This is a genomic window from Bacillus cereus group sp. N12, from assembly GCF_016483575.1.
In the GTDB taxonomy this organism is placed as follows: Bacteria; Bacillota; Bacilli; order Bacillales; family Bacillaceae_G; genus Bacillus_A; species Bacillus_A toyonensis.
Window position 1 is genome coordinate 1 of the sequence record NZ_JAEHBO010000033.1, and the last position, 51,742, is coordinate 51,742.

Below are 51,742 nucleotides of genomic sequence, written 5' to 3' on the forward strand. Positions count from 1 at the left end.
ACTGTATACCCTGTACCCGGTCCAATGTATTTAACTGCATAACTATGAAATGCGCCCGTTTCAGGCATATGTACGGAAAGCTCTCCTAAACATAGCATAACTAGATAAACCACTAGCGCACCAATTAGATAGGATAGAATTGTTCCAAACGGGCCAGCTTGTTGAATAGTGTAACCCGAGCTTAAGAATAAGCCAGTTCCAATCACCCCACCAAGTGATAGCATGACTAAATGACGTGCTTGCATTTTCCTTTGAAATTCTTGCCCATTGTTGTTCTCCATTTCTACTCTCCTTTAGTTACTATCCAGAAAAAACAAAAACGCACTCTAAAAAAGAGGGCGCTACTGACAAATAAAAACGGAAGCTCTCATCTATCAGGATTTTCACCCGCTGGAATTAGCACAGTGTCTACTTAAGCAGACCTGTTGCTGAGGTTTCATAAGGCCAGTCCCTCCACCTCTCTGGATAAGAAATATTTTTTTATAACCTTATCAATCCATTCAATAACTGTCAAGATAATTCTGTTTTTTAAAAAAATTATCTGTTATAGAAATACAAAAATAGAGTATTACTATAACTGCGACTCACTCCTTCTTGGGTATTATTTAAAAATCGAACATACAAAACCTCATTTATTTATGATACGGTTCACAAGCACTTCCTCAAAATTTAATGCACTTCTAAATATCTTCTTACTTCTTTGGCTATGGGGTCACCATACATAACCATCAACTTAGGAGATTTTAATACTCTCAAATATCAAAAAGCGTTATCCTTTCTAAACAAGCTAAATTAGAAAGGATGACGTTTTCTTATGAATCTCTCGATTCAAGATGAATTACTACCATTTGCAGAAGAATTACAACGATATGTTACACCTGTATTCTTAGAAGAACTTGCAAGAGGAATAGGATTTATAAAGCGAAAACGTAAGTTTTCTGGATCAAACTTAGCTGCTATTTGCATTTGGATTAGTCAACGGGTGGCAAGTGATTCCTTGATTCGATGATGTAGTAGGCTTCATGCAGCGACAGGCACTTTACTTAGCCCTGAGGGCTTAAATAAACTTCTAAATGCTAAAGCAGTTTTGTTTTTAAAACATATTTTTTCTTTACTGTTAGAACAAAAGATATGTGAACAAACACAAATTTCTAACCATCTCTTCTCTTATTTTCAACGAGTCCATATCCTAGATGCCACCGTATTTCAAGTGCCAAATGCTTTAGAGAATGTATATCCAGGCTCTGGAGGGTGTGCCCAAACAGCTGGAATCAAAATTCAATTAGAATATGATCTGCACAGTGGAGAATTTCTTAACTTTCAAGTTGGACCAGGGAAAATATTTTTGAAGAAGAATAAGGGAGAGCTAAAAATGCAAAATGTGAAAAGTAGAATAATATGGTATGTGACACTCTTATTTATAGTTATTTATATTTAACGTTCCGGGGAAAGTTATGGTTTAAATTGTGGCAGATGTATGCTACAAATCACATTTATAGAAAGACTTGAAAATAGTAATTAATTTTATAGTGTAAGGGGTCTTGTCACATGCCCATCAACCTAAGAAAAGTAAATATTCCAAAACGAGAAAATTGACATCTCCAGATGAAAATGTACAATTTTTTTGTTTTGGGGATGCTTCAAAATATTAGCTTGATAGCAATGTGGCGGTACCCCCATACAGTAAGGTTATATATAATAGAAAAGCACCTCTCTAGCAAAGAAGAGGTGCTTTTCTATTATATAACTTTTTTTATTTTTTGCGGTGATTGTTTCGTTTGAGTAATGATATTCTCTTTTCGTAATTCTTTAAAGAGCGACGTGACCATAAGAACGACTACAAGAGAGAATGGTAAAGCTGCTATGATCGCTGCAATTTGCAGTGCATTTAACCCACCAGCTTGCAAGAGAATGGCTGCAATAGCTGCAATTGTTAATCCCCAAATAAGCTTCAAACTGTTTTTCGGTGATAAGTTACCATTGCTTGTTTGCATAGCAACAACAAATGTTGCGGAGTCAGCAGAGGTAACGAAGAATGTTGCGACTAAAGTTAGTCCAATAATGGTCAAAAATGTTGAGAATGGTAAATGCGAAATGACAGCGAATAAACCAATTTCGGTACCATTTTTCGCAATTTCATCAGCAATTCCAAGTGATTGGAACATTTCCATATGAATAGCTGTACCGCCAAAGACAGCGAACCAAAATGTACAAATGAATGTTGGGATTAATACGACGCCGATAATAAATTCACGAATTGTACGTCCACGAGAAACACGGGCAATGAATGTACCGACGAATGGAGACCATGAAATCCACCAACCCCAGTAAAAAATAGTCCAATTTTCAATCCAAGAAGAGGATTCTTTGCTAAAAGCACCTAAATTTAATCCCATGCTTGGTAATGCTCCAATATAAGAGCCTAGTGTGGAAGTAAAATACTTCATGATAAAGATAGTTGGCCCTAAAATTAAAAAGGAAACGAGTAATATTCCAGCGAGGGAGAAGTTTAAGTTACTCAAATATTTAATCCCACGATCTAAGCCAGTTTGTGCACTTGTTAGATAGAGTACAGTAAAAATTGCAATAAGTACGAGTTGTGTACCAATTGTATTATTAATAGAAGGGAATAAATAGCTTAATCCTCCAGCGATTTGTTGTGCACCAATGCCTACGGATGGTACGATTCCAAATACAGTTGCTAAAACAGCCAAAATATCTACCGTTTTTCCAATAGGAGAATGTTTCGATTGATTAAATAATGGAGTAACTGTAGCACCAATTGTACTACCTTTTTGTTTTCGAAATGTAAAATATGCAATTGTTAGAGCGACCATTGCATAAAGTGACCAAGGGAAGAGGCCCCAGTGGAAAAATGAATATTGCATAGCAAGTTTTGCGCTTTCCTCAGTTCCAGGTTCACCGGTAAGCGGTGCTCCAAAGTGTGAAATGGGTTCAGTAATTCCATAAAAGAGAAGTCCGATGCCCATTCCTGCTCCAAATAACATGGAAAGCCAAGAGAGGTAACTATATTGCGGTTTTTCATCATCTTTACCAAGACGAATGGAGCCATACTGTGAAAATGCTAAATAACCAGCTAAAATAATCATTGTGGTCATAAGTAGAGAGTAAAACCATCCAAACTTATTGAGAATAAATGCGTTTAAAGAAGAGGTAACACTTTGTAAATCATAGCTTTGTATCCAACTTGCTGGAATTATACCCCATATAATAAATAAGGTTGTAAGCAAGATAGAGATATAGAATACACTGTTTTCTTTTTTTATCATAGAATCCCACCTTTTATTTAATAAAGTTAAAAATTATATTAATAATAACAATGATAGGGTTAATTGTCAAAAAATTCGTTTTTCATAGGTGATATAGGGTACAGCCAACGTACTAACATAAAACCCACGTTAAGAATTATTTGCACCGTAAAAATACTGTACATTTTTGTTACAATGCTTTGCTTGAATCGCCTACTGGGGTAGCACCACATGCACATTAAGCTAATATTTTAAGGTACGCCCTAAATAGAAAAAATTTTTTATAGCACAAAATTTCATTTTTGGCTATTTGGGGGTAACCTGTTCTGTTAGGTTTATAGTAATGTGGTAATACCTCTTTATGGCGAGAGCCTGTTACAATAGTTAAGAATAACTTAGGTACAAATTGATAATGAAATGGGGAAAGAGACTAGATGAAAGCAACTGGAGTAACTAGAAAAGTAGATGAATTAGGGCGTGTAGTAATTCCAAAGGAACTTAGAAATACGCTTGGCATTAAAGAAAAATCACCATTAGAGATTTTTGTAGAAGGGGAAGACATTGTTTTACAGAAGTATCAGCCTGGTGGTGTTTGTGCATTAACAGGAGAAGTGTCAAATCATAACATAGCATTAGCAAATGGTAAGATAACATTAAGTCCAGAAGGTACAGAATTATTACTAAAAGAAGTAGAACAGTATCTTGTAAAATAAATGCTCCTTTCAAGGGGCTTTTTTTTATAGGGGAAATATAAAATTTCACGTACCATAATGTTTAATAAAAAACTAAATACCTAATTAATAGTCTACATTTAATCTTATGTTGAATTAATCAGCTAAATAGATACTGTATTGTTTGTTTTGAGAAGATTAGCAAATAATTTAGTACGAGATGCTAAATTATAGGGTAAAAAAGAAAAAGGACGCTTAGCTTTAAAGGTCTAAGCGCCAAAATGAATAGATAAAATATAAGTACATAGAGGGGAGAGTGATTCCCCGACTCATTATGATTATATCATAGAATCAGGTTATAAAGAAAAATAAATGATAATTAGGCTTGTTAAGTGGTGGGGGAATTTTGAAGAAACTTATAAAGCTATTAACGAGTTGATTCAATTTCTTGATATATCAGCTGAGGAACGTGAAATTGATGAATCACAGAAGCAATATCTTATAGACACTCAGGAGGAAGAACGTTGGCGTAAACATCCAGATTCAAATATACCTTTGGAAATATCATCATGGGGTTGTGTTTACCGTCCAGCATTTATTGATTCAAAGAATTGTATCCGTGAAGGTAGGTTGCTTAATCTGTCAACTAATCAGAAGGGAAGTATTGGCATAAACTTCATACGTGATGGTAAACGCAAGCAGTTATCAGTCATTAAGCTTATGTAGGAAACGTTTTAAAACTAAGAGTGATGAAATAAATACCTGTTTATAGAAGAGGTCCTAAGTTTTATCGTGTTATTCCAGTAGAAGTACAAGAAGATAATGGGGAGTCTAGAGAATATTCTTGTTTAGCTGATGAAAGAGGCACCGTCTATTCAAAGGAAGATGTAAAAGCAAGGTTCGAGGAAGGAAAAGAGTTTTATATGCGTGAAGATATGCCTAATATAGATTAATACAATAAGTATATACGGTTATTAGATTATATGAGATGTGTATCTATTTTGTTAGAAGAAGATGAATTATTAGAACCTGATAATGGTTTATTTGTAGACACTCATATTTCAGACAAAAAGCTAAAGGAAATTTGGGTACGATATATTGTTTCAAAAGAAGAAATAATTGCTTTTTTAGATACTTCTGTCCTTGGTAATTTGAGTAAAGAATCGGATGGCGTATTAATTTGTCAATCGGGGATATATTTTAGAGAAACTTTTGTACACTTGTATTTTCCATGGTATGTCTAGTCAAGAGATTCTATTATTCATCAAAAATTAAAAACAGCTTGTTAATACGTTATATGAGGAAAATAAGTGTTCACCCAACACTTAAGGATTTTAATATAATTTAATATTTTATTAATTTGATGATAATGTGCTTCTATCCCACATCGTCTCTAATTTGAAAATATTTATTACATCTAACGATCCTTTAATGGAATAACCTAACTAACATTTTTAAACAACTCTATTGATACTTAACACTATCATCAATACTACACTTCGTTGAGCCGCAATATAACAAATTTATTGATGTAGTTGAGATGGACTCAAACAAAGGATATATTAAGAATAATATTAAAAGGAAAAATAGTAGCAGTGCCTGAGGATTATTATGATCTATCTATTTTAGAAAATACATCAAATGAATATCAAAATGCATCCCATGTAGTTAGAGATGTAATGGGAGAGAGTGAACAACGTAAAGGAGATAAATATTTAGCCTATCGAGTATGCCAATTGATTCAGCAAGGGAAATTAAGTCACCAAGGAGATTTTGGGTTTTTAGGGAAGTTTGAGATTCGTTTACCTTAAATACCGTATTAACTTTATAATACCCCTAAAACAATAAATAATCTTTTTTTCACAATAAAGCCTAAAAATTTTGTTTTGGGGGTGCTATAAAACTTTAGCTTGATCGGAATGAGTTGCACCTCACTTTTTAGTATGATGATATTCTATGTGTTCTATCATACTTTTTTAAATTAAGCTAACTCTGTAGTTCTAGCTGTTTTATTATTAGGTAAACTGTAAGTGTTGTGCACCCACATTATTGCATATAAATATTTTTTAATTTTGTCCAATCTATATTTGCTAGACATAAAATTTAATATTTTTGCATCAAAACCGGAAAAACACCCATTTATCAATTTATTACTATTTTTTAATCTTTACAAAAGAACCAGATTAACTCCATACCACCTACAGATTACTACTTTATGCTAAATCTCTAGGAGGTTATAAACATGAATTTTATCAAACGATCATTTTTAAGTTTAAAATTAAGAAAAGGAAAGGCACTAATATTACTTGCTATTTTTCTAGTTGTAATTAATATGGTGTTTGCTGGATTTACAATTAACAGTGCATCAAGTAAAGCCACCGATTCGGCCAGACAACAATTAGGAGCAAATGTTAATTTGATAATAGATATAAACAAATATATAAACAGTGATCAAAATACTGGTGGAGCAGGAATGGTACCTGCTATCGAAGTGAAAGAAGCTGATAAATTAAAGAATTCTAAGTATGTAGCTCACTATAATTATCTAAAAAATGCTAATGCTGAGCTGAAAGAACTCCATTATGTCGAATCACTTGGAGGAGCTCAATCATTTGGCCCAAATAATAATTTAAATTTCACTTTACAGGGTATTAGAGACTTTTCTTTATTAGAAGCTGCTCAAGACAGAAAATTAAAACTAGTTGAAGGAAAGGGCATTACGCCAAAAACAGTAGGGAAAAACGTTGCTATGATTGAAAAAAGACTAGCTGAAAAAAACACTTTAAAAGTTGGTGATAAACTGCAAATAGGTGAAGTAATGGATCAGGAACTTACCACGAAAGAGCTAGAAATTATAGGTATATATGAGTCAAAAGATGAGGCCTCATCTTTTGGAGGACAATCTTTTGCTTTATTAGAGCCTGCTAATCAAATATATGTACCGTATTCTTTAATGAATTCATTAGAAAATGCAGTGTATTCATTAAAGGACCCTAAGGATATTGATGCATTTAAGGAGGAAGCAAAAAAATTAGGATTACCAGATTACTATGAATTGGATGCACAAGATATGGTATATAAACAAATGATTGGTCCAATCGAAAATATTGCATCTTTTTCAAAAATGATTGTAATTATTGCCTCCATTGCAGGTGCAACTATTTTAGGATTAATTATTATGTTATCTATTAAGGAACGTAGAAAAGAAATGGGAATTTTGTTATCTATAGGCGAGAAAAAGTGGAAGTTAATGGGCCAATTACTAGTTGAGATAGTATGTATTGCCATATTAGCATTTGGTTTATCTTTATCAACAGGAGAGAAAATTTCTCAAAAAATCGGTGATAATCTGCTATCTAGTGAAATAGAAAAGAATGAAGATAGACCAGAAGATCCTATAGCACTACTTAGTGGTAATCCTACTGCAGAAGTAGATCCAGTAGATAATATTGATGTAAGTATTTCAACTGAAGATTTAGGAAAAATAGGGGGAATTGGATTAGGGATCGCTATCCTGGCAACGATTCTTCCAGCATTATCAATTCTTCGTTTAAATCCAAAACAAATCCTTTTAAAAGATGAATAAGGAGGTCCGGTATGGAGACAATTTTACAATTTAAAAACTTAAATTATTATTATGAAAGTAACGGAAAGAAAGTAACGATACTAGATAATGTTGATTTTTCTTTTCAAACAGGGCATTTCTACACCATTTTAGGACCATCTGGATCTGGTAAAACTACAACTCTTAGCTTAGGTTGTGGGCTGGATATACCTAAAAATGGATATGTACTGTATAACGGCAAGGATATTCGAAAAATTGGTTTGGATCAATACCGTAATCAATATGTATCTGTAATTTTCCAATCCTATAATTTGATTACCTATATGACGGCTCTTCAGAATGTATTAACGGCAATGGAAATTACAGGTGTGAAGGTACAAAATAAAAAAGCAAGAGCATTAGAATTATTAGAGAAGGTAGGACTCACAGAAGTAGAAGCGAAACGAAATGTCTTGCAACTAAGCGGCGGACAACAACAACGTGTAGCAATTGCTCGAGCACTATCTTGTAATGTTAATTTACTGATTGCGGATGAGCCGACAGGAAACCTTGATGAAGAAACAGCAAATGACATTATTGATTTGTTCCAGGAGCTCGCTCATCAAGAAAATAAATGTGTAATTGTTGTGACACATTCACAAGAAGTTGCAAAAAAATCGGATCGAGCAGTTTATTTAAGCAAAAAGAAGTTAGTAGTAAACGATCTTAAAAATATCTAATAAACACCCCCTACTGATAGGGCAGTTTGTTTATTATTTATATGGAAAAAAATAATTACAGTAAAACCAGGGGATTATGTGCAATTTCCTTATCGTGATAATCCTTCCTTAAAATTAGCTGGATATGTGGTAAATATTCTAACAAATACAATTGTTGTAGATATTTTAGAAATGCTTAAACTCAAGAAAAAAATAGATAGTTATTCGTCAAGTTGTCAAACATGATTGTTATAAAAAGGTTGGTAAGTAGGTAAAGAAGAGTGTTTCCTAAAAAAAATGCTCCTAGATAAATCTAGGAGCATTTTTTTTGATGTTGTTACTGGATTACACTAGCAGGGGTTACCATACATGCCCATCAACTTTACATTTTGAAGTATCCCCAAAATGAAAAAATTGTACTGTTAAAGGTAAATATAGGGGTACTGCCAAGATACATGTAATTTTGAGTTATAGGCTTACTTTTATTTTGAAACATAATCAAATCGGGGTTTTCTCTATAATTTTTAAACTTATTATCATACACCCTAATCATACAATTGAAACAAAGTATTTTCAGTAGCTAACTAATGAAAGATTAGGGTTGTTTGTGCTTTATTTGGATAGATACGAAATTTATATGCTTTATTGATCATCATTCCTTTCACGCCCATTTTGATATGTGCCAATTATACAACAAACGTACATTCGAATGATATTGAAGTAACAATGTATGTATGTCGAATAATTAAGATGACTTCCTGCCATCCCTTGTCTGAAGCCAATTCATCTCCCACCTATTCACTTCACGTTCCTCGAGGAAGGAGTCTTCTTGGCTAAAATGATAAAATATAAAAACTACGCTATCTTTTCTGTGGAATCCTAGGAAAAGATGAAGCTTTTATCTCCCAATAATTTAAAAACTTAAACTATAAGAGAAAAAAGAATGAAGTATTCTGATGGTAGTAAATGACTTAGCGGTGTCAATGTATATATGACAAATCCGCCTATAGCTATTTACTTTCTTGAATTTTACATAATATTAATTTTTTGTGAATTATTATTCTGTAATTAATTAGATTTAATGTATTATTCACACGAAATGACTACCTTTGTGTAATTTATTTGATTTGTAAGACAGTTAGGAATACTAGATTAAAACATAAATACACGTTTTTGATAGATATTTTATAAAGTTGTATTTATATGTGTCATAAAATAACATCTAAATATAATTATAAACAGAATAAAGGGAGGGCTATGTAAAAAGTAATAAATACAAGTTCATGAACTGTTTTTGCACGTAAACACATGCTAAGGAAATGAAAACTTTTAAATTTATCAAGGGAATGAGAGGGAGATACTATGGGGAATAAATCAAAGCATAAAACCAAAAGAATACTTGTAGCTACTGCAACATTAACTATACTTGCTTCTGGAATGGCTTCTTCATCAGATGTCTTTGCAGAGGAAAGGCAGCAGCAAAAAAATTTATCGACATCACTGCAAAGTGAAAAGTCAGTTAAATCAGAAAATAGAGCATTTACGGTCCCAGGAAAAGGGGATGTTGAGGTACTGAAACAACAGGAAAGAAAAAATATGGCATTTAGTCCATATGAACCAACTGGTTTATATGCAAAGCCAAATGAACAAATAACGATTAATGTAGAAGGTAATCAAGATATTCAGGTATATATTGGAACGTATTCGTATGATGCTTCTTGGAGAGAAGATTCTAAGATAAAATCATTCACATTAAAACCTGGTATAAACACAATCCAATCTCCAAATGGGGGGATGATATATTTTTATAATAAACAACAAGGTGGTACCATTCGAACAACAATCACAACAGGTGGAACGAATACTCCTTTCTTTGAACTAGGCAAGCATACGAAACAAGATTTAATAAACATGCTAGACCAATATCCTAATGCACATGCAGTGGAGCTAAAAGGAGAACGTGTATTAATAACGGCCAGCCCGGCACGTGTTAAGAAATATTTGTTGGGTTCTAATACAGATCCTGTACAACTCTTAAAAAAGATGGATGAAGCTACTCGAATTCAAGACAAAGTAGCTGGATTATCCGAAGAACAAGTAGATAAACATTATGTTCATTACGTAGAGGAAAATCATTCTCCTGATTATTATATGTATGCAACTTCTTATCGAACTGCATATGTAGGAGATGCAATCCAATACGTGTTAGATATTAATAAATTTGTAAAAGATGGCTGGGGTCCATGGCACGAGGCAGGACATTTGAGACAACAATCACCTTGGAAGTTTTATAATATGACAGAAGTACAAAATAATATATACAGCCTTTCTGTAGAAAAAGCATTTAATCAACCATCCAACTTAGAGAAAAGTGGAATTTATCCAAAAGCATTTCAATATCTAGAACAAGCGAATAAAAATTATGACGAAATTAGTGATGTTTTTGTAAAACTTGTTATGCTTTGGCAACTACAGTTAGCGTATGGAGAGGATTTTTATCCTAAATTGCATCAATTGTATAGAGACATGCCTTCAGGTGAACTTCCACAAACTGACGAAAATAAAAAACAATTATTTATGATTTCAGCATCAAAAGTAGCCAAACAAAATTTGATTCCTTTCTTTGAGAAGTGGGGATTACGTCCAAATAACGATACCATTCAAAAAGTGGCTGCATTAGGATATCCACTTTTAACAGCAGAAATTTGGAAGGGTACGGATTCTAATCGAATTAAACCAGATATGCCTAATGGAAATAATATTTTAGAAGGAAAACAGTTTGCATGGTCACTAAAAGGAATTAGTGATTTCGAGTTTGCTAAAATCAATTTCAATAAGCCGACAGAAGAAATGCAAATCGACTTAAAAGCAGGCGTACCGCATCATTATTTTAATGAAACGTATGCGAGTATTAAAGTACAAAATGCATCAGGAAAAGTAGTATACAAGAAAGACGTTTATGGAAACAAACAACAAAATGCTGAATCACAAAAGGTACCAGTCAAAGTAGGAGATTATATCGAGTTAACACATTTAGAAGGTGTGCATAGAGCTACTTTCACAAATGTCGATAATAGTAAACAAGAGAGCTTTGGAAAAAAAGCCATATACGAAGTTACAAAAGAAGGTCTGAAGAAAGTAGAAAAAATGCCAGAAGCAACAATTTTGGATGGAAATCAATTTGCATGGTCACTAAAAGGAATTAGTGATTTCGAGTTTGCAAAAGTTAATTTCAATAAGTCGACAGAAGAAATGCAAATCGACTTAAAAGCAGGCGTACCGCATCATTATTTTAATGAAACGTATGCGAGTATTAAAGTACAAAATGCAACAGGGAAAGTAGTATACAATAAAGACATTTATGGAAACAAACAACAAAATGCTGAATCGCAAAAAGTTCCAGTTAAAGTAGGAGATTATATTGAGTTGACACACCTAGAAGGTGTGCATAGAGCTACTTTAATAAATGTAGACAGCAGTAAACAAGAAAGCTTTGGAAAAAAAGTCATGTACGAAGTTACAAAAGAAGGCTTGAAGAAAGTAGAAAAAATGCCAGAAACAACGGTTTTAGATGGAAATCATTTTGGGTGGTCTTTAAAAGGATATAGTGATAGAGAAATCGCAAAAGTTGATTATAATAGGACAACAGAGAAAATGCAGGTGAATTTAGAAGCAGGCGTACCCCATTCTTACTTTAATAATACGTATGCAAGTATTACAGTAAAGAATTCAACCGGTAGTGTTGTGTATAATAAGGAAATAGTGGGAAACAGACAACAAACTGCTGAAATCCAAACAGTGCCCGTAAAAGTGGGAGATTACATTGAGTTTACCCATATAGAAGGGGAAGCAGTAAAGGAAAAGACACGCGCTACACTTATTAACCTTGAGAATAATAAACAAGAATATATAGGCAAAAAAAGAACCTATCAAGTTACTTCAACGGGATTAAACAAAATAGATTAACATGAAGAACCTTCTCATTATTAGTTAGATGCAAATAGTCGTTCATTATGAACGGCTATTTGGCTATTATTTAAAGAAAAGTGAAATGAAAATACTCTCTCTTTTGTATATACTCTCCTTGCCATCAACTGCTACATTTGTTTATCAGGGGGGAAAATTTAAAAAATGTGCTTGAGAATTGATAAATGTTTAAGTGCTATAGATTTGAGAAAAAAGAAACAGAATAGTAAGGTATTTATTGATAAACCCTCCCTTTCATTACAATATTTTACACATTTGGTATGATGTATATGAGTTCTATGTATATTAAGGGAGGAATGAGAATGAAGGGGTTCATAACATGTGCAAGTGGTAATACAATCTCAAAAAAGTTAGTTTTAATGATGTTGCCGATGGTTTTAATGATATTGATGATTACACCATCGAATGATGTATCGGCAGCCAATCTATCAAAAGCAGGTTCACTAAAAGGCGTGAATTTATTTAATGGAAGTTGGACAGTTGCTATACAGGCAGCAAATTTACAATATGTTTCTGCTGAGCCTTTGGGAAATGTAATAGCAAATCGTAATGCAGTTAATGAATGGGAGAAATTTGAATTAATTCCGACTGGGGAATTATATACGTACGCTTTAAAAGCTAAAAGTAATGGGAAGTATGTTTCGTTTGAGCCAAATGGTAGAGTAGTAGCAGATCGTACATCAATTGGGGCATGGGAAAAATTTATCTTATATAATGGTGGGGATAATAGGATATATGTATTACAAGCACTAAGTAATAGTAGATATATATCAGCAAATGGTGGTAGAGAATTAACAGCTACTAGTTATGTAGCTGGAAGTTGGGAAAGATTTGTTATTGTATACTTCTAAACTTTGAAGTGTTATATATCTAAATAATGGCATGTTTAGTTTGTATAAATGCCTAATACAAGAAAGTGTTAAGTATTTAATACAAGTGTATATTAACATGTAAAAGGGCTGCAAGTAATTAGCAGTCCTTTTTGCATGTTAAATAAGGACTTATTGAGGTTATAATGAAAAGAAAAAGAACCCTATAGGGTTCTTTTTCAAGGCATATTAACAGTAAGGAGAATCATGAAATGCTACTTCAAATCTTTATTAGGGGAAAGATTTTGAATAAGCTTAACATACATCTATTTTTACATAAATGTAATATATAGTAAATTGATAATGTTTATACTTACTGTTGCTAATATTCAATCAATATAGTTAACACTATGTATATAGTGTTAACTGGCATTTAGTACAGTATACATTTAGAAATTTAATATTAGATTTTATTTGTTAAAAAAGCTAATAGATATATTATTTCAAATTCTAACTAACATTTAAATGGTTTTAATTGAAATTGGTTGTGTATTAAATCTTATAAGCCAATAAAAGTAAATAAAATAAACAAAGACCCTGTAAAAATACAGGGTTAAGGGAACGCATAGTTTCTTAGCATCATAATAGCATAAATTCTTTGTATAGCTACATGAGGATTTTGACAGAATTAAGAACAAGATAGAAAATCTGTAAGAAAGCAAATATAGTGCTGGAAATGTGATTTGAAATTAAACTATAGGCATATTGAAATAGGCGAAAACTTTTGAATACCTTGATTAAATTGCTTCTAAATATGAGGTTTAGATTAGAGGGATAATTGGATCTTACTGAAGAGGAAAATATTTTTTAGATTAAAAGAAGAAAAGACACCTTTTGGGTGTCTTTTCTTTAGGTAAACAGTTCACATATTGCTTAATTAGATACGAAACCATAATTCGACTACAAAGTAAATCTTAACATAATCTTAACTGAAAAAAATATGTAATATCACATTTTTAGTTTTTAATTGTTTTATTGAATATAGAACAGCAACGTAAATAAAAAGGGCATGCAGTCGTATCTGCCGCCCCTTTTAGGAGGAATTCAAGGCACTAATAGGACAGGTATTGGTAAACAGGTTTAAAAATAGTATATGTGAAAAGAAAAAGTTCTATACCAAAAGTAGACAGGACCTTATCTTTTTTACATTTTCAAAAATGAAATTCCGTTCTTTTTGAAATTAGTACAGTACACACTTGATTTGTAATGAAATTAGAAAAAGTATACATGAATATGGCAGACAACTATTTTGTTGCCTGCCGGTGCCAGTGGGTTGAATGAGTTAGTCAATTCAATAAATTGTGCTATCCCATTACCAGAAGGGTGAAGCCGCTAGTTCAAACGGCTTAGACATAGTTTGCCTAATAAAGAAAAAATTATGAGTAAAGATTTTGTTTGCTCTATATGAAAAGATAAATAGATATTCATCAGACAAGGATAATTTAGCATACCTTGAATAGGGTGTAGAAACGAATTAAAGAAAAGGATATTTATTTTGGAAGGGACTGACTAAGGAGTGGGACTTTCGGACAGGATTTGGGGAGCGGTGGTTGCCTTTGGCATTGCGACTAATATCGTTGCTTGTATAATGGCAGTATACATTCAAAAATATGAGCTAATGATAAATCATCTTACAAATATTTTATTTTTAATAATGATCTCTTTAACGTTTATTAAAATGAAAATTAACAAATGGGTGGCTTTAGGATTTACATTGGTTGTAATAGAGAAAGGTATTAAGGCGGGATATGACTTCTACACACATAATTATTATGGTGTCAGTTGGAGTTTAGCTATCATTGTCTATTGCATATACGAGATGGAAAAGTATTATATTGAAATAAATGAATAGGTGCAACAAAAAGGTGTTAGTAGGCGGAATTCTTTTTAAATTTGTAATTTCAGATAATACGTTTTATAATTCAACCGCTTCATCTCGATTTCCCCAAATTCTAATGAATAAAATGGATTCACTACTATTTATTTTTTTCAAGGAATCGATTAATTCTAGTGTCCAATTTAGCTTTAAAAGAAGGATAGGTTGATTTCCAATCCTTTTCTTAATTAATAGGAAAATCATGCATTGAAAAACAATTATAATAAGTGTCCTTTATACAGTAGGTAATTCGTTCTGCCCATTTAGTTTGATTATCAAATTCTGATTCAATAAGACCGTAACTTTCTGAACCTTCTATGACCATTTTTTCTAACTTCATAAATTTTTCAAATCGATTTTGAAGTAATCTGTTTACATCTGAAAGTGATGGATAATAAAACCAATCTAGAGGTCCAGAAAATGTTCTTAAATGATGTCTTTTGATTTGATTGGTACTTGACATAATCCTCCTAAACTTACGATTACGCTATAGGATTTTTGTATATCTTCTAGGTTCATGCTCATCCTCCTTTTTAAAAGTAATTTAAATTATCTGTTCAGTATATGATGCAATAACATATTGATGTGGACCTACATATCAAAGTACATAGAGCTAAGGCATTTGTATAAACTTTAAAAGTTAAGATACCTAAGTTAAGGGATTTTATCTTTGACGTTATATCATAGAGTTGCTATTGGAATGAAAGCTGGTAGGGATATTGCACCAGAGTTATTTACTCTCCAGTAACTTAAATTAGAAACCAGTCCTTGATTACTGTAGTAAAATTGTTGTCTTTCTAAAAGAATACTTAGATAAAAAAAGAAAACCCTATTGGTTAGCATTTAACGAGTAGAGTTTTCTTTGAATTAGCACCTTTTACATGATAAATATTGAAGAGGGAAAACCCACTTAGAAAAACTTTTAAGCAGAAAAATAGACTAGTCCATTTTAATTTCTAATGGTCCCAGTATCCTTTATTTTGACATGTGTCTTTACATTTATTTTAGCCTCTGCTAACGCTTGCAACCAATCTTCTTTTCGTTTTTTCCACTGTTTATATTGAAAAGCTCTAGCATATAGGGATAATCCGATTGGATCAATTTTATTCTGCTGTATTTCATCCAACATATTTTGTAATTCCTTATTAATTTCTTTTTCGATAGCGTTTTCTAAATTATTTATATTTTTTTTATTATCATAATGCTCCTTAATTAAATTCGCATTGGTTTTTTCTATTAAAGCTACATTAGCATTTATTTGGAGATTAAATACAAACTTTCCGTTTTTAAAATTAACATCTATCTTCCTTTTCGCATTCTGTACGAAGATAGAAGTGTTTGTTTTTTTGTTGGACTTTTTAGGAGGAAGCGCAAGGTGTAGTATCATCCGGCCTGTATTTTTTGACTTATTTATAAGATTGAAGAACTTAACCTCTTTTTTAGGGATACGAGTTAAATATTTTCCTTGTCGATCTAAAAGTGCAATTCCTATCGTGTCAATTTCATTCTTTGTTTTTTGGATAACTGGAACAATTTGTGTCATTCCTTCTTCATTTTGTTCTCTCGTTAATTGTTGAATCGTAGAAGAAACGGATTGATTATTTTGAATGGAGGATTCGATTACACTACTTATATAAGATGGTAGTGATGGTTTATCTGGCTTATTAATTGTAAAAATTTCTTCTACAGGTCCATCTACAAGTACTACTTTAGCATTAATGGTAGCGTAAGGATCACGGTAAGAAGAATCAAGTTCCTGCAACCAATTTGATTCTCGCGCCAATTTTTCCCCAATTAAAATGATTTCAGCTTTGGAGGCTGTCATATAGCCCGTTAACTTTGTATCTATCTTACTGAAGCCATTATATACAGTTGATGCCTGGGTCCATTGCTCTATAGTACTTTGTTGCTGTTTATGATGAAAGAGTGGGATGCTTGTGCCAACTTTTATGTCTCCATTAGGGGCTCTATCCAAGCCAATTAATAGGATTAATGAAACCTTCTCAAGAGGAATTCTCTGACTACAACCAATTAAACATATACAACAAATTACAATCCATATCCATTTTCGAATCAAAGTTGTTTCCTCCTAGTAACCCAAGCAAAAAGAATGCTGTAAGCGAAAAATAAGATTGGTAATAGAATAAAGAAAATGATATTTAAGATATCCATAAGAGAATATATAAATAAATATTGATCCACATTGGGATTTAGAAAAATAAATAAGCCGACTATTAATACCATAAAACCAACCAGCGCCCAATTGCGAGCGTTTTTTTGAAGTGAAATGGTCACAGACTCAAAACTGAAAAATAAATATGGATATATTGTAGTGGAAAATACAATTAAATAGTAAGCGATATATATAATTTCTAATCGTTCTATGAAAGAAAAACGAACTCCTTTTAACAGATGAAATACTGGCCAAATTACGTCTTTTATCCCCTCCGGACTAAAGTATATATAAGAAAGAATAGTCACATATAGATAGAAAAACATGGTTCCAGTATTCGCAATTAGTATTCCCTTTATAGCTTGTTGTTTTTTTTGTAAGAACGGATATATATAATATGCAATTTCTAAGCCGGCATAAGGGGTAATGGTTTCTTTCGTTGCCTTTACAATAGGGTATAAGCCATCTTTAAAAATAGGAAGTAGGTGTAAAGGAGCATACATACTCTTTAATGAAAAAAGAAGAAATAGTGGCATCCAAGTAGTGAAGAAGAAAACAAGCATAGAATAACTAATAAGAGCCCTTAACCCACTCAGGACTAAAATAATAAAAGGCAATAGTAATAATATGGTGATTTGATAAGCAGGAGTGGAAGGGAATATCCACACTTTTACAATATCAGTTGCCTTTAATAAAGTATTAAAACCAGCAAAAAATAGATAAAAAGCATATAAAAGAAAAAGAATTGTACCTAGCCATTTACCAAAGTATGTTTTTAAAATCTGTGAGAAATTTTTGTTAGGGTTTTTTTGTAACATTAATATAATAAATACGCCAATTATAGAAGTGGTTATCCAACCCAAAATGATAGAAATCCAGCCATCTGTGCCAGCGGTAGTAGCAAGTGGGCTTGGCATAATTAACATACCTGAGGCTAGTTGCAGTGAATGAATGAAAACAATAAATTCAAATAAGGTTATGTTTTGGAATTTAAGATTCCCCATGCGAACTACCTTCTTTTTTCTTTTTTTGTTTCGGCTGCCCTGTACTCGAGCGGGTGGTAATCATAGAAATAGGAAATCTTACAAATGAATCTTTTAGCTCTTGGAGACGAAATGGTGCGATTGGCAATCCGTATGGTGAACCATAGGAAGTTAGCGAAACAAAATGAGCAAATAAGAGCATTAATCCACTAACAATACCTACAATGCCATAAAAATATGCCAATAACATCATTGGAAAACGAATAAGGCGTATAGAACTTGATAAATCGTAATTAGAAACAATAAATGATGCAATGGCAGTAATAGATACGATAATAACCATAACGTTACTCACAAGACCAGCCTGAACAGCCGCCTGCCCAATTACAATCCCTCCAACAATTCCAATTGTTTGTCCTATTGGCTGTGGTAAGCGAATACCAGCTTCACGTAGCATTTCTAGTGTGATTTCCATTATAAAAGCTTCCAGTAAGGGAGAGAAAGGGACTTTGACTCTTGACGTTGCAATAGAAGTGTATAAATCTAAAGGAATGATTTCAAAGTGAAAAGAGACGATAGCAATATAAATTGCGGGTAAAAAAATCGCTATAATAAATCCTGCAAATCGTAATAAACGAAAAAACGATGCAATGAGCCAATGTATATTATAGTCATCTGGAGTCTGAAAAAATCCAATTAAATTCATTGGGACAATCATCGCGCCAGGAGATCTATCAACTAATACTGCTATTTTTCCATCAAGTATATGATTTGAAATGGCGTCCGGACGTTCGCTTAAATAAGCCTGTGGAAAAGGAGTCCAATTTTGATCTTTTGTATAATTAGATAGTTCTCCAATGCCCAATACCGCATCCGTTTTAATATTACAGATTCTAGTTTCTATTTCTTGGACTACATCTGCGTTTGCTACATCACCTAAGTAAATCAAATAGACTAAAGAAGTGGCTCGTTCTCCAATCGTCAGCTTTTTGATTTTCAACTCTGTAGAAGGAATATAACGACGAATAAGGCCTATATTTTTTGCGGCATTTTCAATAAAACCATCATGTGATCCTTTAATAGTAACTTCTGAAATCGGTTCTTGAATTGCTCTCTCTGCCCAGCCTTTTGTATTTATTAGAAGTGATCGCTTTTCACCCTCCATAAACAGTACACATTGCCCCTCAAGTAATCCTTCTTTAATTTCATTCCATGTATATACTATTTTGGTATGAGTAGCAATAATATTAGAATTAAATATTTGATTGTCTTCATTTACTTCTTGTAATAATGGTGTAACAACATTGGCTTTTAATGCAATACCATCTGTAAGGCCTTCAAAATAATATAGTAAAATATTCGTGTTTGTTTTTAATTGCAAAGGATGTTCAATCAAATCTGCACTAATATCAAAGATATCATCTAGTGTATGTTTAAGTTGTTTTAAGTTACTTGTTTGGATCTTTTCAATGGATTTATCTGTCTTAGTTTCTAAGGTCTCTTCATTTAAGGACAAAATTGACACCTCTTTAATATATAACGATTACTTGTAGTTATTATTTTTATATGATTGAATTTTATTCACTAATTTAAAAAAAATTGGAGCTAAGACTTCATAAAATTTGATGTGCTATATTATTAATTCAATAATTGAGAGCAAAAAATAGAGGTAATTTGTGTGGAAATCTAAGTATCAAGATAAGAATTGAAATTTGAATGATTATAATAAAAAAGAACCCTTGATAGGCTCTTTTTCATAGTTGGTAAATATGTTATCAACAATAGATGGCGATTAAGGTATTAATGTAGATGCCTTTAAGTTAATCAGCTGAATTTTGTAGGAAGAATTCTTTTTTTCATACCTTAACACTCAATGAAAAAGGATATTTCATTTATTTGGGTGTTCTAGTGTATTTGAATTTTGCGCACTAATAAATTTTGTTTAGGGACAAAATGCATTTTCTGAATTAACAGAAAAATATATGCGCAAAATTCCTATTAATTATTTTGGTAGGTATCAAATATTGCTTTGGCCTTATTTTCTTGAGATTACCGTACGTTTATATGTTTCTAAGGGAAAGAAATACTTTCATTTTTATGACCATCTATTGTTTGATTAAGATGGTAACACGAAATAGAAGCGTTTACAACCAGAAAATAAAGAAAAAATATTAAAATTAGACTTTTTTCGACAATTATTTTATGTTTATATTTCATTTGATTATAGGAAAAGGCGGGGGAAAGCGGACCTTTTCCTATAAAATGTTTTGTTGGAATTAGAAATAACTAAAAAAGTAATATTAGCTTAAAATTAAAATGAAATTCAATGATAAGGTTATAATTGAATTTTTAAACCTCATGTGTATTGAAAGTATGGTCAAATCTTAATCCACGTTGCGTTTCTTCCTTTTGTAACTAGCTTAATATGGCCAAACACTTGCAAGGAATTTAAAGCCTTACTGATTGTACTTTCTGCAATGTCTGGATAAGTGTTACGAATACTTTCCTTAGTAAAAGGTTGTTTTTGTTTAAGTATAAAATCCTGAATTCTCTCAACTTTAGTATGTTTACATATAGAATCTAGAACTGTGTTATGAAGATCTTTGTAAGCCTCTAATATAATTGTTAAAAACGTTTTTAACCAAAAACTATTATTATGTTCCTCGCAGTACCAATTCACGGAAGATTTATAAATCGAATTGTAATAATCAGATTCGTTTTTCTTAATATATTTATCCAAACATACATATTTTACAAATGTATGTCCACTCTTAATTAACAGCAATTGCATTAACATAAATGCCAGCCTGTTATTACCTTGATTGAAAGGGACTATGCAATAAAAATTTAATATAAAACGAGCTATTAATAAAAGTGAATGTAGCCCCTTACTAGTATTTAATGAGTTGTATTGATCACATAATTGCTCCATAAACTGTGGGATAAGTTCATGCGGAAGAATGCGGTAACTATTCAAGTGCATTCCATGTTCTGGAACTCCTGGAATAATAAAAGGTTTTTCACGCCATTTGGCACTGTCAGAGGTAATGTAATGTATTAGTTGAAAATGTAATTCCTGTATAGTTGCTGGATTAATTAATAAAGTACAGGAGTTTTTATGTATAAAAGAAAGTGTTTGATAATAGCAAAAAATAGCATCTTCAGAAATATTTTGAGGTACTATATCATCTAAAATAAGTTCTTTTAATCTTTTATTAGGAACTTTTATATCCTCATAAATAGTTGTGAAATTTTTTATGTAATGTAGTGGTATAGTTTTTTCTAAACTATTAAATATGTCAGGGTTTTGTTCCTGATAAGCAGCTAATTTTCCTTTGAATTCGCTAATTTCACTTATTAAATTTATTAACCTCCTTTTTAATTCAATATTTTTGTACTTATCATCAAAAAAGTCTCTCATTTTTGTTCCTCCTGTAACCCCTTAACACGTTGTTGCATATATCTTTCCATTCTAAAGGTATGCCACGACATTATTGTGAAATAAAAACATTTTAGGTCTGATTTTGAATATATATATCAGAATCTATATTTTTATTTAACAATTAAAATATAGAAATTATAAAGAAGAATCGTTAGGATTCAATTTTAATAGGCATAATCCTAACATCAAATGCACAAATGTACAATAAAAAAATAAAAAAAATAAAAAAATAAAACTATCGACTCTTTTGAAATATTATCTAAAAGAGTTTTAAGAAATTGTAGGTATAGATGTGCCTTAGTTTAGGAGTAAATAATAAAGTGGTAATAGAGTTTTCATAGGTAATTAAAAAGTATATAGACTATTAATTTGTGACAATTACGTGCCTAATCTATCATATGCTTTTATGAGAATTCTAAAATTAAATCCTAACGAGCTGAATTTTCTATATTTAGCATCAATATTAGAAGAGGCGTGCTGATGAAATGTATCATTCTATATAGAAATATGTAACGTTTCACACTCGTATTGTAAAATATTTTGACATACGTTAATTTAAATATTAGGTACAGGAACATTTAATAAAAACTCAGTACTAAAGTACCCTTTAAACGTTTTACCCTAAGAACGTTTCTCAAGCACACTGAAGTTTACCCTTTGTTTCTGTGCCTTATTAGATAAAAATAACATAATAAATTTTTAGAATATGATAATGAAAAATAGCTTTTCCTTAAACATTAACAATCTCTTGATGATCTGTTTAAAGTAAGGAAATGCAGGGTAGACAATGGTATTAATAAAGAAAATACAGTTAAGCTAGATACCTTAAGTTATTTTATAAGTAATTAAGCGTTAGATTGAATTAGTAAGAATATTATATGTGTTTGCTAAATGGCTTGTTTTAATTGGTCTGTTACTATTAATTTATGAATTTTAACATTTAGAAGCTAGTCAACATATAGGTTATATTAGTTATGTGGGTTTTAACTTCAAGTGTATATGTTTAAGGTTAAAGGATTTGTGAGAGGTATAAAAGAAGTGAAAGTCTGGAAGAAACGGATATAATCGGTTTCTTCCAGACTTTTTTTGCTTTTTTGTAATATAAAAAATTTATTTTTCCTACATGATTTAACTATCCGTTTTAATATTTGAATTTTTCGTGAAATAAAATGAGGTTTTTATTCTTCTTTAAATACATAATGTTACAAAATAGCGTAATTGTATTTACTTTATTTTTATAGGAGATTAAAAATAATAATAAATGTACCAATTTAGGAGAGATATTAATATATTAATTGGTGATTTGTTTGTTTATCCCTATATTGCTATTATATTAGCGATAACAATAATATATTGGGGGGACAAGAATGAATTTGAAATTAACATCTAAATTGGAAAGATTAAGAAAAAGTAAAAAAGGAATTGGTGCTTGTGTTTTAGCTGCAGGGGTAACGGCTATTACTATGATTCCTCAAAGTGCTTATGCACATGGATTTGTTGAAAAGCCAAGTAGCCGTGCTGCTTTATGTAGTCAGGATTATGGGGCATTAAATTTAAATTGTGGAAATGTAATGTATGAACCTCAAAGTCTAGAAGCACCTAAAGGGTTTCCAGATGGTGGACCGATTGATGGTAAAATCGCTTCGGCAGGAGGACTATTTGGAGGAACTCTTGACCAACAAACAACAAATCGTTGGTTCAAAAATACAATTAAGGGTGGAGCAAATACATTTACATGGAAATATACAGCAGCACATCCTACAAGTAAATGGCATTATTACATTACAAAAAAGGGATGGGATCCTAATAAACCATTAACACGTGCTGAATTAGAACCAATTGGAACTGTTAAACATGACGGTTCGGCCGCATCAAATAATTTAACACATACAATTAATGTACCAACTGATCGTAATGGTTATCATGTTATTTTAGCTGTATGGGATGTATCAGATACGTCAAATGCGTTTTATAATGTAATTGATGTAAATTTAGTAAATAATGAGTCTCCTGATACAGTAGCTCCAAGTCAACCAACTGAATTAAATGCCTCTAAAGTTTCTGCCAATAGTGTTGAAATAACATGGAAGGCCTCTACTGATAATATAGGTGTAAAAGAATATCAAGTGTTACGTAATGGCGAAGTAATTGATACGGTACCAGGTACAACTTTTATTGATAAAAAACTAAAAGCAGATACGGAATATACCTATACAATAAAGGCATTAGACTCTGCTGGAAACATATCAAAAGAAAGTGAAAAACTAAAGGTTAAGACAACACATGCAATCCCAGATATAGAGGCTCCAACTCAACCAAAAGGATTACATAGTATGGGTACAACAGCGACAACTGTTGATTTGATGTGGAGTCCGTCTGAAGATAATGTAGGTGTTGACCATTATATTGTATATAGAGAAAGCGCTGGGGTTATGAATAAAATTGGGACAGCGGTAAATACATCCTTTATGGATAAAGATTTGAAGGCTAATACATCGTATAAATATGTAGTGACGGCGGTTGATTTAGCTGGAAATGAATCTAGTAGAAGTGATGTTTTGAATGTAACAACAAAGTCAGAGGATTCCACATATGAAAAATGGGATGCAAGAAAAGCATATACTAAAGGCGATAGAGTAGTACATGAGGGAAAAGTGTATGAAGCAGTTCAAAATCATCAAGGAAATGGCGACTCAAATTGGATTTTTGCCTTATCGCTTTGGAAGCCAGTTTTGAATATGTGACAGGTGGGAAAAGGTAGTTAACATTTTTGGGTTTTCTTTTGAAAATTAAGGGCTGTTCCAAATATGAATTATTTTATGATTTAAATGATAAATCAATAAGATTTAAACCCCATCCTAATGTTTACGAAATGAAATTAAAAAAGAATCCCAATGGAATTTCATTGGGATTCTTTTTTTCTAATTTGTAATAGCGTATATTTTCACTGTGAATTTGTTAGTGGCACCCATTGGATTTGCAATATAGTATTTAGTATTTGTGTAAGCTTCAGTCCTAGATCCATGTGAAATGTTTTTCCAACGAGTAGAATCTATTCCTAGGGAAACATCAATCATTACATTGAAAGCGATAGTAGAAGAATAATCTTTTTCTGAAGGCTCAATAGCCCATTTTAATTCTTTGGTACCTACAGGTAAACTATCAATTTTAAAGTTTTGACTGGATCGATTTTGTTGCCCGGATAAAGGACTAGATTCAGATGATATTTGCGAAATTAATATTTCTTTTTCATTAGAATGTATACCATTTAATTTAATGATACTATCAATTAAACCTGGACCAGGAAAATCAGCTGCGATGATACCAGAATGTTTAATTACGCCTTGTTGTAAGATTTCGGTCCCAAGTGTATTCATTCCCCCATAGTATACTTGTCCGTTTCTATCGCGAGGGAAATCACTCCATGCATTTGTGGAATTCGTTTGAATCAATTTAGGACTACTATCAGTATTTCTGCTCTCTTTTCCGCTTGCAATAAACCAAGGATATACATTATTTAAAAATGCCGCTGCGCCCCCCGTACCACTAAAATGGTTGAGATAAATTTTTCCATTATTAAAGTTAGTATTTGCATTTTGTAGATGGGTTTTTATCGCAATCCATTTTGCATATATTTCGTCTGGTCCGCCACCAATTTCAAATTTATCTTGTATATTCAAACCTTCGTAATCAATACCGTACAATTGAGTGGATGTAAAGTTTTGTAAGATTACAATTTTTCCGCGGGTATCTCCTAAAGTAGGATTATTTCTATCTGAAGTTGGTACGGAGTTAGGGTTCCAAAAATATGAAGCATTAACGTTTTTATATTTTAAAAATATCTCCTCAAATGATAGAGATCCAATCTCATGAGTAGTTTCTTCTTTTAGGCGCATTAATATTGTTTCTGTTGGATGATCTTTTAAAAATTGAATTGTCTCTTTTAATACATCTTCAAACACAGCTTTTTGATTTACAATGCCATGATACATTGCAAAAGAATCTTTTACACGTTTAACACGCATATCTACATATCGGATTCCAGAATTTAATTGTTGGGATAGACTCATAGTTTGATTTCTTGTCAAATTTTCATCAAGAAAGCTTGCTCCATGTAAAGCCATTGTACCGTGAGTCCCTGGAATAGATATTTCACTTAATTTTGTAGAATCTTCTATTTTCGACATCCACGCTGGATTTTGATATCCTATATTGGATTCATAGGAATAACCTGAATGACTATCAGCTAAAATAGTAGATGGTGTACTTAAACTTGCTAGTGTAATACAAGTGAGGATGCTAATTTTAATGAAATTTCTCATTTTTATTTTCTTCATTTTATCTCTCCTGACCTTTAAACAATTGCTAGATGATTTTTTCCTATATTTATTGTTTTTCATTCTTAAGATAATAAATTTTTGTATTTAAAAATAATTAAAAATAGGGGGAGTAAGTTATTTGAGACTTTAATAATTTGTTTTAATGAATTGTACCTAATAGCTAAACGTATTCTTGAAAAATCGAAGTATAACCTCCAAAAAATAACTGTTTATCGTATTGTATACAAACAAAACAGAAGTCCTAAAAAAGACTTCTATTTTGTGACATATAATGAATGATAAGGTGGTAAACTAATCAAGATAATGTGAATGAGTGGTAAAAATTTATTAATAGCTGTTTTAGAATCTCTTATAACAAGGCTGATTACAAAAAGTGAATCCCTACAATGCTAATAAAAATTGAAAAATTCTACTCATTAAAACTTAGACTAACTACAGTTGCGATTGATTGGGCTGCATGTTCCCAGCTTCCATCTATAACTTTACCAATCTGCTGACCAAGTGCATTTAAATCATTTGGATTAACTGGAATTCCATTATAAGCAGCAAGAATTGATAAAAGTGGAGCAGCAACTGGTGTCCAACCACCTCTATCAATATTAAATACAGGTTTATCTAGTACCTTTCCATCTTGTACTGTAAACTCATAATAAAATTGATCATCTGGACGAAAACTTAAATGATGAGAAATTTGCCCCTTAACATATTTTTTTCCTGCACCTAGATTTACTACTTCTATTTCTTTTACATTAAATTCATGTTCAAATACTTTAATTTTTTTGACTTCTGGACCATTTAAGGCAGCTTGAACGGCTGTTTCCAAATTATTTTGTGCAAAAGGTTGAATACTCATTTGTGCCTCTTTTGGTTGAATAGGAGCCTCTTTTTCTGCAGCAAACACCGAGGTAGTAGGTAGCACACCTGTAGCTAATGTAGCTGCAAGTGCTGTTGTCATAATGATTTTTCTTTTCATCTTCATAGTTTTCCTTCCTCTCTTAAAGTTATGATATATAATCTTTTAAAGACTGACACAGTGCAATTTTTTTCATAATGTACGCAAAAAATCAGTTTAAGAATTATGTGAAATCGCGTCAGAAAATTAAAGGTAATTATATATGTATTTAAGATGATATCCATCTACACATATTTTTTCAATTTTTAGATAAATGTAATGGTAATGACTTCTTGAGAGTTAATTTAGCACCTTGTTTATCTAGAAAAGTCCTATAAACACATTTAGTTCATAGTAAAAGTAATATATTTGATATCAAGTGTCTTACTTAATGCGATAAAATTTCACAATTTTTTATTGTTATATACAAAAAAAAGGTAACGAAACATAAGCAATATGTAATACTTGTTATAGGTGTGAATTATACGAATATACTTATTGTAACAGCTAAGATGTTAGATAATATTTTGCTTAAAAACATTACTTATCCGGATTAATGAAAAGTATTTTAATGTATTAGTTTGATTTGATATAAAAAGAGGAAGCATTTTTATTTGCATCCTCTTTTTATAATAATTTATTTTACAAGTTCAAAAGAATCTTTGATCACCTAAATAAATTCTATCACTCTATTAGGAGATAATAATAGAAAAATGTGGACTTTTATTTAGTTCATTTTCTATCAATCCGTTTAATTCTTTAATAATACTGTAGGCAAGCATGGTACTTAGTTCAGGACCTTTTTCTATTGTTTTATTGATAATACTCCTTCTTGGTACTATTCTAAGTATTTTTCAGCTAGGTAAGAGGGGTATGTTGAAATAGGAGGGCCCATCCTAAAGTAGGATAAATTGGCCTTTGAAATCGGTATACAGTTCTTTAATAAATATAGTTTTTGCAATATATCTTTATCTATGGGATGAAGCATATAATCTGTCATGATGAAATAATTGTGATGATAGATAAATACCTTTCCTTCCGGTAAGATCGTGTAATTAGATAAATTTGGATAAATAGGTGGTCCATCTAAAAATTGATCTAAACTATGTTGTGAAACTTTAATAATATCTTGAATTGAAAATTTAAATTTGCGGAATGCTATGGTGTTAATAAATGGACGTTTTTGATTATTTTCTATATAAAATAATACTCCTTTTTCATTTTGCACAACCCGTAGATTTGGTATTGATGTTGTAAGGCTTATGGGTGGTCCTTCTGTATATTTGTAGATAAATGGATCGGGAATTAAGACAATTTCATTTTGATTATATTTGAAATAGGAAAGCATTTCTTTTGAAATGAGTCTGCGTTTAAAATTATCAATTAAAAATACTTCACCCTGTGAATTACTGAACAAAATACCATTTAAATCTTTTGAAGGGAGGTTAGCGTACAAGTTTTGGAAAGAGAATGGTGTTTTAAAAGTAATATCAAGCACTTTGTTAATGGGATAAAAAGGTTGGAATGTATTTAGGCGTTTCCAAAACATTGCATCTCCAGCAAACCAATATAAAGGGTTTGTATCCCAATATCCACGGTACTTTTCATAGACTTTTACTAATATTCTTTTAGTATGCATAACTGAACAGTGATCTACAACATTAGCAGCTGTATATAAAATTTTCGAAGCTTCTCTCACAAATTCATTTGTAGGTTGTAAGTTATAATCAACATGTTTTACGTATTGGGAAGAGTACACTACATCAATTTCAGGATGTTTTTCTAAGAAAGATAACATTTCAGCTAATCTGTTTGGAAGGTAAATAGTATCATCCGTTAGATAGCAAATATAATCCCCACATGTTAATGGAATTGCCTCATTGATCAGTGTTGCATATCTTGTAGTTTTATATCGTTCTTCATCTTGTATAAAACTATTCTTATAAGTAATTCGAGGATCCTCTAGATAATTTTTTATGACATTTATAGTTTCTGGACAAGAGTTATCATCCATAATAAAAAGTTCCCATTCTTTATAAGTTTGCATTAGAACACTTTCAATAACTTGATTAATTAATGATGGCTTATTATAACTAGTAAGGATAATTGATATTTTGGGTTGCAAATTTTTCACCTCTATTTAGAATGTTGAATGTGTTTTTCTAGTGAAATCTAATAATTAAAGCTTTATCGACACTTTCTTTTTTATACTTGAATAGTTTATTACCTTTTCATAGATATGGTATGGACTATTGTGGAGAAAAAAAGGGAGATGGGTGAATATAAATACTGCTATTAATTTTTTATAGATAAATAAACTTATTTTAAAATTATCGGAACGGTTTGTCCTTTCTATTTATATAATAACGTAACTGTTTTTGTATTTATTGATAAGGAGGAGAGGGATATTTGCCTAAAATTTCAGTTATAATGACAAGTTACAATAAACCTATGTTTGTTGAAAAATCAATATTAAGTGTATTAAACCAAACATTTCAAGATTTCGAGCTTTTTATAATGGATGATGATTCAGATGAAATGACCCAGAAGGTGATTCAACCATTCATAAATAAGGAAAATGTACATTTTTATAAAAGTAATGTAGCTCATATTTCTGAAAGGACAAAAAAAGTAAGATATGCCGCTTTAATTAATGAGGCACTTAAGCATGCGAAAGGGGAATATATAACTTATATTACAGATGATAATCAATATGAAGAAGAACGCCTTAAAAAGATGTCTAGTTATCTTGATAAGAATGAAGATGTTCAAATTATTTACTCTGCATCAAAAACGATTCATATAGATGAATCAGATATGCCCACTAAAACGGTTGAAAGACCTGCAAAAAAAATTACGAATAATGCTCCATGTACCATTGATCATTGTTCTATTATGCATAGAGCCTCTGTTTTACCAATTCTTGAAAAAAGGTGGAATTCTTACTGGGATGAAGATCCACAGTTTTATCGGATAGGAGATGCACGCTTCTTTTGGAGGTTAAATCACTATTGGGATTTTTATCCCTTAGATGAAGTTTTAGATATTAATTATATTACTCCTCATTCAATACATGCGCAGTTATTTGCCGAAGAAAAAAATGAATTTGTACAACTATTACCACCACAAAGAACATGTAAAGAATTAAGAGAAGACTTAAGAAGAAAAAGAGGGTGAAATATTGAGTGACATTTATTTGAAAAATTACTGGTTATTAAATCTAGAATATATAAATATTTTTTCAGAGTTAAAGCATTATAACATTCCTTTACCATTACTAAGTAATTTTTATCAATATTTAGATGAAGATATAAAAAATAAAATGAAAGATCATAATTTTTACAAGCAGCTGTCAATTGAGCCCATAGAGGAAACACAGTTACAGTTAGAGTTTGAAAAAATAATTTCTGTATTTCAATCAAAAATAAAAAGAAAAAATCAAAATGGAGCAATCCTCCTAAATTCAGATTATCTCCGTTTTTCAGTAAGTAACTTTACCCACTTTAATCCAAATCAAACAAAGATACTAACAAGATCAAAAAAGACAGAACTTTACGGTCTTCCTACAATTTGTGCACCAGATTATATAAATAAAGCCTCTAATACCGCACATGTTTTCATAGAAAAAGCTAAAGAACTCTTTTTAAAGTTTAATAAACACCCACTATTATCAAACATGTTTTTTCAAAAAAAATTACTCAGCGACCTCCCTATCATGATTGAAAAACTTAATATGACCCATTTTATTTTTAAAGAACAAGATATTTCTGGTGTGATTGTTGGTACTACGGAAGATATAACAAGTAGAGCTCTTACTTTTCTTTCTAGAAGTGAGGGGATACCAAGTTATTGTCTTCAGCATGGTGCAATAATGGGAGAGGAAGCATACTTTCCGGTTTTTGCAACAAAGCAGGTCGTATATGGAAAATATGAGCAAGATTGGTACCTTCAAAAAGGGGGCTGTGAATCTCAAATTGAGATAATAGGGCACCCCAGATATGATGAGATCTTCAATAGAGCATATGTGGATAAAAAAACTATTTTTAATAAATTAAAAATAGACCCCTCTACAAAAGTGGTTTTTATTGCAACCCAGCCATTTAAAACTTCATTTTATATTGAACTGACAGAAAAGTTAGTGAAAGACAAAAATATTACGGTTATTATAAAGCCTCACCCTTGGGAAAAAGGTCGTAACTTAGTAGGAGAATATATTAGGTTAAGTAACGTATATCCTAATGTTAAATATATAACAAATGAAGTGAACATGTATGATGTTATTTTACATGCAAATCTTGTGGTTATCTCGAATTCAACAGTAGGGTTAGAGGCAATGTTATTAGATATACCTGTAGTTGTTTATAAATCTTTATTAGAGGAAAGGGATTATAAATATTACGATACATTAGATTGGCTTGTAAATCATTCTATGGAAGATATGATTAGCACGATTAAAAAAGTTCTAAATGATTCTTTACAATCAAATCTAGCGAAAGAATTAAGAAGAAAATTTATTACTGAAAACTATCCGCAAGAAGCATGCACGAAAAGATTGATAAAATTAATTCAAAGTGAAAAAGATTAAACTAATCACCACTTACTAATGTTTGAAGTAAAGGATTACTAAAGCAACATCATTTCCTAAGTTTTCTATGATTAATATGTATCATAAATTTGCAATAGAAACGTATGTTTCAATATCCTTCAAGCTAGTTTATCTCTCGACAAATGGCTTGCCTATGGGACTACACACAATTTGAAGAGAGGTTTTCTTAGCTAAAAGTAATTTCAATATGAGGAGGTATATATGTTCATGTTTTTTAAAGATAAAAACGTTTTAATTATTGGTGGAACAGGAACAATTGGAAAAAGTATTCTTTCTAATGTTCTACAGGAAAAGCCAAAAGTGGTAAGGATTTTTAGTAGAAGTGAATATAATCAATTTTTATTACAAGAAGAATTCAGGGATAAGAGTCAAAATATTCGTTATTTAATTGGAGATGTTCGCAATTATGATCGAGTGTTTAGTGCGATGGAAAATATTGATTATGTGTTTCATGTGGCCGCAATGAAGCATGTTTCTTTTTGTGAATATAATCCGTTTGAAGCAGTTTTGACCAATATTTTTGGAACACAAAATGTAATAAAAGCAGCAATTGCTCAGAAAGTAAAAAAGGTAGTTTTTACAAGCTCTGATAAAGCAATTTCACCAACAAATAATTACGGTGCAACAAAATTAACTGCTGAAAGATTGATTACATCAGCGGAATATTCAAAAGGTTCAAGTGAAACGATATTTGCAAGTGTTCGTTTCGGAAATGTGATGGGGTCAAGAGGCTCTGTCATTCCTTTATTTGAAAATCAAATTAAAGAAAACCAAAAAATAACTGTAACGGATCTTAGTATGAGTAGATTTATGATGACACTGAATCAAGCAACTATGTTAACAATTGAAGCAATGAAAATAGCAAAGGGTGGTGAAACTTTTATATTAAAAATGCCGGTTATTTCATTAAAAGATTTAAGTGAAGTGATGATAGAAGAAGTTACAAAGTTATATGGGTTGCCTAAGGAGAATATAAAAATTGAAGAAATTGGATTAAAACCTGGTGAAAAAATGTATGAAGAACTTATGACACATGATGAGTCTTTACAGGCTTTTGAATTACCAGATATGTTTATCATTCCTAGTCCATTAAAAAAGGGTACACAATATGAAAATGCAAAAAGGGCGAAAGCAGGGTTTTACCGTTCTGATAATCAAAATGCGATTTCAAAAGAAGAGCTTAGAAATTTAATATTAAACCAGCAACTATTAACAGGAGGGGAGAAACTATGAAAATATTAGTAACTGGTGGTGCAGGTTTTATTGGTAGGTGGGTTGTAAAGAGATTATTGCAGGATAAGCATGAAGTATGGATATTAGACAACTTAGCAAATTCAACTACTGCAAATATTACCGAATTTGCACACGATTTGAATTTAAAACAATGCATTCAAGGGGATATTAAAGATAAAAAATTAGTTGATGAATTATTTAAAAATAATTCATTTGACCTTTGTTATCATTTAGCAGCGAGTATTAATGTTCAAGATAGTATAGATGATGCTAGATCAACTTTTGAAAATGATACAATAGGTACTTTTAATTTGTTAGAACAATGTCTTAAGTATGATGTCAAAATGGTCTTTATGAGTACTTGTATGGTATATGATAAAGCTACTAATATACAAGGGATATCAGAATTAGACCCAATTAAACCAGCTTCTCCATATGCTGGATCAAAAATTGCTGCTGAAAACATGGTTTTATCTTACTATTATGCTTATAAGCTACCTGTAGTGGTTATTCGCCCATTTAATACGTATGGTCCATTCCAGAAAACAGGTGGGGAAGGTGGGGTTGTTGCCATTTTTATAAATAATAAATTAGATAATGTACCACTGAATATATATGGGGATGGAAAACAAACGAGAGACCTTTTATACGTTGAAGATTGTGCAGATTTTGTTGTGGCAGCAGGATACTCTGAAAAAGCAAATGGTCATATTATCAACGCTGGAACAGGACAAGATATATCCATTAATAAATTAGCAGAATTGATTTCAGGAAATAAAGTAAGTATTCAACATGTAACTCATATCCATCCGCAAAGTGAAATCCAAAAATTATTATGTAACTATGAAAAAGCAAAAACAATATTAAACTGGGAACCGAAAGTTTCTTTAGAAGATGGAGTTATTAAAACAGAAGAGTGGATTAAATCTTTAAAAATTAACCCTAAGGAGAAAGAGTAATGGTAAGGGGAATTCTCGGTATTCATGGAGGAAAGCCTGTTAGAGAAACTTATTTACCATATGGTCAGCAACAAATTGATGAATATGACATTCAGGCTGTTGTAGACGTATTAAAAGGGGATTTTTTAACAACAGGACCTATGGTTCAACAGTTTGAGGAGGCTATAGCGAAATATGTGGGAGCAAAATACGCTGTTTCCTTTTCAAATGGTACAGCTGCATTGCATGCGGCCTGCTATGCAGCTGGTATAACTGAGGGAGATGAGGTAATTACAACTCCAATGACATTTGTAGCAAGTGCAAATTGTATTTTATATCAGGGAGGACAGCCGGTATTTGCCGATATTGACAATGAAACATATAACATTAGTCCTAAATCTATAGAGGAAATGATTACAAACAAAACAAAAGCCATTATTCCCGTACACTTTACTGGGCAGCCTGTAGAGTTAGAAGCAATACAAAAAATAGCAAAAGAAAATAATTTGATTATCATTGAAGATGCAGCCCACGCATTAGGAGCCACATATAAAAATAAAAAGATTGGTTCAATTGGTGACATGACAATGTTTAGCTTTCATCCAGTAAAACATATTACTACCGGAGAGGGCGGAGTAATTACCACAAATAATCCTCTTTTTTATGAAAAACTTGTTCAATTCCGTACACATGGAATTGAAAGGAATCCCCATAAACTTCTTGAAAATCATGGGCCTTGGTATTATGAAATGCAATTCTTAGGTTACAACTATAGAATTACGGATATACAAGCTGCTCTTGGTATATCACAGTTAAGTAAGTTAGACTCTTTTATTAAGATTCGAAAGAAATATGTAGACATCTATAATAAAGAATTTAGTTCTTTATCTGAAATCATCATACCAAAGCAATTGCCTCAAACCAGTTCGAGCTGGCACCTTTATATCATTCGTTTAAATACTAAATTATTAAAATGTAATCGAAAAGAAGTTTACGAAGCGTTACAAAGAGAAAATATCGGTGTGAATGTGCACTATATACCCGTACATTTACAACCGTTTTATCAAAAATTAGGTTTTGAAAAAGGTGTTTGTCCGCAAGCAGAAAACGTATATGAGGAAATTATTACGCTGCCTCTATTTCCTAAAATGACAGAAGCTGATGTGTGGGATGTAATACAAGCTATGAGAAAAGTTCTTTCGTTTTATAGTGTTGCTAAAAATTAAATGAAAGGGGTGTTAATAAAATTGCAAAATCAGAAATTGTTAAGAGCAGTTACAAAAGTTGATATTAAAAAGGGAGAGATTATTACAGCTAATAAAGTAACAATGGAATTAAATGTTGTAGAAAATGCGCTGAACGAGCTTGAAGCAGAGGAATTATTACCTCAGGTAGCTGTATATAATTTGTCTGCAGGTACCCCATTAACAAAAGAGGTTATTGAACCTCCTAAGGTAGTAATAATTGTACTTTGCCGCTTAAAATCTACTAGGTTACCTTTAAAAGCAATATTGCCAATACACGGAGTGTCTTCCATTGAACGATGTCTTATAAATACATTAGCTATTCCAGGAAAACATCAGGTCATACTTGCTACTTCAGAGATTGCACAAGATGACCCTTTGGAAAAATTTAATTTAGATGGAAAGGTTAAGATTTTTAGAGGTGATCCAGAAAATACCGCTGATCGCATGTTCCAAGCTGCAAAACAAGAAAATGCAAACATTGTCATACGGATTACAGGAGATTGCCCAGCTGTGTCACCAGAAATTAATACTTTTTTACTAGATGAACATTTGAAAAGTGGTGCAGATTATACACAGGCAGAGTTAAGTACGTTACCTGTCGGAACAGCAGGCGATATTTTTACATTAGAGGCAATTGAACGACTACTACAAACCCCAAAACCTTTAACCTATGCAGAATACCTTCCGTTTTATTTTATTAATAATCCACATTTATTTCGTATCAATATAGTGAAACTTCCTCCACCCTTTTGTTACCCTACTTGGAGGTTAACTTTAGATGAACAACCGGATTTAGATATGTTCAATGAACTTTATAAAGGTCTGAATGTAAAATCTAAACCTTTATTTTTTCATCAAATAAAAGATTACATCCTTCGAAATCCTGAACTTATTGAAATGAATAATCATGTGAAATTGAAATGGGCAAATCAACAATCATTAGTAGATGAGCTGAATAGAGAAACGAAATTATAAGTTAATAAATTATAGTGCTTTTAGTGAGGAGGGAGTATCTTGCTTGAGAAAAAAATTGTCTTTCGCGCCGACGCATCTATTGAAATAGGTACCGGTCATATTATGCGTTGTTTGACACTGGCTCAAGAGTTGCGAAATAAAGGTGCTCAAGTATATTTCATTTGTCGTGAGCTGCAAGGTGATTTGTATCAATATATTTTAAATAAAGGATTTCATGTGTTTGTATTAGATGGAGATGGTGAAAATACGAATTTCTTAAGTGCAAAAAACGGGAGTTATTTAAATTGGCTAAAATATCATTGGTTTGTTGATGCAAAACAGACCAATGATATCTTGTCACAACTTCCCAACTTTGATTGGTTAATTGTTGATCATTATGGATTAGATAATAAGTGGGAGTCTGCTTTAAGAAAAAATGTAAGAAAAATCATGGTAATCGATGATCTTGCCAATCGAATGCACGACTGTGATTTGTTACTAGACCAAAATTTATACGATAACCTTAATGGTCGCTATAAAGATTTAATACCAGAGCATTCATTAGTAAAACTGGGACCTAAATATGCTATATTACGGCCAGAATTTCATGCCGCTAATAAGTTTTCACGAAAAAGAACAGGAGAAATTGAAAGGATTTTTATTTTTTTTGGAGGACATGATGTAACAAATGAGACATTAAAAACGTTAAGAGCCTTACAAAATATAAATAAAGATAACTTAAAAATAGACGTTGTCGTAGGAAGCCAAAATCCGCATAAAGAGGAGATTCAAACTTATTGCAAGAGTGTTTCTAACGCTTCATTTTATTGTCAAATAGAGAACATGGAAGAGTTTCTCGTACGAGCCGATTTAGGGATAGGAGCTGGGGGTACAACCACATGGGAACGCTGCTTTCTTGGATTACCTTCTATAACAATTACAACTGCCGATAATCAAATTGAAGTAACCAAGGCTGTAGCGAAGGCTGGAGCTACATGGAATATTGGTACAGCTGAAAGTGTATCGGATAAAACAATTACGAAATGTCTAAACAAATTTTTATCAGATTCTAAAATAGTGAAAGAAATGTCTAATAAAGCTCTTTCTATACAGTGTGCCAGTAATTCAAAGGAAATAGAAAAAATTATTTTAGGAGGATAGTATGTTAGGTATTGGGGATTTTCAATTGGAAAGTTTAGAAAAGAAAGATTTAGAACTTATTTTAAAGTGGCGGAATACAAAAGAAATACGTTCAGTTATGTATGACGACCATCAAATTACAATAGACGAGCATGTAAAATGGTATGAAAAACTAATAATAGATGATACAAAGGTTGCAAGATTATTAACATATAAAGAAAAACCAATTGGATTTGTTAATTTTACAAAAATAGATGAAATGAATCAGACGTGTTATTGGGGATTTTATATAGGTGAAAAACAAAGCGCAAAACGTGCTGGAACTGTATTAGGTTTATTAGCATTAGACTATATTTTTGAAACGAAAGACATACACAAAGTGTGCGCAGAAATAATAGAATCAAACCGTATTAGTTTAAACTTTCATCAGAAACTTGGGTTCCAAGAAGATGGAAGATATGAAAACTATATTTATAGGAATAATGATTATATTGATGTCATTATAATGACCCTGTCTCATGAACAATGGACGGAAAAGAAAGAAGCTATAAAAAAAGAACTTGAAGGTGAAAAAATTGAGTAATGTATATATCGGAGGTAGAGAGATTGGTAATAGCTTGCCACCATTTATTATTGCAGAAATGTCAGGGAATCATAATCAATCATTAGATAGGGCGTTGCAAATTGTAGAGGCAGCTGCGGAGGCTGGAGCACAAGGTTTTAAAATTCAAACATATACACCAGATACAATGACATTAAATATAAATAATGGTGATTTTTTAATTCACGATACAAAAAGCTTATGGAACGGTAAATCACTTTATAATTTATATAAAGAAGCTTATACACCATGGGAGTGGCATAAACCAATTTTTGATCGCTGTATAGAGTTAGGAATGATACCATTTAGTACGCCGTTTGATGAAACAGCTGTAGAATTTCTAGAGTCATTAAATGTTTCATGTTATAAAATTGCATCTTTTGAAAATACTGATATCCCCCTCATACGTAAAGTAGCCGCAACAGGAAAACCAATAATCATTTCGACAGGTATGGCTTCGATTGCTGAACTAGATGAAACAGTAAGAGCTGCGAGAGAAGAGGGGTGTAAAGAATTAATTCTATTAAAATGTACAAGTACGTATCCTGCATCTCCAAAATCTACAAACATAGCTACCATACCTCATATGAAGGAGTTATTTAAATGTGAAGTAGGTTTATCTGATCATACACTGGGAGTAGGTGTATCTGTAGCGAGTGTCGCCTTGGGTGCCACAGTAATTGAGAAACATTTAACGCTCTCGAGATTGGATGGAGGAGTTGACGCTAAATTTTCAATGGAACCAGCTGAATTTAAATTATTAGTAAGCGAAACTGAAAAAGCATGGGAATCTTTGGGGAATATATATTATGGCCCTACTGATATAGAAAAAGATTCTTTAAAATTTAGAAGGTCATTATATGTAGTAGAAAACATAAAGGCGGGGGAAGTCTTTACAAATGAAAATATTAAAGCTATTAGACCAGGGAATGGTTTATTGCCAAAACACTTATCCAAAATTATTGGAAAGAAAGCAAGTAAGGATATCAAAAAAGGAACACCTATTTCGTGGGATTTAATTTGATACTGAGGAAATTAAATTGTTTATAGAGAGACTTATAACAAAAATACTTTAGTAGAGAATAAATTTTAAAGGCCCTGTTTTTAGACAGGGCCTTTAAAAAGGGCATGACAGTTAACAATTGAAGGTACCTTTATATTATCATTACTGGAATGTTTATTCCATATTTTGGATGTTGAGAAATAAAAAAGGCAATCGTAGCGAATCGCATTTTGATAAAACAGAGCACTTTCAAACATTATGTATTCGAAGTCTTATGATATGTGGATAAAAAAGAGCAGCTAGTAAAAGCTAGCTGCTTAATACAGAAAAGAGAAGAACTACAGGGACGGTTAAATGAGTTCTGGCTTTCGCCTATCTTTATTATTGGGGGAAAGATAAATTAAAATGCCCCTTCATAAAATTGAAAAAGCATTTTAATTTATTCAGAATGATTATAGAAGAAAAGATATTATTAATTTAGTAGATTACTGAAGCTGTGATTGTAAAATAGTTGTTATAAAGTGGATTCTCTCATGAAAAGTGTGCTGTGTAATCACTTTTGTGTGAATTTTTTCGACCATTAATCTTTTTGAAATCGTATCATATAGATGAAGAGATATTTTATTTAAACAGTCTTCAAAGCTGTTATAAGATATAATTTCATCTTTATTGAAGAAAGATGAAAGGTCAGATTTTTCTTCAATAATTTGAAAGCCTTGGCAAGCGGCAATATCAAAGGTACGGTTATTAATGGTATTATTTTTTACTTTATTATTATTTTTATTTTGTGGAAATAGATGACTACGATGAGGATTTAAAATAAGACTAGCGTTATTATAATAGAGTGCAACTTCTTGAGGTGGAACCCATTCTTCTATAATCTTAATTCTTCGGTGATTCTTCCATTTTTTTAATAACTTATTTCTCCAGTGTTGACCAATAACAGTATAGTGATAAGGGGTTTTTTCCAAAAGAAAATGTATCAATTTTACCCGGAGTGGATAAGGATATCCAATAAACAATATTTCACTTTTATATTTTGGGATTTTTAGATTAGGTTTAAATACATCTATATTAGTTGCTAAAGGTAAGTGATATACATTGGTATATCCTAAAGCTGCGTAATATTTAAGTGCTTCACTGTCAATAGTAAATATAAAATCGAAGTTATTTAATAGAAGAAGAGAGGTATCTATATAAAATGGATCCTCAGTTAACCAGACAGCTAATTTAATTTTCCTTTTTTTAAAATATTGGATTGCTTTTTGTGGTAGATGATTACCTAATAAGGTGAAAACAATATCGGGATGAAACGTTGTTGTAATGAAATCCAATTGCTGTATTAATTCACTCGGCTCTACTGCTAACCATTCGAAATTTTGATCGATAAGTGTTCCCTGTATGCTTTGATCTAAATATTGATAGATTTTTGAGTAACCAGAAGTAATGTATAAGAGTTTCATATTTCAATCCCTGCTTTAGGTTTAAAATATATTATGAGAAAAATGTAACACTTTCTATTTCTTTACAACTAATCTTAGTAATACTTGTGGTAGGAGGAGTAATTGAATTTTCCTCTTCTAATGTGACGATACAAGTATTAGGATTAAAATTTGTAAAAATAGCAGGTCCAATAATATTTCCAGATTTACCAGTCACAGTAACGACTTCGCCTGGTTGTAAATCTTTAAAAATACTACATACTCCACCTGAACAACCAAATAAATTGCATAAGAACAAATTTATCCCTCCTTTAAACAATATACTATATCATATGAAAGTTTGTAGAACGATGTGTAGACAAGTAACCTTTAGAAGAGAAAAAATTAAAATTAAAGCAATGTATTGAAATAATAGATACATTAGAAGGGAGCACTTTAGGGCATACAGATTAGATCTTTCATGAAAAAAGACATTCATTAGATTGGCTTAAATATGGATTAAGCTAGAACCATATGAATCATTTTAAGGAGTGGTTAAAGTCACACTTTCTATATCCTCACAACTTATGAATATAGTATTGGTAGAAGAGGGGGTAATCACATCTTCTTCAACTAAAATCACCGCACAAGTATTCGGAATAAATTGAGAAAAAGTAGCAGGACCAATAATTTGGCCTGATCTAGTAGTAACTGTAACAATTGTTCCCACTGGCCATATAGAGAATATAACACAAGCTAAACCTTTACATGCTGCCATATTAAACCCTCCTAACTTTAAGTTATAATAATGTATTAAACTCCAAACATTTTATAGTGTATGTGGTTGAAATATGAAGTGCTTGGACTAATAGAAGTCACTTTCCGGTTTTATCCCTTCATGATCAATATGATAATTATAAAATACTAAGATACAAAAGTTTAAAAGATAAAAAATGGTAAGGAGATATATGACAGAGATATTGTATGATCTAGTGATCAGCTATTGCAAGATTCAATTGATATGGATCGGAATTATGAGGTAGGAGATAACAAGTACATGGAGCTATTCTGAATGGTATTTGAGTAGGGTGAGATACAAGGCTTAAGTTTTTAGTAGTATCGATGGAAATCTAGAGTAATTTGAAAACAAAAAAAAGAACACAGATCAGTGCTCTTAGAAAGTAGACAATATGGTTTTTGGATTAGTATATAATATCATATGCTCGTTTCGTTTAAGTGTGTAAACAAAATGAAAGAATAAAGCACATATATTTGACACTCCCACCGCCAAAGCCACAAGCTGACTAACTTCAGTGGGATTCTTGCTACCAAAGGTGAAGTCTATTTCTAGTATCGTTGACGTGCAAGATTGCAGTATGCCATCACGACTCCGTATCCAGTGCATATAGCAGACACGGCACTCGTTTTATTGCCAAACGAGTCAGATTGTGAGTTCTCAAATGTGTTTTAGCGTCTTGTGCTTGACGACTCAATACATTTTACGGAGTATAAGAATTTGTTACTCCAACCTCATATGTATTCTGTTTTCAGAGAACAAGTTTGTTTTAGAGACTTTTACTTGTCTATTATGAAAATTATACTATTTCTAATATTTTATCTGTACATCGCATTTGACCTCACGCTTATCCCACCCCTAAATTGGGTGCTATCGCAACGTAGTGGGCTTTTCCTTTCGAAAAATTAGAGCTATTGGAATAAGTTTGTTTTTGTACTTCCCCTGAAAAGGAGGATGGACAAACCATACCATAGGCACTTGCATTTCATTATCTTTAGAAATTTAATGTTAATAAAGTGACATAGTATACGGATAACATTGAAAAATGTAAAGATTGTAGTGTTTGAAACAAATTAAAGAAGTAAGATAAGAGATTTACGCATATAGTAATCTCAATGGGTAATATTAACAAAATATTCATTTAAATTAGAAAAAATAATAGTGTTTATAACTTATAATATTGTTACTACAATGAAATAAGGCTAACAATGAGTTAATTTAAAAATTAATTTCAGATAGGAGGAGGATAATGAAGACTAGAGATAGTTATAAAATTATTGTGATTGGTGCTGGAACTGCAGGACTATCTTCTACTGCACATTTATTACGAAATGTCCCCCTATTGAAAGAAAGTATAGCGATTATTGATTCGTCAAAAAAACATTACTTTCAGCCACTATGGAGTTTAGTGGGGGGAGGCATTGTTTCAAAGGAAAGTACGATGCGTGATCAAGAATCGCTTATTCCAAAAGGAGCAACGTGGATTCCTAAAAGTGTTGTTAAGTTATTTCCGACTGAAAATAAGATACTTTTAAATGATGGACTGCTGCTTGAGTATGAAATTCTTATTGTAGCAGCCGGTATACAAATTAATTGGGAAGGTATTAAAGGCTTAAAAGAGTCTATTGGGAATAATGGGGTTTGTAGCAATTACTCTTATAAATATGTTGATTCAACTTGGAGAGAAATTGAAAAATTTAAAGGAGGAAATGCGGTTTTTACCCACCCCAATACTCCTATTAAATGCGGTGGTGCTCCACAAAAGATTATGTATTTAGCAGAAGAGTATTTTTCTAATAGCGGTGTAAGAAACAACAGTGAAGTAATGTTTTATACTGCGAACGCTAACATATTTCAGGTTCCACGTTATGCAAATACTTTAGAACAAGTACTAGAAAGAAAGCAAATTATAACGAATTATAATAAAAATTTAGTAGAAATTATCGGCGAAAAGAGAGAGGCAATTTTTGAAGATACGCAAACACTAAAAAGAGAAACAGTACCATATAGTATGATACATGTTGTTCCACCAATGGGGCCACCAAATTTTATTAAAGAGAGTGAGATAAGTGATCATCAGGGGTGGGTAGATATAAGCCCTTATACTTTGCAGCATGTGCAATATAAAAATATTTTTGGACTTGGAGATTGTACCAATTTACCTACCTCTAAAACTGGAGCAGCAATTCGAAAACAAATACCTGTCTTAAAACAAAATATTATGGACGTACTTAGTGGAAGAGATTCACAGGCTAAATATGATGGATATACATCATGTCCGATTGTTACAGGATATAAAAGTCTTATACTCGCTGAATTTAACTATGAACATGAGCCCCAAGAAACGTTTCCATTTAATCAAGCGAAAGAACGGTATAGTATGTTTTTACTTAAAAGATATATGTTGCCATATATGTATTGGAATTTAATGTTGAAAGGGATTCTATAGGAGAAGATAAAAAGTGGTTACAAAAATTGAAAATCAATTTGAAATAACTATTTGGAGGGAATAGCTATGCTTTTAAAATATTTTTTTGATGAAAAATTAGCACATGCTTCCTATTTAGTCGGTTGTCAGAAGGAAGGCGTAGCAATTGTAATTGATCCTGGTCGCTATATAGAACAATATATAGAATTTGCTAAGAAAGAGGGGATGGAAGTAATTGCTGCGGCTGAAACTCACATTCATGCAGATTTTCTTTCTGGGTCTAGAGAACTTTCTACTCTTTATCATGCCAATTTATATGTATCTGATGAAGGTGATTGTGCTTGGAAATATCAATATCTTAACGAAGGTCGATATAATTTAGTTAGAGAGGGGACAGAGTTTAAAGTAGGTCATATAAAATTTAATGTAATTCACACACCAGGGCATACTCCTGAAAGTATTTCTTTTTTAGTAACTGATACAAGTCAAAATAATTATACGAATGATAAGCCGATAGGAATATTCACAGGTGATTTTATTTTTGTCGGAGATATAGGAAGGCCGGACTTATTAGAAACCGCTGTAGGTATGAAAGATACTTCAAAAATAGGAGCGAAACAATTATTTAATTCTATACAAAAAATAAAAATACTTCCTGATTATTTGCAAATATGGCCATCACATGGTGCAGGAAGCGCATGTGGAAAAGCATTAGGAGCAATTCCAACTTCTACATTAGGTTATGAAAAGATGTTCAATTGGGCATTTCAGTGTAATGAAGAAAGTGATTTTGTATCGACTTTATTGACGGGGCAGCCAGAGCCCCCAAGGTATTTTTCTTTAATGAAGAATTTAAATAAGTATGGTCCTCCAATTCGTAAGAAAAGAGAAGTTTTTGCTATTAAAACAGTAGAAGAACTTCAAGAAGTTATGAGGGGCGTTCAGCAAATAGTTGATATAAGGGATGTAGAGAGTTTTGCTTCTGGTCACATGGAGAAATCAATTAACATACCGTATAACAATTCCTTCACAACCTGGTGTGGATGGTTACTAGATTATAAAACAGAAACTTTAATCATTCTAGATGAGGAAAAGGTTAGAGTGGAAGAGGTTATTAGAGACTTTGAATCTATTGGGCTAGATAATATTATTGCTTTTGCACCCTTACAAGTTATACAAAGACTTGATAGATTTGAAAGTTACAAAGAAAAAACACCAATTGAATTATATCCGCATATAAAAGATGGAAGCGTTAAGGTAATCGACGTGCGTAGTAAAAAAGAGTGGGAGGAAGGACATCTTCATGATGCAATACATATCACTTTAGGTAATCTATTTGAACAGATAGATTATATACCGAAAGATTGTCCAATAGTTTTGCAATGTCGAACTGGATTACGTTCCGCTATAGCAGCTAGTATTTTACAAAGAGCTGGTATAAAGGAAGTAGTGAATTTAAAGGGAGGATTTCTTGCATGGAAAAAAGAAGGGCTTCCTTATACAACATGCAACCTCAATGTGTAGGAAAATATTATATGATAGGTAAGAATAATTAAAAGAAGTTATAGATGACGTGTTAGACAAGGAAATCATAATTGTTGCAGCTTCAGGAAATACATTAGGATTATTAATTGATTATCCATTAAATATGAAAATGTAATATTTGTTTTAGCATTAATGAATTTAACATTTGATCCATCTTTTATGAAATGGCAGTGTTGGAAATGTTTAGGTATTATCAATAAGAACCCAATCAAAAATTCTCTTGGATGCAAGAGAATTTTTTTATTGGGAATAGTAAGGGTTGAGGGGAGGTGCATTACATATGGGAAAAGGTAGAAGTAATAATGCTGGTAAAAAGCAACCGAACTTTGATGATTCATCTAATTTTGCTAAACAAAGCCAACCGACAGAAAAGAAGAAGAAATAAGAACAGGAGCTCTCTTGATAAAGGGAGCTCCTGTTAAAAGTGTATTGACGTTTCAGAACAACATATCGATGGATTAACGCAATAGCCTTAAAAAGATGGTTTTAATTTTTACGAATGGCACCTCATTTAATATTATTGTCCCGCGTTTTTATACTTATTGACACTTTAAATCTATTTGAAATGCTCCTTAATGGCGTTGGGCGTGACCTCAATTAAAATTTTTTAAACCTAATGGGACTTACCATTAAGAGAGCGACGATTAAAGTAATCCATGCATTGCTATATGAAAACAATCCCATACCAGCCAATGATAATCCTGCAGCTGGAATAGGTAATCCCTTAAAATATCCAATAGTTGGTTTAACACTAAATTTAGCTAATCTTAAAGCACCCATTGTTGGGAAAAGGATAAATGCCAAAGAAGTTAAAATAGAAGGTGTTGCTATCGTATGAAATAAAAGCGCAGGAGCGACGCCGAAACTAACAATATCAGCTAAGGAATCCAATTCTATGCCAAACTCACTGTTCACTTTTAATTTTCTCGCAATTCTTCCATCAAGAAAATCTAAAACAGCTGAAAAGAAAATGAAAATGGAGGCTACTCCTAAATATTCACTCATATTCAAGGTGATTGAGAAAACACCGCATAATAAATTTCCAATCGTAAATAAATTCGGTATAAATTTTACAAGCTGATTAAACAAGTCTGTTCCTCCTAAATTAATTAAACTTCACATTTCTGTAGTAATTTCTATATATTCTTCCGTTATTCATAAAAATATATGACCACTGTGTTACTGTAAGCTAATTAAATTTCGATAAGAGAAAAATCGATTTCTTAAACGTTCCGCTGGTTTATAAAAGTGTTTTATTATTTTCAGTACGCGTTATTGAAATTTAGTACCTAACATTTGATGTTTCGAGTAGTCTCTAGCAAAATTTCGTAAGATATTTGGAGATAAGAAACTTTGAACTTCTTGAGCAAATAGTTGTAATTCATCAGAGACAGAAATAGACAGATAAAACCGCTATCCTTTCCAATGATTCTACAGAAAGCATAGCGTATTTTTATATTTGTGAGATAGTTTTAGAGGCGAAAATAATAGAAATAGAAAGAGTAAAAGTAATCTATATACACCTTAATGTAAAATATATATTGCATTAATAATGTTTATAATTTAATATATAGAATATAAGATAAAAAGTATGAGAATTATCTTTACAAACGGGGTGTATTTAATGTCAGTAAGCAAAATAAAAATTGCAAGAACAGAAAAGGGGCTAACTCAACAAGAATTAGCTGTGCTTGTAAATGTTACTCGACAAACTATTGGTCTTATTGAACTTAATAAATATAATCAATCTTTAAGGCTTTGCATTGATATAGCTAAATCACTTGATAAAACTTTAGATGAATTATTTTGGGAGGAAAAATAGAATGGAAAAACTAAAAAATTTGTTTTCACTCAGTACACATTCAGATGAAAGAATTCAGCAAATTGAAATGAAAATTTGGGCCCAGTCTGGAATTGTGGTTTTATTGCTAGCCTTCCTAGATCTAATAATAAGGGGCGTATATTTACAAAGACCGTTTCTAGAATGGGCTACAGCTCTTGGTATCATTATCTGTTATATGGTATTTTTCTTTATTAGATCCATTTTAGCTGGTGTTTACGAACCAGAAATTGATAATAAGGAAAAATTAAAACAAAAATTAAAAGATAAATTATCTTATACCCTTATTTTATCTTTTTCTGGTGTAGCATACACTACATATCATAATCAATTACCTCAAGATATTGTTGGATGGATCTTAGTATGTATAAAGTTCATTCTACTTGTTACTATTTTGTTTGGTATTCAATATTTTATTACTATATTAACTTGGAATAAATCCAATAAAATTTAATAAGTGTAGACAAAAAAGCTTATCTTTTAGTACATAATGATAAGCTTTTTATTATTTTCTTCATCTCTTTTTCGTTTTAGGGGGTATTTTGTTTTGTTAGCTTGATAGCAATGTGGCGGGCCCCCTAAATCAATAATTAAGAAGATAGCAAACATTTATATTAAAGGATTCTATATAAACAAGTAGAATCTAATTATTTGGTTCACATTTTAAACCAAAGGGTACAAATTCGATGCGACGTGAAAAGGATTTGTTGAAACAATGGAAGGCAGATTTGCAAGCTATTCAAGAAGAGAAAAGGCTGAAGAAGAAGGCTAAGAAAAAGAATAAGAAATATAGCATTTCGGGTAATACGGCTGACTTCATGGATGGCAAGAATACTTATCGTAAAGAGAATGGGGTATGGAAGCAAAGAAATAAATAATGTGAGGATAAATAAGTATGATCAAGTTTATAGCAATTGACTTTCTCTTACTTAAGAATTGTGGAAGGATAAAAAATTCGAGTAATTATATTCCGAAAGGTGTGTTTAATATACTATCAAATAGCGTTTTTACTTATAAATCTAAGGACGGAAAAACAGTCACAATTAGAGAAGCTAAAGAACAGGATGCAGAAAGAATGTTAAACTGTGCTTCAAGAGCTTTAATAGACGCTCCATACATGCTAAGTACGGTTGAGGATGTAAAGCTGATGAGTGTTGATGCAATTCAAAAAACGTTAAAAGCTTATTACGAAAATCCAAATTATATACAGTTTATTGCCGAAGTTGATGGCAAGTTAGTCGGTGCAATAGATTTTAAGAATGGAAACAAAGAGAAAATTAGTCATCAAGGAGTTTTTGCGATGACTATACTACCTGAATATCGAGATTTCTTTCTTTTTTGAAGTAACCGATAGTTACTAGTTCAGCAGTCTTTTTTACTTCTGGCCATTCCTCATTGTATTCTTTTGGAATGAAATGAGCTGACGCCAAAAGTATAAATATAATAGGGATGGTAATAAAAGCTATACTTATAATTCCATAGCGTAATAAGTTTCTACCCATTAAGTGACACCTACCAATGATGTTGTATTAAATATGGTCAATAGTCTGTATAATAAACCAATTTACTATCAATTAAGGTGACAATAGTATTACAAATTTGTAAGGTTTATCAGGTAGAGGAACCAATGAAAAGGATATACAATTGTTATCTTTCAGCATATCCTCTTCGAAATTTATCAAATACTTACTTGAATGTCGTTATCTCTATATAGATATTTTATTTGAACAAAAAAATGCCCCTTACAATTGAGTAAGAGTCCTAAAAGCAAAGAAAAAGTCGTATATGATACTACATAAAATCGTTTTTTATTATAAAACTTAAATGTATAGTTGTATATATATCAATGTACGAAATAACTGACAAAAATGCTATTTGCAGATGAAAAAGTCCTGTATTTTGACAGGACTTTCAAAAAGGGAACAACAGTTAACAACTGAAGGTACCTTTATATTACCATTACTGGAAATATTATTCCATGTGTTATGTATTGAGAAATAATCTCCTATGAGATGAAAAAAGTAACCAATGAAGTTAAGTGACGAATTGATGTAAAAAGGCCATTTGGACCTGTAAGTAATGGATATGAAACATATAGTTATAGTCGAGAAAATGAACAGTTCATAAGCTAGAAAGTTTAGCTTGCATATAGCATATGTTGTAAAGAAAGGGTGGGGATGAAGTATGGAACGACCGAACTGGGGCATAGAGGGGTTAGTATTCGTGGGCTGTACGTTTCTTGGCGCGGGAGTGGGATCTATGTTTGGGAGCGCCCAAACTGGGTGGCTGATAGGGATGGGCGCTGGGTTTCTTGGTATGGCTTTGACGAGATGGATTGGGAAATAATATAACAGGTTCACTTTCTTCAATAAATAAAGCGATAGGCACATAAGAATGTACTTACATAGGATTTCAAAAAGAAACACCAAAGGGCGTCTCTGCATACTTATATTTCCACTTTAATTATTACAATACCCTTTTAACATACCTTTAGAAAAACGATTTGGATATAAAGCAATAAGCATCCCGTAGGGGCTTCCTTTCCAATAGCGTTGTAAGGGGGTCCGTAATTTTTGTTTTATGAGCCATCTTTGATTAAATACGTTTAATAGCTGTTTTTCATCCAGTTTTTCTTTCTCTTCAATGGTCCATCTTAATGCTTCTAGTGCTTTACATTTGGACCAAAAGCCAACTGGTGTAACTTTAAATTCCCATTCTTTAAAGCGACCTGGATATAAGTCGTTTATCATTTTAAATGGACTATTTCCCCACATTAATTGACATGGAGATGCTAATCTGTGAGTCTTTAGCCACTTTATACTGTATACATCCAGTATTTGTTCGGGCGTTAATTTTTCTTTTTCTTCAATGGTCCATTTCAATGCTTCTAATGCTTTTTCTTTTGTCCAGAAGTTATTGGGCGTCATGAGAAATTCCCATTCTTTAAAACGACTAGGGTACAAGTCGTTAATCATTGCAAACGGACTACTATTCCAGTACATAGCCAGAGGGGCACTAAGTTTGTTTTTCTCCAACCATTTTTTGCCGTATACGCGTAAGAGCTTTTCGTTCGATAAACCTTTTTTTTCTTCAATCATCCATCTCAAAATCGTTAATGCCTTTTCTTTCGTCCAAAAATTTAAAGGAGTCATACCAAACTCCCATTCTTTAAATTCACTTGGGTATAAATCATTTATTGCTTTAAAAGGGCTATTTTCGTATCTATGTTTGAGTAATCCTCGTAATTTATACTTTACAAGTAATTGAGTGTTCCATTTTTTTCTGATGTCTTCCTTATCCCATTTTAAGATACTGTGTAATAAATATGTGATTACTCTGCGGGCGAGCTTATTATCCATATCTTCTTTCCAAGTATTCGGAGGGAATCGTTTCCTTTTTCCATCCAATATTTCTTGATAAATATCTTCAATCGCAACGACTTTCATTGACAATATATAAATCCTCCTACATTTGTATTTATATTTATACAGTATTAACATTCGAATTAATATATCTATATTATATAATCTAAATGAAATCATCATTAAAAACAATATATAATTTATTCTTTCTAAAAAATCTAATCATTTAACGAATTAATATTTGTTTAAATTTTCTATTTTTTGTTATATACTTAATCAGTATCATTATATCTGTATATTAGGAGTGTGTTTTTATGGAGAAGCTTAACAAAAGCGATATTATTCGCACCGTTCCGCAAAATGGTTTCTTTGGACATCCAAAAGGACTATTTACTTTATTCTTTACAGAATTTTGGGAGCGGTTTTCTTACTACGGAATGAGAGCAATATTACTTTACTATATGTACTATTCCATTTCAAAAGGTGGCTTAGGGATGGATCATGCCACAGCTGCATCCATTATGGCTATCTATGGTTCGTTAGTTTACATGTCAGGCATTATTGGTGGGTGGATTGCTGACCGCCTATTAGGTTCAAGTAGAACAATATTTTGGGGTGGCGTTTTAATAATGATCGGTCATCTCATATTAGCTCTACCAGGAACGGTTAGTACACTATTTATCTCAATGGTATTTTTAGTACTTGGAACAGGGTTATTAAAACCGAATGTATCTAGTATTGTTGGTGATTTATATAGTGAAACAGATACTCGTCGTGATTCAGGTTTCAGTATTTTCTATATGGGTATTAATTTAGGAGCACTATTATCTCCGTTTGTGATTGGAACACTTGGTCAAAAGTATAACTTCCACTTAGGTTTTGGTGTGGCAGCAATTGGTATGCTATTTGGATTAATTATATATGTTCTTACGAAAAAGAAAAATCTAGGATTAGCAGGAACGCAAGTACCAAATCCTTTAACAGACAAGGAAAGAAAAAAGGTTCTTATACAGTTTAGTATTGGTATTATCGCAATTGCACTAGTTTGTGTGTTAACAATTCCAACAGGTATTTTAACGATTGATCGATTTACTTTACTTGTAAGTATCTTAGGTATTCTAATTCCAACAGGCTACTTTGTCTTTATGTACCGTAGTCCAAAGACGACAAAAGTTGAAAAATCTCGCTTAATTGCTTATATACCACTATTTATCGCTGCTACAATGTTTTGGGCGATTCAAGAGCAGGGAGCAATCATCTTAGCTAGTTATGCTGATCAACGTACGCAGTTAAACTTTGCAGGATTTGAGGTTCAATCTTCATGGTTCCAATCTTTAAACCCTATTTATATTGTTTTACTAGCACCAGTATTTGCTTGGCTTTGGGTAAAGCTGAATTCACGCCAACCAAGTACAGCAAATAAATTTGCTATCGGTTTATTATTTGCTGGTTTATCATTCTTAGTGATGATTATTCCTGCATATATCCATGGTACCGAATCTCTTGTTAGCCCAATTTGGTTAATCATTAGCTTCCTTTTAGTCGTAATCGGGGAACTTTGTTTATCACCTGTCGGCTTATCTATTACTACAAAACTAGCACCAGCAGCGTTCTCTGCTCAAACAATGAGTTTATGGTTCTTAACGAGTGCATCTGCACAAGCTATCAATGCGCAGCTTGTTCGATTATATAATCCTGAAACAGAGATTATTTATTTCGGTGTAATTGGCGGAATATCCATTGTTTTAAGTGTTATTTTATATTTCATGGCTCCAAAGATTCAGGTACTTATGAAAGGGATTAAATAATAGAACTGTGCCAAAAACTTGTTACCATGCAGGTTTTTGTGCACAGTTTTTTTAG

Annotated in this window: 38 protein-coding genes, 8 pseudogenes and 1 riboswitch; of the genes and pseudogenes, 29 read left to right on the forward strand and 17 right to left on the reverse strand. The window is 31.9% G+C overall.

The window, feature by feature from the left end; translation table 11 throughout:
• Positions 1–281, reverse strand: a pseudogene (locus JDS92_RS16165) (S-methylmethionine permease); the annotation flags it as partial.
• An 83-nt stretch (positions 282–364) separates the two neighbouring features.
• A riboswitch (SAM riboswitch) is annotated at positions 365–472 on the reverse strand.
• Positions 473–814: 342 nt separating this feature from the next.
• Between JDS92_RS16165 and JDS92_RS16170 the strand changes: the two are divergent.
• A pseudogene (locus tag JDS92_RS16170) lies at positions 815–1,339 on the forward strand (IS4 family transposase); the annotation flags it as partial.
• Between the two features lie 400 nt (positions 1,340–1,739).
• Here the strand turns inward: JDS92_RS16170 and opuD are convergent.
• Positions 1,740–3,290 (reverse strand): glycine betaine transporter OpuD, encoded by a 1,551-nt coding sequence (gene opuD, locus JDS92_RS16175; protein ID WP_097959622.1) that lies wholly within the window; start codon positions 3,288–3,290, stop codon positions 1,740–1,742.
• 413 nt (positions 3,291–3,703) lie between these two features.
• Between opuD and JDS92_RS16180 the strand changes: the two genes are divergently transcribed.
• The 7 genes and pseudogenes from JDS92_RS16180 to JDS92_RS30895 all read left to right on the forward strand — a co-directional run bounded on the left by JDS92_RS16180 (position 3,704) and on the right by JDS92_RS30895 (position 8,474).
• Positions 3,704–3,982 (forward strand): AbrB/MazE/SpoVT family DNA-binding domain-containing protein, encoded by a 279-nt coding sequence (locus tag JDS92_RS16180; RefSeq protein WP_000648350.1) that lies wholly within the window; start codon positions 3,704–3,706, stop codon positions 3,980–3,982.
• 330 nt (positions 3,983–4,312) lie between these two features.
• Positions 4,313–4,666, forward strand: coding sequence for a hypothetical protein (locus tag JDS92_RS16185; RefSeq protein ID WP_098145999.1), 354 nt, complete (start codon positions 4,313–4,315; stop codon positions 4,664–4,666).
• A 251-nt stretch (positions 4,667–4,917) separates the two neighbouring features.
• Positions 4,918–5,215: pseudogene (locus JDS92_RS16195) on the forward strand (hypothetical protein); the annotation flags it as partial.
• A 260-nt stretch (positions 5,216–5,475) separates the two neighbouring features.
• Positions 5,476–5,751: a DUF3658 domain-containing protein gene (locus tag JDS92_RS16200; RefSeq protein ID WP_242476003.1), complete on the forward strand. Its 276-nt coding sequence runs from the start codon at positions 5,476–5,478 to the stop codon at positions 5,749–5,751.
• A gap of 431 nt (positions 5,752–6,182) precedes the next feature.
• Positions 6,183–7,526, forward strand: a complete 1,344-nt coding sequence (locus JDS92_RS16205; protein ID WP_199632147.1) for an ABC transporter permease — start codon at positions 6,183–6,185, stop codon at positions 7,524–7,526.
• 11 nt (positions 7,527–7,537) lie between these two features.
• On the forward strand, positions 7,538–8,224 hold the full coding sequence (locus tag JDS92_RS16210; RefSeq protein WP_199632148.1) for an ABC transporter ATP-binding protein: 687 nt from the start codon (positions 7,538–7,540) through the stop codon (positions 8,222–8,224).
• A gap of 39 nt (positions 8,225–8,263) precedes the next feature.
• A pseudogene (locus JDS92_RS30895) lies at positions 8,264–8,474 on the forward strand (DUF2187 domain-containing protein).
• Between the two features lie 322 nt (positions 8,475–8,796).
• Here the strand turns inward: JDS92_RS30895 and JDS92_RS16215 are convergent.
• Positions 8,797–8,859 (reverse strand): annotated as a pseudogene (locus JDS92_RS16215) (helix-turn-helix domain-containing protein); the annotation flags it as partial.
• Between the two features lie 706 nt (positions 8,860–9,565).
• Here JDS92_RS16215 and JDS92_RS16220 point away from each other — a divergent pair.
• The 3 genes from JDS92_RS16220 to JDS92_RS16230 all read left to right on the forward strand — a co-directional run bounded on the left by JDS92_RS16220 (position 9,566) and on the right by JDS92_RS16230 (position 14,911).
• On the forward strand, positions 9,566–12,169 hold the full coding sequence (locus tag JDS92_RS16220) for a putative mucin/carbohydrate-binding domain-containing protein (RefSeq protein ID WP_199632149.1): 2,604 nt from the start codon (positions 9,566–9,568) through the stop codon (positions 12,167–12,169).
• Positions 12,170–12,492: 323 nt separating this feature from the next.
• Positions 12,493–13,041: a fascin domain-containing protein gene (locus JDS92_RS16225; RefSeq protein WP_199632150.1), complete on the forward strand. Its 549-nt coding sequence runs from the start codon at positions 12,493–12,495 to the stop codon at positions 13,039–13,041.
• 1,534 nt (positions 13,042–14,575) lie between these two features.
• Positions 14,576–14,911, forward strand: coding sequence for a hypothetical protein (locus tag JDS92_RS16230; protein WP_097957423.1), 336 nt, complete (start codon positions 14,576–14,578; stop codon positions 14,909–14,911).
• A 66-nt stretch (positions 14,912–14,977) separates the two neighbouring features.
• Here the strand turns inward: JDS92_RS16230 and JDS92_RS16235 are convergent.
• The 5 genes and pseudogenes from JDS92_RS16235 to JDS92_RS16255 form a co-directional block, all read right to left on the reverse strand.
• Positions 14,978–15,454, reverse strand: a pseudogene (locus JDS92_RS16235) (DUF1796 family putative cysteine peptidase); the annotation flags it as partial.
• A 430-nt stretch (positions 15,455–15,884) separates the two neighbouring features.
• Positions 15,885–17,012 (reverse strand): Ger(x)C family spore germination protein, encoded by a 1,128-nt coding sequence (locus tag JDS92_RS16240; protein ID WP_199632151.1) that lies wholly within the window; start codon positions 17,010–17,012, stop codon positions 15,885–15,887.
• Complete coding sequence (locus tag JDS92_RS16245; protein ID WP_097957426.1) at positions 17,009–18,112, reverse strand: GerAB/ArcD/ProY family transporter; 1,104 nt, start codon at positions 18,110–18,112, stop codon at positions 17,009–17,011. Before JDS92_RS16245 ends, JDS92_RS16240 begins: the two co-directional genes overlap by 4 nt.
• Positions 18,099–19,607 (reverse strand): spore germination protein, encoded by a 1,509-nt coding sequence (locus tag JDS92_RS16250; protein WP_106080969.1) that lies wholly within the window; start codon positions 19,605–19,607, stop codon positions 18,099–18,101. Before JDS92_RS16250 ends, JDS92_RS16245 begins: the two co-directional genes overlap by 14 nt.
• Positions 19,608–20,468: 861 nt before the next feature.
• Positions 20,469–21,512 (reverse strand): Fic family protein, encoded by a 1,044-nt coding sequence (locus JDS92_RS16255; protein ID WP_016130658.1) that lies wholly within the window; start codon positions 21,510–21,512, stop codon positions 20,469–20,471.
• Between the two features lie 1,388 nt (positions 21,513–22,900).
• Here JDS92_RS16255 and JDS92_RS16260 point away from each other — a divergent pair.
• The gene (locus JDS92_RS16260) at positions 22,901–24,277 is read left to right on the forward strand and encodes a lytic polysaccharide monooxygenase (protein ID WP_199632152.1); all 1,377 of its coding nucleotides are present in this window, start codon (positions 22,901–22,903) and stop codon (positions 24,275–24,277) included.
• Positions 24,278–24,454: 177 nt separating this feature from the next.
• On the opposite strand, the gene JDS92_RS16265 is transcribed toward JDS92_RS16260, so the two are convergent.
• The 4 genes and pseudogenes from JDS92_RS16265 to JDS92_RS16275 all read right to left on the reverse strand — a co-directional run bounded on the left by JDS92_RS16265 (position 24,455) and on the right by JDS92_RS16275 (position 28,890).
• On the reverse strand, positions 24,455–25,870 hold the full coding sequence (locus JDS92_RS16265; RefSeq protein WP_199632153.1) for a phosphatidylinositol-specific phospholipase C: 1,416 nt from the start codon (positions 25,868–25,870) through the stop codon (positions 24,455–24,457).
• A gap of 412 nt (positions 25,871–26,282) precedes the next feature.
• Positions 26,283–26,852, reverse strand: a complete 570-nt coding sequence (locus JDS92_RS16270; protein ID WP_199632154.1) for a methyltransferase — start codon at positions 26,850–26,852, stop codon at positions 26,283–26,285.
• 605 nt (positions 26,853–27,457) lie between these two features.
• Positions 27,458–27,577, reverse strand: a pseudogene (locus tag JDS92_RS30900) (sensor histidine kinase); the annotation flags it as partial.
• A gap of 26 nt (positions 27,578–27,603) precedes the next feature.
• Positions 27,604–28,890, reverse strand: a complete 1,287-nt coding sequence (locus JDS92_RS16275) for a glycosyltransferase family 2 protein (protein WP_016130654.1) — start codon at positions 28,888–28,890, stop codon at positions 27,604–27,606.
• A gap of 284 nt (positions 28,891–29,174) precedes the next feature.
• Between JDS92_RS16275 and JDS92_RS16280 the strand changes: the two genes are divergently transcribed.
• From JDS92_RS16280 to pseI, 9 genes are all read left to right on the forward strand, one after another.
• Positions 29,175–29,942 (forward strand): glycosyltransferase family 2 protein, encoded by a 768-nt coding sequence (locus tag JDS92_RS16280; protein ID WP_016130653.1) that lies wholly within the window; start codon positions 29,175–29,177, stop codon positions 29,940–29,942.
• A gap of 4 nt (positions 29,943–29,946) precedes the next feature.
• Entirely contained in the window at positions 29,947–31,350 is a 1,404-nt protein-coding gene (locus JDS92_RS16285; RefSeq protein WP_098911950.1) for a CDP-glycerol glycerophosphotransferase family protein, read from the forward strand.
• Positions 31,351–31,578: 228 nt separating this feature from the next.
• Entirely contained in the window at positions 31,579–32,604 is a 1,026-nt protein-coding gene (locus tag JDS92_RS16290; RefSeq protein ID WP_033670649.1) for an SDR family NAD(P)-dependent oxidoreductase, read from the forward strand.
• On the forward strand, positions 32,601–33,563 hold the full coding sequence (locus JDS92_RS16295) for a dTDP-glucose 4,6-dehydratase (RefSeq protein ID WP_199632155.1): 963 nt from the start codon (positions 32,601–32,603) through the stop codon (positions 33,561–33,563). The genes JDS92_RS16290 and JDS92_RS16295 overlap by 4 nt, the downstream gene beginning before the upstream one ends.
• A complete protein-coding gene (pseC, locus tag JDS92_RS16300; protein ID WP_199632156.1) occupies positions 33,563–34,768 on the forward strand; it encodes a UDP-4-amino-4,6-dideoxy-N-acetyl-beta-L-altrosamine transaminase in 1,206 nt (401 codons plus the stop codon). The genes JDS92_RS16295 and pseC overlap by 1 nt, the downstream gene beginning before the upstream one ends.
• Complete coding sequence (locus tag JDS92_RS16305) at positions 34,769–35,764, forward strand: cytidylyltransferase domain-containing protein (protein ID WP_097957435.1); 996 nt, start codon at positions 34,769–34,771, stop codon at positions 35,762–35,764. It begins immediately after the preceding gene.
• Positions 35,765–35,803: 39 nt separating this feature from the next.
• On the forward strand, positions 35,804–36,904 hold the full coding sequence (pseG, locus tag JDS92_RS16310) for a UDP-2,4-diacetamido-2,4,6-trideoxy-beta-L-altropyranose hydrolase (protein ID WP_106080974.1): 1,101 nt from the start codon (positions 35,804–35,806) through the stop codon (positions 36,902–36,904).
• A gap of 1 nt (position 36,905) precedes the next feature.
• Positions 36,906–37,466 (forward strand): UDP-4-amino-4,6-dideoxy-N-acetyl-beta-L-altrosamine N-acetyltransferase, encoded by a 561-nt coding sequence (pseH, locus tag JDS92_RS16315; protein ID WP_000900606.1) that lies wholly within the window; start codon positions 36,906–36,908, stop codon positions 37,464–37,466.
• Entirely contained in the window at positions 37,459–38,508 is a 1,050-nt protein-coding gene (pseI, locus tag JDS92_RS16320) for a pseudaminic acid synthase (protein ID WP_106080975.1), read from the forward strand. Before pseH ends, pseI begins: the two co-directional genes overlap by 8 nt.
• A 464-nt stretch (positions 38,509–38,972) precedes the next feature.
• Here the strand turns inward: pseI and JDS92_RS16325 are convergent, their stop codons facing one another.
• The 3 genes from JDS92_RS16325 to JDS92_RS16335 form a co-directional block, all read right to left on the reverse strand.
• On the reverse strand, positions 38,973–39,950 hold the full coding sequence (locus JDS92_RS16325; RefSeq protein ID WP_199632157.1) for a CgeB family protein: 978 nt from the start codon (positions 39,948–39,950) through the stop codon (positions 38,973–38,975).
• A gap of 31 nt (positions 39,951–39,981) precedes the next feature.
• On the reverse strand, positions 39,982–40,227 hold the full coding sequence (locus tag JDS92_RS16330) for a CGEA protein (RefSeq protein WP_097957441.1): 246 nt from the start codon (positions 40,225–40,227) through the stop codon (positions 39,982–39,984).
• A 225-nt stretch (positions 40,228–40,452) separates the two neighbouring features.
• A complete protein-coding gene (locus JDS92_RS16335; protein ID WP_016130642.1) occupies positions 40,453–40,686 on the reverse strand; it encodes a hypothetical protein in 234 nt (77 codons plus the stop codon).
• Between the two features lie 1,267 nt (positions 40,687–41,953).
• Between JDS92_RS16335 and JDS92_RS16340 the strand changes: the two genes are divergently transcribed.
• Positions 41,954–43,153 carry an NAD(P)/FAD-dependent oxidoreductase gene (locus JDS92_RS16340; protein ID WP_199632158.1) on the forward strand — a complete coding sequence of 400 codons (1,200 nt, stop codon included), beginning with the start codon at positions 41,954–41,956 and terminating at the stop codon, positions 43,151–43,153.
• A 66-nt stretch (positions 43,154–43,219) separates the two neighbouring features.
• Positions 43,220–44,656 (forward strand): MBL fold metallo-hydrolase, encoded by a 1,437-nt coding sequence (locus tag JDS92_RS16345; RefSeq protein ID WP_016130640.1) that lies wholly within the window; start codon positions 43,220–43,222, stop codon positions 44,654–44,656.
• Between the two features lie 618 nt (positions 44,657–45,274).
• Here the strand turns inward: JDS92_RS16345 and pssA are convergent.
• Positions 45,275–45,766, reverse strand: a complete 492-nt coding sequence (gene pssA / locus JDS92_RS16350) for a CDP-diacylglycerol--serine O-phosphatidyltransferase (protein WP_199632159.1) — start codon at positions 45,764–45,766, stop codon at positions 45,275–45,277.
• A gap of 535 nt (positions 45,767–46,301) precedes the next feature.
• Between pssA and JDS92_RS30905 the strand changes: the two genes are divergently transcribed.
• The 5 genes and pseudogenes from JDS92_RS30905 to JDS92_RS16370 all read left to right on the forward strand — a co-directional run bounded on the left by JDS92_RS30905 (position 46,302) and on the right by JDS92_RS16370 (position 48,863).
• Entirely contained in the window at positions 46,302–46,499 is a 198-nt protein-coding gene (locus tag JDS92_RS30905; RefSeq protein WP_242476004.1) for a helix-turn-helix transcriptional regulator, read from the forward strand.
• A gap of 1 nt (position 46,500) precedes the next feature.
• Entirely contained in the window at positions 46,501–46,971 is a 471-nt protein-coding gene (locus tag JDS92_RS16355) for a DUF6773 family protein (RefSeq protein ID WP_242476005.1), read from the forward strand.
• Between the two features lie 232 nt (positions 46,972–47,203).
• On the forward strand, positions 47,204–47,395 hold the full coding sequence (locus JDS92_RS16360) for a hypothetical protein (protein WP_199632160.1): 192 nt from the start codon (positions 47,204–47,206) through the stop codon (positions 47,393–47,395).
• 101 nt (positions 47,396–47,496) lie between these two features.
• A pseudogene (locus JDS92_RS16365) lies at positions 47,497–47,847 on the forward strand (GNAT family N-acetyltransferase); the annotation flags it as partial.
• Positions 47,848–48,701: 854 nt separating this feature from the next.
• Positions 48,702–48,863: a hypothetical protein gene (locus tag JDS92_RS16370; protein ID WP_176519421.1), complete on the forward strand. Its 162-nt coding sequence runs from the start codon at positions 48,702–48,704 to the stop codon at positions 48,861–48,863.
• A gap of 113 nt (positions 48,864–48,976) precedes the next feature.
• On the opposite strand, the gene JDS92_RS16375 is transcribed toward JDS92_RS16370, so the two are convergent.
• Positions 48,977–49,969, reverse strand: a complete 993-nt coding sequence (locus tag JDS92_RS16375) for a DUF4046 domain-containing protein (RefSeq protein WP_098138661.1) — start codon at positions 49,967–49,969, stop codon at positions 48,977–48,979.
• A 224-nt stretch (positions 49,970–50,193) separates the two neighbouring features.
• Here JDS92_RS16375 and JDS92_RS16380 point away from each other — a divergent pair, with 224 nt between their 5' ends.
• Positions 50,194–51,687, forward strand: a complete 1,494-nt coding sequence (locus JDS92_RS16380; protein WP_199632161.1) for a peptide MFS transporter — start codon at positions 50,194–50,196, stop codon at positions 51,685–51,687.
• Positions 51,688–51,742 lie beyond the last annotated feature (55 nt).

Excerpts from the sequence above, each read along its gene's own strand:
- opuD (WP_097959622.1), bottom strand. The coding sequence starts at position 3,290 with ATGATAAAAAAAGAAAACAGTGTATTCTATATCTCTATCTTGCTTACA.
- JDS92_RS16180 (WP_000648350.1), top strand. The coding sequence starts at position 3,704 with ATGAAAGCAACTGGAGTAACTAGAAAAGTAGATGAATTAGGGCGTGTA.
- JDS92_RS16185 (WP_098145999.1), top strand. The coding sequence starts at position 4,313 with ATGATAATTAGGCTTGTTAAGTGGTGGGGGAATTTTGAAGAAACTTAT.
- JDS92_RS16205 (WP_199632147.1), top strand. The coding sequence starts at position 6,183 with ATGAATTTTATCAAACGATCATTTTTAAGTTTAAAATTAAGAAAAGGA.
- JDS92_RS16210 (WP_199632148.1), top strand. The coding sequence starts at position 7,538 with ATGGAGACAATTTTACAATTTAAAAACTTAAATTATTATTATGAAAGT.
- JDS92_RS16220 (WP_199632149.1), top strand. The coding sequence starts at position 9,566 with ATGGGGAATAAATCAAAGCATAAAACCAAAAGAATACTTGTAGCTACT.
- JDS92_RS16225 (WP_199632150.1), top strand. The coding sequence starts at position 12,493 with ATGAAGGGGTTCATAACATGTGCAAGTGGTAATACAATCTCAAAAAAG.
- JDS92_RS16245 (WP_097957426.1), bottom strand. The coding sequence starts at position 18,112 with ATGGGGAATCTTAAATTCCAAAACATAACCTTATTTGAATTTATTGTT.
- JDS92_RS16255 (WP_016130658.1), bottom strand. The coding sequence starts at position 21,512 with ATGAGAGACTTTTTTGATGATAAGTACAAAAATATTGAATTAAAAAGG.
- JDS92_RS16260 (WP_199632152.1), top strand. The coding sequence starts at position 22,901 with ATGAATTTGAAATTAACATCTAAATTGGAAAGATTAAGAAAAAGTAAA.
- JDS92_RS16265 (WP_199632153.1), bottom strand. The coding sequence starts at position 25,870 with ATGAAGAAAATAAAAATGAGAAATTTCATTAAAATTAGCATCCTCACT.
- JDS92_RS16270 (WP_199632154.1), bottom strand. The coding sequence starts at position 26,852 with ATGAAGATGAAAAGAAAAATCATTATGACAACAGCACTTGCAGCTACA.
- JDS92_RS16290 (WP_033670649.1), top strand. The coding sequence starts at position 31,579 with ATGTTTTTTAAAGATAAAAACGTTTTAATTATTGGTGGAACAGGAACA.
- JDS92_RS16295 (WP_199632155.1), top strand. The coding sequence starts at position 32,601 with ATGAAAATATTAGTAACTGGTGGTGCAGGTTTTATTGGTAGGTGGGTT.
- pseC (WP_199632156.1), top strand. The coding sequence starts at position 33,563 with ATGGTAAGGGGAATTCTCGGTATTCATGGAGGAAAGCCTGTTAGAGAA.
- JDS92_RS16305 (WP_097957435.1), top strand. The coding sequence starts at position 34,769 with ATGAAAGGGGTGTTAATAAAATTGCAAAATCAGAAATTGTTAAGAGCA.
- pseH (WP_000900606.1), top strand. The coding sequence starts at position 36,906 with ATGTTAGGTATTGGGGATTTTCAATTGGAAAGTTTAGAAAAGAAAGAT.
- JDS92_RS16325 (WP_199632157.1), bottom strand. The coding sequence starts at position 39,950 with ATGAAACTCTTATACATTACTTCTGGTTACTCAAAAATCTATCAATAT.
- JDS92_RS16335 (WP_016130642.1), bottom strand. The coding sequence starts at position 40,686 with ATGGCAGCATGTAAAGGTTTAGCTTGTGTTATATTCTCTATATGGCCA.
- JDS92_RS16340 (WP_199632158.1), top strand. The coding sequence starts at position 41,954 with ATGAAGACTAGAGATAGTTATAAAATTATTGTGATTGGTGCTGGAACT.
- JDS92_RS16345 (WP_016130640.1), top strand. The coding sequence starts at position 43,220 with ATGCTTTTAAAATATTTTTTTGATGAAAAATTAGCACATGCTTCCTAT.
- JDS92_RS30905 (WP_242476004.1), top strand. The coding sequence starts at position 46,302 with ATGTCAGTAAGCAAAATAAAAATTGCAAGAACAGAAAAGGGGCTAACT.
- JDS92_RS16355 (WP_242476005.1), top strand. The coding sequence starts at position 46,501 with ATGGAAAAACTAAAAAATTTGTTTTCACTCAGTACACATTCAGATGAA.
- JDS92_RS16360 (WP_199632160.1), top strand. The coding sequence starts at position 47,204 with ATGCGACGTGAAAAGGATTTGTTGAAACAATGGAAGGCAGATTTGCAA.
- JDS92_RS16370 (WP_176519421.1), top strand. The coding sequence starts at position 48,702 with ATGGAACGACCGAACTGGGGCATAGAGGGGTTAGTATTCGTGGGCTGT.
- JDS92_RS16380 (WP_199632161.1), top strand. The coding sequence starts at position 50,194 with ATGGAGAAGCTTAACAAAAGCGATATTATTCGCACCGTTCCGCAAAAT.